Consider the following 57040-nt stretch of genomic DNA (forward strand, 5'->3'; position numbering starts at 1 on the left):
AACTGAAACGGGACAAGTTCAAGAAGACCGCGACAGGAGTCACCAATGCTGAACCGACGCCCGGTGATTAACAACAGGGAATGAGGAACGTGCTGAAAGGGTCGAACATGAATAGAAGGCTGATAGGGATACTGCTTTTCGCCATGACATGGATGGCAGGGTGCGACGCAGTGTCGTCAGAACCCACTTATGGTGGATTGAGCATCGCGGGATTCAACTACACGCCGTACAACCTGAGCCGGTTTGTGATTACCGATGAGTATGGGAACAGCGCGAGTGGTGGCGGTGACCTGCCACCGGGGTCCGGTGCCGGAAGACTTAGTTGCTGCTACAACCTGAAAGGGACCGATTTCACTGTGAAATGGGTGGTCTACGATGCGGACGAAGCGATCCGTTCGCTCGATGCGGGTGAGCGAATCCAGACGATCACGAAGACAGCAAAATTCCATCTGCCCGCAACCGAGATCAAGGGCGAGCCCGGCATGCGGGTACTCGGCTTGCACTTCTATCCAGACGACAGTTTGGACTTCGAATTCCGAACCGATCTGCGCGGCACACGGATCTTCTATTCAGACATTGATTCGTGGCTGTTCAAGAAGCAGGGAAAAACTTTTAATAGCACCATGGAAGATTGGGTTGCCTTCCGCAGAACGGCAAGGATCGCCGGACAAGGTTGGATCAAATACCGACTAACCGATACACAGGATCTGCAGCAGTACGTTTACTACACCCTCTTGATCAATCCGAACTTCGACGCGCATCCCGCCATCCAGCAAATCATTGCAGAGACCAAGGACAAGCCGGGCGCGTTTGGCACGGCCATGGAGAGCCTGAGCGCGCCACTCGTTGAAGAACTGAAACGGGACAAGTTCGAGAAGGCCGCGACAGGAGTCACCAATACTGAACCGACGCCCGGTGATTAACAACAGGGAATGAAGAACGTGCTGAAAGGATCGAACATGAATAGAAAGCTGATAGGGATACTGCTTTTCGCCATGACATGGATGACAGGGTGCGACGCAGTGTCGTCAGAACCCGCTTATGGCGGATTGAGCATCGCAGGATTCAACTACACGCCGTACAACCTGAGCCGGTTTGTGATTACGGATGAGTATGGGAACAGCGCGAGTGGTGGGGGAGATCTGATGCCCGGCTCTGGCGCAGGTTCGCTTAGTTGCTGCTACAACCTGAAAGGGACCGATTTCACTGTGAAATGGGTGGTCTACGATGCGGACGAAGCGATCCGTTCCCTCGATGCTGGCGAGCGAATTCAGAAGATTAGCAAAACGACGCACGTCCATTTGCCCCCCACCAAGATCAAGGGAGATGCTGGCATGCGGGTGCTGGGACTGCACTTCTATCCTGATGATCACGTGGAATTCGAGTTCCGAACGGATCTGCGCGGTACGCGGATTCAATACGCGGATATATGGGACTGGCTGCGAAAGACCCATAAAAATCTCATCAATCCTAACGAAGACCATAGCAGCGTTGAGTTTCGTCGAGCCGCACGCCTTGCCGCAGGCGGCTGGCTCAAGTACCGCCTCACCGATACGAAAGACCTCCAGCAATACGTCTATTTCGCGCTGCTGAATCCGCGATTTGATCAGCATCCCGCCATCCAGCAAATCATGGCCGAGACCAAGGACAAGCCGGGCGCATTTGGCACGGCCATGGAGAGCCTGAGCGCACCACTCGTTGAAGAACTGAAACGGGACAAGTTCAAGAAGGCCTCAACGGGAGTCACCAATGCTGAACCGACGCCCAGTGATTAACAACAGGGAATGAAGAACGTGCTGAAAGGGTCGAACATGAATAGAAAGCTGATAGGGATACTGCTATTCGCCATGACATGGATAGCAGGGTGCGACGCAGTGTCGTCAGTACCCACTTATGGCGGATTGAGCATCGCGGGATTCAACTACACGCCGTACAACCTGAGCCGGTTTGTGATTACGGATGAGTTTGGGAACAGCGCGAGTGGTGGGGGGGATCTACCACCTGGGTCTGGCGCAGGTTCGCTTAGTTGCTGCTACAACCTGAAAGGGACCGATTTCACTGTGAAATGGGTGGTCTACGATGCGGATGAAGCGATCCGTTCGCTCGATGCGGGTGAGCGAATCCAGACGATCACGAAGACAGCAAAATTCCATCTGCCCGCAACCGAGATCAAGGGCGAGCCCGGCATGCGGGTACTCGGCTTGCACTTTTATCCAGACGACAGTTTGGACTTCGAATTTCGAACCGATCTGCGCGGCACACGGATCTTCTATTCAGACATTGATTCGTGGCTGTTCAAGAAGCAGGGAAAAACTTTTAATAGCACCATGGAAGATTGGGTTGCCTTCCGCAGAACGGCAAGGATCGCCGGACAAGGTTGGATCAAATACCGACTAACCGATACACAGGATCTGCAGCAGTACGTTTACTACACCCTTTTCGTCAATCCGAACTTCGACGCGCATCCCGCCATCCAGCAAATCATTGCCGACACCAAGGACAAGCCAGGTGCGTTTGGTGCAGCCATGGAGAACCTGGCTGCGCCGATCGTCAAGGAGTTGAAGCAGAACACGTTCAAGCAAGCTGCCACAGGAGCGAACCATGACTGACTCTTGGAAAATCAATCCTGCAGACGCCACACCCCACGAGGTGTTGGACGGCATGCTCATTTCTGACAAGGCGCTAAAACGTGACGAGTGCATCCCGTGTGGCGCGATTGTCAAGATGGGGTTCTTCTTCGATGGCTTCGGACGTCACAGGGACCAGGACGATCCGAAGACATCCCGTTACTCGAACATATGCCGACTTTGGGAAGCACATCGGGATAACGACGACCGCCGGCGCAAGGGTTTTCCCAACCAGTTCTGGTACCGCTTCTACTACTCCGGCCTCGGCACACCGCTGAACAAGGACGCCGAGAACAGCGAGATTATCTCGGGGGCAACCAAGGCAGGAAAATCGGCGGTGAATCTCGCCACAAAGACGGCCACGAACACCGCCACGAAAGCAACCGGCGTGTCCAAGATCCTGGATATCCCAAAGATTCCCGGCAAGGTGGCAGAGAAGGCGTTATCCGAAGCCTTCGATGAGATGTCGTGGCGCCCGGTTGCAAGGATCCATGACGATATTCTCAAGGAAGCAAACGCCATCCCGGCCAAAGCTGGACGCGTACTGGCCTTTGCGACCGAAAGCCGGTGGGTCGCGCGCGGCAAGGCATCGGTCCGGGCAGCGCTGTATGACATCAAGAAGAATCCGCTCAAGGCCGCGGCGGTTGCCGTGAAATCCATCGCCGTTGATATGGGAATTGATTCCATTCCCTTCCTGCGCGACAGCCATGCGGCCGCGATGGTGTTTGGAACCAGCGTCCACGACCGTCTGCAGTGTGCCTTGAAGCAATTCGAAGCGGCCTATCGCGATGTGACGTCGCAGATGGACAAGGTCCAATACTTTGAAGTCTCGGTGTTTGGGGCGGATCGGGGCGGCGTGATCGCACGCGCGTTCGTGAATGAACTGGTTCGCAAGTACAAGCAGCGCACGGATCTGGATCTGCGTATCGGCGGCGAGTGGGGCAAGGAAGGCCATCCCATCGAAATCCGGTTTCTCGGCTTGCTCGATTCCGTGTCCTCGGTCATGGCCGCGAATGAGTTGCTCAGTATGGTGCCGGTCATCGGGATGGTTAAACAGCACCACGGCGACCGCGAGCTTGCCGTCCCTGCCATCGTCCAGAAATGCGTCCATTTTGCGGCGGCGCACGAACTGCGTTTCTATCAACGGCTCGATAGCCTGGAGAACACGCGGGGTGAGCAATATCTCTACCCGGGGACCAGCGAGGACATCACGGGTGGTGCCCCACCCGGGTCGTTGGGATTCCGTGGAGAACTGCAACGCATCGTACTGAGAGACATGTTGCATGAGGCGCTCATGGCCGGGGCAAGGCTCGACACGGTGCTAGAACTAGGGAACTATAAGCCGGAGACTTACGAAAAATTCTCGCTGGCGCCAACCATCACCCAAGGCAACGCCAGTTACAAGATCCCGGATCTGATTTCTGCGTATCGTGAACTCGTGCCGCGCAAGGAAGGGCTCGATTTCACCGCCCATATGGAAGTGTTCCTCCGCTGGCTGGCGGTGCGTTACCAGTCGCCGGCGTTTCGCACATTGCTGAACGAACCCGCCGAGGATCTGAAACGGCAGCATCGGGAAACGGCGCAGGCAGCCCGAGAGGCCGAAGACGCGTACCGGGCCGAAAGACAACGTACGTCCTTTGATCGCGAGGCGATGGCTGCGGCCTGGATCCGTATGTCCGAGGCACACGATGCCGAGCGCGAATCGCTTCGAAATACGTTGGGAGCGTTGCAACGTCCCTCCATGAAGGTGTGGGACCGCATCGGTGAGGAGGCGGCATCGCAAACGCGATGGCTATCAACGCAGGCCGGGATAAAAAGGGCGGCAGACCTCGCCAAAACACAGCCCCACGACAATGACGACATGAAGAACGCGGCCGATATATTGGAGTCGATGCTAATGAGCCCCGAGGCACTGACGCTTGCCACTGCGTGGAAGGAGGGCGCCACGGGCATGAATCCATTGCCCGAGAAAGTCATGATGCTGTTCGACATGCTGGTTCATGACACGATGCTGACCAGTTGGCACGATCACGTCCTGTCGCCAACGTTGTACTTCCAGACGCGCGCTACCGATACCTTCGGCCTGACCGACGAAGTGGAGGAGGCAAAGCAGAGAGAACAGGATGAGACCTGGGCAAAGCGCATCGACGCGACGCCCGACATGAGGGAATCCACTCGGTGGTCGATTCAGTTTCCCCACTAACTCAATAGTACGTAGAAAGGGGGACGCTTCTCCCGTTTAGCCATAAAGAAGGCCCGCCATCGCGGCGGGCCTTCGTCCGTCCGGAGATCCTGAAGCCTTACTGCGCCGTGCCCGGAATCATCAGCGAGACCGGCGTGTCCGTGCCGGCCGTGCAGGTGGCCTTGAGCATGAACGGTCCCGAGCCAGTTGGCACGATATTGCGCGAGTTGTCGGTCAGCGCCGGAGTCAGCGTGACCGGCCCGCTCACCACGCTCCAGGCCCACGTGCCGTTGCAGTTCATGATGCCGTTGTCGTTGCCGCGCTCCATGATGTGTGCCGCCACCGGGATGCCGCCGCCCGGCACCACCAGCGGGTTCGGGCCATCGTAGACCAGCGCCCACTTCGGCGTCTCGGTGACCAGCAGCGTGGCGCGCGGCTTGGCGGACAGCGTCAGGCTGCCAGCCATCTCGGACAACATGCTCTGCAGTGGCTGCGACCCATTCGGCCGGCTCGTCGTCACCGTGGTGACGTGCGTGGTGCCGTTGATGAGCGCCGCCAGCGAGGGCGAGGTGGTGGTGATGGCCCACAGGCCAGTGAAATCGGCCGTTGCATCGATATTGTCGTTGCGCACCACCTGCGAGTTGTACTGCTGCGGATAGCCGTTGAGCACGTTCAGCGCGTTGATCTGCTGGCCGTACTGCGACAGCACCAGCCGGTACGTCTGCACGCTCGTCTTGAACACCGACACGGGGAAGGCGCCGGTCAGCGTGTTGCCGTCGGGCGCGGTCACCTGGACGCTGACGACGGACAGCGCGGGCGTGTCGCTGGTGTTCGCGCCGACCAGCGTGCCCACGTTCGTCGCGCCGCTCACCTGGACCGCGGACGTGCTGCTGCGCCACGTCCAGCCCGTGCCGGCCGAGGAGCGATCCGCGCCGTCGCTGTCGATCAGCGATGCGGTCACCGGCAGCACCTGCCCGTTGGTCATCGACAGCACCGGATACGGCAGCGCCAGGCTGTAGGTGCGCGTGCCCGGCGCCACCACGGTAATCGTCGCGGCCACCTGCGGCAGCACGGTGGTGGCGCCGGCGCTGCCGGCCACCGTCGCGCCCACGGAGACCGTGGCCGTGCCGACGCCCACGCCCGTGACCACGGCGCTGCCGGGAACGGTGGCGCCCGCCACGGCGGCGATCGAGGGATGGCTGGACGACCATGTGAAGGTCGTCGCGCCCGTGACATCGTTGCCAAGGTCGTCCACAACCGACGCCGTCAGCGAAATCGTGCTGCCCACGCCCACCTGGCCCGACGTGCGGTTGATGACCAGCGTGTACGACTTGGCAACCGGCGTGGCCGTGCCGCCGCCCGGATTGCTGGCACCCCCGCCGGTATCGGCCGGCGCCGTCGTGCCCGCGCCGGAGCCGCCGCCCCCGCCGCCCCCGCATGCCGCCATCAGCATCGCCGTCGCGATGCACGCGACCCAGCCGCTCCACTTGCGTGTGCGCATGATTTGTCCCCCGTTATTGTCGGTCCCGTCCCGAGTGCTATCAGCCTAGGCGCGATAGGCAAGGTCCTGTACCGGCCAGATGATTGAGCGGCGGCGCACATATCGGGTGGAGGTCCCCCCGATCGGGCTAGGGCTGGACGCCCCGGAATACGCCGGCGGTTGACGGGTCCGCGCGTTTTGCACTACGCTTTGTCGTCCGTCCTGCCCCCAGGCCGGGCCGCCCCTTCTACCCGGTACGATGCAAGCCACTTCCCTCGACCTCCGCCACGCCGCTGATGCCCCGCGCATCGGTGCCGCCGTGCGCGCGCGCGTCGCGGGCCTGCTGTCGTGCCGCGCGCTGCGCGCTTCCTCGCTACTGCTAAGCCTACCGATCGGTTGCCGGGCCTAGTGCCGCGTGGCAGTTCGGCAGCCTTTCGCCACTCTTTTCCCTTTTTTCGTCGACGTGAAGCGTGCGCGTGCGCGCGGCGCCTTGCGTTGCCACTTTCCCGCGAGGAAGGAGATTCCCATGCCCATGTTGCGCAACCCGTCCGCCAAGTACCGTCCTGCCACCGTTGTCGACATCCCCGACCGCACCTGGCCGTCGCGCCAGATCACGCGCGCGCCGCGCTGGATGAGCACCGACCTGCGCGACGGCAACCAGGCCCTGATCGAGCCGATGAACAGCGCCCGCAAACTGCGCTTCTTCGAGCAACTGGTGGCGGTTGGCCTCAAGGAGATCGAGGTTGCCTTTCCGTCGGCGTCGCAGACGGATTTCGATTTCGTCCGCATGCTGATCGAGGAAAACCGCATTCCGGACGACGTGACGATCGTCGTGCTGACCCAGGCCCGCGAAGACCTGATCCGCCGGACCGTGGAATCGGTGCGCGGCGCCCGGCGCGCCACGGTCCACCTGTACAACCCCATCGCGCCGGCGTGGCGGCGCATCGTCTTCAATGCCTCGCGCGAGGAGATCAAGGAAGTGGCCGTGTCGGGCACGCGCCTGATTCGCGCGCTGACCGACGCCATGCCGGAAACCGCATGGTCGTACGAGTATTCGCCCGAGACCTTCAGCCTGGCCGAGCTCGATTTCTCCCTGGAAGTGTCCGACGCCGTGTCGGCCGTCTGGCAGCCCGACGCCGCCCGGCCAATGATCCTTAACCTGCCCACCACGGTGGAATGCAGCACGCCGAACGTCTTCGCGGACCAGATCGAATGGATGCACCGGCGCCTGGCGCGGCGCGAGCACATCGTGCTGTCCGTGCATCCGCATAACGACCGCGGCACCGCCGTGGCGGCGGCCGAACTGGCCGTGATGGCCGGCGCCGACCGCGTGGAAGGCTGCCTGTTCGGCAACGGCGAGCGCACCGGCAACGTCGACCTGGTCACGCTGGCGCTGAACCTCTACACGCAGGGCGTGGACCCGGAGCTCGATTTCTCCGATATCGACGCGGTGCGCCAGTGCGTGGAGCACTGCAACCAGTTGCCCGTGCATCCGCGCCATCCGTACGTCGGCGACCTGGTGTTCACGGCGTTCTCCGGCTCGCACCAGGACGCCATCCGCAAGGGCTTTGCGCAGCAGAAGCCTGACGCGATCTGGGAAGTGCCCTACCTGCCGATCGACCCGGCCGACGTGGGCCGCAGCTACGACGCCGTGATCCGCGTGAACAGCCAGTCCGGCAAGGGCGGCATGGCGTACCTGCTGGAGCAGGTGCACGGCATCTACATGCCGCGCCGGCTGCAGATCGAGTTCAGCCGCGCGGTGCAGGCGATGACCGACGAGACCGGCCTGGAAGCCAGCGCGGAAGACCTCTACGCGCTGTTCCGCCGCGAGTATCTGGACGTCGACGCGCCGGTGCGATTTGTCTCGCACCGCATGGTGTCCACGGCCGACAACGCCGTCGAGATCGAGATGGAACTGGTACGCGACGGCCAGCCGGCACGGGTACGCGGCAAGGGCAACGGGCCGATCGACGCGGCGGTCGACGCGTTCTCGCGCGGTCTGGGCATTGCCGTGCGTGTGATGGACTACCACGAGCACGCCATGACCACGGGCGCCGATGCCAATGCGGCCTGCTACGTCGAGGTGCGGGTCGGGGATTCGCCCACGGGCTTTGGCGCCGGCGTGGACGCCAGCATCGTGACCGCATCGCTGAAAGCCATGGTGTCGGGCGTGAACCGCCATCTGCAGGCCCGCGGCGGCGAGCAGGCCCGGGCCGCCTGAGCGGGCAACGCTGGCGCTGCCAGCGTGAAAAGCTGGTGTGCCCTGCCCCCACAGGGCACACCCTAAAAGACGTCCTGGCGGACGCCCACGACATGCGCGGTGCACGACCACGAGCGCACAGCGTACGGGCGCCGCGCCACGCGCGCCACGAATAAATCCGCATGTCCATAGAAGCTTCGGCGGCCGCTGGCAAGCACCGGCAAAGATCTGTCGCGCATACGCGACGCGCGGGCAGGGAGTTCCTGTCGGCTGTTGTTCACTTGTTTTGCGTCAAGGTTGAGCGCCTTTTCGCACGACACACTGGTCGCACTTTTTTCGATGTCCCGTGCTTGACCACCATGACAACTGCCAACACTCCCCGTCGCAAATCCCTCGTCTCCTCGCTCTGCATGGCGCTTGCCGCCGCCACGATCGGCACCCTTGCCGCGCCGGCCATCGCCGCCGACGACGCCCAGGGCAACTGGATGGTCCGCCTGCGCGGGACGTACCTGGACATGGCCAACAAGTCCGACCCCGTGGGCGGTGTCGGCGCGTCGGACCGGATCCACGTCAACAACAAATGGATTCCCGAAGTCGACATCACGTACTTCATCGTGCCGCACATCGCCGCCGAGCTGGTGCTGACCTACCCGCAGAAGCAGGACGTCAGCCTGGACGGCAGCCGGATCGGCTCCTTCAAGCACCTGCCGCCCAGCCTGCTGCTGCAGTACCACTTCCTGCCGAACGGCACCTTCCGCCCGTACGTAGGCCTGGGCGTGAACGCCACGCGCGTCTACGGCGTGGACCTGGCCGGCGGCACGCTGGGCCTGGACCGCTGGAGCGTGGGCCCGGCGGTGCAGATCGGCATGGACTACAAGATCAACAAGAACTGGTTCCTGAACGTCGACGCCAAGAAGGTCTGGATCTCCAGCAACGTGTACTCGAACGGCGTGAAGGTCTCCACGGTCAACCTCGATCCGTGGCTGTTCAGCGCGGGCGTCGGCTACCGCTTCTGAGGCCTGGGCGCGGCAGCGCCCAAACACTTTCCACTTGTCTCCTCGAGGAAGGGCCGCCCAACCGGCGACCTTTCCGTCTCACTGCGCGCGGCAATCCCGCGCGCTTTTTTATGGGCGCGCGGGGGACGGGGAAGGGGGATGGGGAGACGCCACGAGGACCGTGGCGCCAGTGGGTCAGCGGAAGGCCGGCTCGTCGAAGCTGCGCAGCTTGCGGGAATGAAGCTGCTCGACGCCATTCTCGCGCAGGATGCGGATTGCTTCGAGCCCGATCGTCATGTGCTGGCTGACGCGCTGGCGATAGAACGCGTTGGCCATGCCGCGCAGCTTCAGTTCGCCGTGCAGCGGCTTGTCGGACACGCACAGCAGCGTGCCGTACGGCACCCGCAGCCGGAAGCCGTTGGCGGCCACGGCCGCGCTTTCCATGTCGATGGCGATGGCCCGCGACTGGTTGAAGCGCGCGTAGAGCGACTTCGATTTCAGTTCCCAGTTGCGGTCGTCGGTGGACACCACCGTGCCGGTGCGCATGCGGGTCTTCATCTCGGTGCCGGACAGCCCCGTGACGCGCGCCACGGCCTCCTGCAGCGCCACCTGGATCTCGGCGATCGGCGGCACCGGCACCCACGGCGGCAGATCGTGGTCCAGCACGTGGTCGTCGCGCACGTAGGCGTGCGCCAGCACGTAGTCACCGAGTTGCTGGGACCGGCGCAGGCCGCCGCAGTGGCCCACCATCAGCCAGCAATGCGGCCGCAGCACGGCCAGGTGATCGGTCATGGTCTTGGCATTGGATGGGCCCACGCCGATGTTCACGAGCGTCACGCCCAGCCCGTCCTCGCGCACCAGGTGGTAGGCCGGCATCTGCGGCAGCGCGCGCGGCCGCGTGGCGTCCTCGGGCTCCACGCCGCCAAGGTCCTGCACCACGTCGCCCGGCTCGACGAACCGCACGTAACCGTCGCCGCCATCGGTCGACATCAGGCTGCGGCCCAGCGCCACGAATTCGTCGACGTAACGCTGGTAGTTCGTGAACAGCACGAAGCGCTGGAAGTGCTGCGGCGCCGTGCCCGTGTAGTGGTACAGCCGCTGCAGCGCCAGGTCCACCCGTTCGGCGGAGAACAGCGACAGCGGCCACGCCTCGCCCGGCGTGGGCTCGAAGGTGCCGTTGGCGATGGAGTCGTCGATCCGGCTCAGTTCGGGCAGCACGAACGACGCTTCCAGCTCGCGTGCCTGCGTGTAGCTGATGTCGGTGGTCGACGCCTCGATCACGAACGGCAGCGGGATCGGCCGGCGCGACAGCCCTACGACCACCGGCACGCGGTGATAGCGCATCAGGCGCTCGATCTGGTCGCGGTAGTAGTCGCACAGCAGGTCCGGCCGGGTCACCGTGGTGCCGTAGACGCCGGGGTAGGCCACCGTGCCCCACGACGGGCGGCTGTCGGTGACCATCGTCTCCAGGTTGACGGAGATGCCGAGGTACGGATAGCACGCGTGCGCGGCCGACGGCAGGGGCTTGCCCTGGGCGAACGCGTCGAAGCGCGCGCGCACCGCCGCCACGGAGCTGTCGTAGATCTCGCGGATGCGCGCCAGCGCGTCATCGGCATCGCTGAATTCGGCCAACTGGTCGGCCGGGTGTGCGGAAGAGAAGATCGGGGCGTCCATGGCAGCCATCATACCGCCAGCCTTGGCGCCGCGACAGGCCATCGGCCCCCGCCGCGGGCGCGCGCTGGCGGGGGCGTTGCTGCGTGCGGACGCTCGCACTCCGCGGCCAAAGTTGTTTGACGCCGCCGCATCCGCTTCGCTACACTCTGCGCCGAAATACGCGACAAATCAGCGCGATACATCGCGCGAATCGCGGCGCAGCCGCTCTGCGTCCCCCACTTCCGGAGGGGCTGCTCGCATGCGCTCCGGAATCACGCAGGAGGAATTGTCGATGGAAATCCGTAATCCGTTGCCCGCCGAGATCGAGGCAGCCCGGCTGCTGCTGGCTGCCAACGGCTGGGAACAACGGGTCGGCAATCCCGAGCGCTTTGCCCAGCTCATCGCCAACTCGCAGCGCGTGGCGGTGGCCGTGGAGCACGGCGAAGTCATCGGCTTCGCACGCGCCCTGTGCGACGACATCTCCAATGGGTATATCTCGATGGTCGCGGTCGCGCCCCAGCACCGGCGGCGCGGCATCGGCCGCGCGCTGCTGCGCCACGTGATGGGCAACGATCCCGACATCACGTGGGTCCTGCGTGCGGCGCGGTCCTCGGAGGCAGCCTTCTTCGGCCAGCTTGGCTTTACGCCCTCGATGGTGGCGATGGAGTGGCGCCGCCGCTAGGCCGCCTACTGCGCCATCGCGCGCCGGAATTCCTCGGCCGTACCCATCTGGCGGAACAGCTTGCCCCCCGGCGCGAACCGGTCCGCCGACGACAACCCGCCCACCACCACCGGTTCGAATCCCACCGCCCGCACCAGCGCCGATGCCACGGCCAGCGCCTCGGCATCGTCGGCCGCCAGCGGCACCGCCATCGGCGGCCCGCTGCGGTGGCTTTCCCGCGTGAATTCCGCCGCGCCCGTGAAATTGAACGCGCGGACGATGCGCGCACCCTTCAGGTACTTGGCCGTCGTCGCGCCGATGCCGTTGGCCTTGACCTCGTCGACGATGGCGCCGTCGCGCGCCGCGATGGCGTTGGTGGCGTCGAGCACGATCTTGCCCTGCCAGCGGTGCTGCTGCCCCACCTCGGGCACCGCGCTGTAGGGCACGGCCAGCAGGATCACGTCGGCAAAGGCCAGCGCCTGGGCCACCGTGCCGGTGCGGGCCAGCGGGCCCAGCGGATCGGCCAGCGACTTCAGTTCCTCGGGATGGCGCGACGCGAACATGACCGGATGGCCGGCCTTGACGAACAGGCTGCCCACGGCGCCGCCCAGCCGTCCCGATCCGACCACGCCGATCTTCAACCGCGCCGGCTCGCGCGTGCCCTGCGCCATGGCATGCCCGGCCGGCACCGTCAGCAGCATGCTCCAGCCGCCTGCGATCAGCACCCTGCGCCGCCCGTGCGACATCCCGCGAAATCCGTGTGCCATGGCCTGTCTCCCGCTTGCTTCCTCCGATCACTCTAGGCGAAAACGCGCGCCAGCGAGCCGCTGGCCTGTCAAGGGAATGTCATGCCCGGCGCCCCGGACCGGCGCGCGGCCATGTGCCGCGGACGCCGCACGCCCGGCTCGCCCCGCCATAACAGCAACGCCCCGGCACCTGCCGGGGCGTACCCGTTTCTGCGGGCCTTATTCGGGCTGGATATTGGCCGCCTTGATGATGCGGCCCCACTTGTCCGATTCCTGCGACTGGAACTTGGCCAGCTCGGCCGGCGTGCTGGTGAAGATGTCGGTACCCGTGGTCTTGTAGAAGTTCGACGCCGTCTCGCTCCTGGCCGCCTTCACCAGCATCTGGTTCAGCTTGGTCACCACGGCGGGCGGCGTGCCGGCCGGGGCGTAGGCCGCGAACCAGTAGCTCATCTCGTAGCCCTTGACGCCGGCCTCGTCGATGGTCGGCACGTCGGGCGCCAGCGGCGAGCGCGCCTTGCCGGACACGCCCAGCGCGCGCAGCTTGCCGGTCTTCACCTGCGGCAGGCCGGTGGCCGTGTCGGTGATCATCATCTGGATCTGGTTGCCCAGCAGGTCGGTGATTGCCAGCGGATTGCTCTTGTACGGCACGTGCAGAAGCTGCACGTGGGCCATCTGCTGGAACAGCTCGCCGGCGATGCGCGACGACGAACTGCCGCTGCCGAAGCTGAGCTTGCCCGGTTCCTTCTTCGCCAGCGCGATGAATTCCCCGACGGTCTTGGCCGGCACCTGCGGATTGACCACCATGATCTGCCCACCCCGGCCCAGCGCGGACAGCGGCGCGTAGTCCTTCACCGGGTCGTACGGCAGCTTCTTGAACAGGTGCTCGTTGGCGGCGTGCGTGGTGTTGGTGGTGATCAGCACCGTGTAGCCGTCCGGCGCGGCCTTGGCGACATCGGTGGCGGCGATGAAGCCATTGGCGCCGGGCTTGTTGTCGACCACGACAGTGGCCTTGCTGTCGACCGTGACGGCCTGCCCGATGGCCCGGGCAAGCTGGTCCGTGGCGCTGCCGGCCGCGAACGGCACGACAAAGCGGATCGGCTTGTCCGGGAACTCGGCCCAGGCGCTGCCCGCGGGCAGGGCCAGGCACGCGAACGTGGCAAGGGCGGCAACGGCCAGCGGCCTGCGAATTCCGTACATCTGTGTCTCCTCGAATCGTTTTGACATTGGGACGGCTCGGCAATCATGCAGTGCCGCCGGCGAGCCGCGGCGGCAGGGGGATCGGCAGGCCCAGCAGCAGGAACGCGAGTGCCTTGCCGTGGGTGTCCAGGTTCAGCGCGTCGTTGACGCCGCCGTCCAGCACGCCGTCGATCACGAAGTTCATGGCCTGGATGGACGGCACCACGTACCGCCTGACGGCCGTGGGCCGGCGCGCGGCAAACAGCGCGCGCACGGCGTCTTCGGTGACGTGGGCCACGAGGTGGTCGAAGTCGCGCGCATCGTAGGCAATCACGCTGATGTTCGAGCGGTCGCCCTTGTCGCCGGTGCGGCCGTGGGCAAGCTGGTAGAGCGGCACGGTGTGGGTCGTGTTCATGGCGGCTCCGGGGTCAGGCGTCGACAAAGGCATGGCGGACGGTCACCGCATCGCGCGGCACCAGGCAGGACGTGGCGTTCAGCCGCGCGCGCATGGCCGTGCGCACGCCCCCGCCGCCGGCCGGGCCGCAGGTATAGAGCGCGTTGACCTCGCGCAGCAGCGCCTGGGCGACGGCCTGGTCCTCGTGGGCCAGCGCGGCCCGCAGGCGCACGTCGCGCGCGGCGGCCTCGCCGGCCTGCGGCGGCGCCAGCATCGTTCCGGCATCGTCGCCAAACACGCTCAGCACGCCGATCAGGTCGAAGCGGATCGCCACGTCGAAGCCCAGCATCTGCATGCGCCGGCGCACGATATCGGCGGCCAGCCGGGCGCGCGCGGCGGCGTTGGGGCCGGCATAGGAAATCTCGCCCTCGGCAAACCAGCCGCCGTGGTGGAACAGGTTGGCCTTCAGTTGCGCCGGGCGGGCATGGCCGCGGATGTTGCGCACGGCCACGCAGTCGGGGCCCACCTGCTCGACGCTGACCGCGCCGATATCGGCCACCACGTCGGGCGTCAGGTAGGCACAGGGGTCGTGCACTTCGTAGAGCAGTTGTTCCTTGACGGTGCGCAGGTCGACGCAGCCGCCGGTATCGGCCGCCTTGAAGATCTCGATGCCGCCATCGGCGTCTAGCCGGGCGATCGGGAAGCCCACCGCGTGCACGTCGGGCACGTCCTTCATGCCGGGATCGGCAAAGTAGCCGCCGCTGACCTGCGCGCCGCATTCCAGCAGGTGCCCGGCCATGGTGGCGGCGGCCAGCCGGTTCCAGTCGTCCCAGGCCCAGCCGAAGTGCGCCATCGCCGGCCCCACGGCCAGCGCCGGGTCGGCCACGCGGCCGCAGACCACCACCTGGGCGCCGTCGCGCAGCGCATCGGCAATCCCCTGCGCGCCGATGTACGCATTGGCGCAGACAAAGCGCGCGTCCGGAAACGCGTCGCCGACGATGCCGCGCAGCAGCTCGCGCCCGGCGTCATGCGACAGGTCGTCGCCTTCCACCACCGCCACGCGCGGCCGTGGCAGCCCCAGTTCGGCAGCCAGCGCGACGATGCGCCGCGCGGCGGCCCGCGGATTGGCGGCGCCAAAGTTGCCGATGATCGGGATGCCGTGGCCCAGGCACAGGCCCAGCACCGGCGTCATCAGGTGGTCCAGCAGCGGCTCGTAGCCATGTTCGGGGTTGTTGCGGCGCGCCAGTTGCGCCAGCGCCAGCGTGCGTTCGGCCAGCGTCTCGAAGATCAGCGCGGCCGGGCCGCCGGCGGCAATCAGCGTGCGCACCACGGGCAGGGCGGCATCGGTGCGGTCGCCGGAGAATCCGGCGCCGGACCCGATCAGCAGGGGAGCAGTCATGGGCGTGGCAGCGTCTGGCAGGAGTGAACGGCGATCCCATTCTAGGGCCGGCTTCTGCCCCGCCAAAACGGATTATTTGGATTAATCTATCGACTTCCCAGATCAATCCTCCGCCCCCGCCCCGCCATGCTGTCGAACCTCTCGGTCAAGCACCTGCGCGCCTTCGTGGCGCTGGCCACGCATCGCAACTTCACCCGGGCGGCGCAGGCGTGCCACCTCTCGCAGTCGGCCTTCAGCACGCTGATCCAGACGCTGGAGGACCAGGCGGGCAGCCGGCTGTTCGAGCGCACCACGCGCCACGTGGACCTGAGCGCCGACGGCCGCCGCTTCGAGGAAGTCGCCACCCGCCTGCTGGCCGACTTCGAAACCGCGTTCGAGGACCTGCGCGACCACGCCGAGCGCCGCAAGGGCCGCGTGGCCATCGCGGCGCTGCCGTCGCTGGCCGGTGGCGACCTGCCGCCGCTGATGGCCGATTTCCATCGCCGCTACCCCGGCATCTCGCTGGCGCTGTACGACCAGCTGGCCGATGGCTGCATCGACATGGTCCGGCGCGGCCAGGCCGACTTTGCGCTGGCGCCGGCCCCGGCCCAGGACGCCGACCTGCGCGTGGAATCGCTGGTCCACGACACCTTCCACCTGGTCTGCCCGGCCGATCATCCGCTGGCCGCCAGGCGGCGCATCGCCCCGCAGGCGCTGGCCGGCCTGCCGTTCATCCAGCTATCGCGCACCAGCAGCGTGCGCCAGCACCTGGATGCGGCCATGCATCCGCTGAAGCTCAATGGGGTGATGGAGGTGGAACACCTGGCGACGGTGGCGGCGCTGGTGGAGGCCGGGCTGGGCGTGTCGGTGGTGCCGGCGCTGGCGCTGTTCCAGTTCCGCCGCGAGGGGCTGGCCGTGCGGCCGATGCAGATGCCGGCGCTGGTGCGCGAGATCTGCCTGGTGCGGCTCAAGGACCGCGGCGATTCGGCGGCGTCCGCCGCGATGATCGATTGCCTGCGCGCGCACTACGGGCGCGGCGCGCGCCGGTGAGCGTATCGCTCAGAAGTGGCCCAGATAGCCGCCGTCGACGGCCAGCACCTGCCCGGTCACGTACGACGCCGCCGGCGACGCCAGGAACACCACGGCGCCCGCCACTTCGGCCGGCTGGCCCCAGCGGCCCAGCGACGTGCGGTTGCGCAGCCATTCGGCCACGGTTTCATCGTCGACCATGGCCTGGTTCGGCTCGGTGGCAAAGTAGCCCGGCGCCACGGCGTTGACCGTGATGCCGTGCCGGCCCAGGTCGGCGGCCATGGCCCGCGTCAGGGCGTCCAGGCCGCCCTTGGTGGCGGGATACAGCACGTCGTTGGCACGCGCCACCTGTCCCGCGATCGACGTCACGTTGACGATGCGTCCGTAGCCGCCCTGGTGCATCCTGCGCGCCGCATGGCGGCACAGCGCGTACGGGGCCACCAGATTGGTCTCCAGCATCGCGCGCAGGTCCTGGGCGTCCAGGTCGGCCATGCCGCTGCGCTGGCGGGCGCCGGCGTTGTTGACCAGGATGTCGAGCCGGCCGTGCCGCGCGTCGAGATCGGCAAACGCCTGCGCAACGGCGGCTTCGTCGGTGATGTCAAGCGCCAGGGCTTCCGCGCTGGCGCCGCGCGCCAGCAGGTGGTCGATGGCGTGGTCCAGCCGTGCGGGGCTGCGCGCGCAGACGATCACGTGGGCGCCGGCATCGGCCAGCGCCTCGGCCATCGCCAGGCCAAGGCCCTGCCCGCCGCCTGTGACCAGGGCCACGCGGCGGGCCAGAGAGAAAGGATGGACTGCGGGGGTCGTCGCCATGGCGGCCACTATACCGCAGCCCGCCGGGCGCGGCGGGGCCTCAGCGGATCAGCTTGCCGGTCGACGAGACGATCGACATCTCGACGAACGACGAACCGGTATGGCGGGCCGGGCTGTAGCTGATCAGGATGCCGCCCAGGTCGTAATCGCGCAGCCCTTCCAGCGCGGTCACCAGCTTCTCGCGCGTGGGCTCGGGCCCGGCGCGGCGCAGCCCTTCCACCAGCACCTTGGCCGACATGAAGCCTTCCATGCCCGCGTTGCTGGGCTCCTGGTTCTGGGCCTTGGCCAGCCCGCGGTACTCGCTGGCGATGCTCATCTGGCTCGAATTCATCCCCGGCACCACCTGCGTGATGATCAGCCCCTTGCCGTCCTCGCCCAGGTCCTTGATGAACGAATCGGCCGCGTTGTTCGACAGCGTGACGAACTGCGCCTGGCTGCCGCCCTTTTTCATCTCGCGGATGATCCGCGCCGCCTCCGACCCCGACCCGATCACCATCACCGCCTGCGGGTTGGCCTTGTTCAGCGTGGCCACGCCCTGTGCGATGTCGCCCATCGGCCGGTTGAACGACGCCGCGCCGGCCGGCTGCACGCCGCGCGCCTGGAGCGCCGTGTTGAAGCCTTCGAACACGTCCTGGCCGAAGCCGTCGTTGGCGTAGAAGATGGCGATGCGGCTCATGCCCGACGTGGCCAGGTGGTTGATCGCGCGGGCCACCTCGTCCTGGTACTTGGCGCGCACGTTGAACACGTAGCGGTTGACGGGCCGGTGCAACGTGATGGCGCCGGTCAGCGGGGCGATCAGCGGTACCTTCTCGGCGCCGATGATCGGCAGGATGCTTTCGTTCTGCGGCGTGCCGCGCACCATGAACAGCGCGAACACCTTGTCCTCGCCAATCAGCTTGCGGACGTTGTCGGGCGTGCGCTTGGCGTCGAAGCCGTCGTCGTAGGTCAGCAGCTCGATGCGCCGCCCCGCCACGCCGCCGTTGGCGTTGATGTGGTTCAGGTAGACCTGCGCCCCGGCGATCTGCTCCTTGACGGAGCCCGCGACCGGGCCGCTGACACCGGCCGACTGGCCGATCCGGATGGTGGACTTGGTGATGCCCGGTTCGGCGTGTGCCGCCATGGGCGTGACAAACCCGAGCGCGGCGGCAAGCATGCCGCACGCGACGTATCGTGCGTTCCTCATTGTGACCCCTCCAGTAGCGCTGGCTTTAATAGTGTTCTTGAGCTGCCCGCGCGCAGGCGCTGGCGCATCGGCCGATGCGCCGCGCGGCGGCTCACGAAAAGTACCTTAACGGGGGTAATTGTTCAAATCGGGGAACAATCGACGGGCGGGAACTGTTGCTGCGGCAGCACACCGCGAACGGACTGGTCCGGTTGACGTTTCGGGTGTGGCCGCAGCGTGGCGCATGACGGGACATGCGCCGAGGCGCGCCGGTCAGGGCGCGTGGATCAGGCCGGGACGCGGGCCGCCGGGGCCCACGGCACGGGCAACTCAGGGAAAGGCCGGGACGGCGGGGTCCAGGCCGGCAAAGCGGGCTTCCGGATGGGCGTTCTGCAGCAGCGTCTCGATTTCCTCCACGCGGCCGCGCGGCACGTCCACCATCAGCAGCAGCTTGCCCGACTCGATATCCTTCTCGAACACGCGCAACCGGCTGTTCGGGGCCGAGCTGCCGATCATGCTCGATGCCCACGCGCCGAACACCGCGCCCAGCACCGCCAGCACGCCGACCAGGCCCCACTGCGGGGTATCGCTGACGATCGGGAACATCGCCACCACCACGCCTGCCACGATGCCCACGCCACCGCCCACCATCAGGCCCATTTCGGCCGCGTGGACGATGTCCGAGGTCTGGAACAGGTTGGCTTCGTGCAGGCCCGTCATGTCGGCGCCGTCGCGTCCCACGAAGTGGATGTGGCGGTTCTCGATGCGGGCCAGCAGCAGGTCGTCCATGGTGCGGCGGGCGCTCGCCAGGTCCGGCAACAACCAGAAGATCCGTTTGCGCATGACTTGCCTCCTCTGTCAGGCCGCCCCGGAACATGGGTCATCCGTCAGGGACGGTTTCGTTCGTTCTACTCTCTCCGCCGGCCCAGCGCAAGGCACCGAACGGCCGACTGCGCGGCGTGCCGCACCGCATGGATTTCCAACGTCACGTTGCGCCGCATCATCGCCTCAGAATGTGATCGGCAGGCGCACGGTGACGGTCAGGTCGGGCGTGTCGCGCGTGAGCCCGGCGCCCACCGACAGGTTCAGCGTGTAGCGGTTGTTGAAGCGGTACGAGTAGCCCACCAGCAGCGTGCCCTGCGTGATCCGCACCGACCCCGGGATGGTCTGCCCGTTCTGCTTGGTTGGCCAGATGATGCTCTGGTCGTAGCCGATACTGAACGACGCATGCTCGTTCAGCGACAGGCCCATGCCGAAGTTGAACTGGAAGATGTCGCCGGGCGAGATCTTGCCCAGGAACTCCTTCTCGCCGTTCAGCACGGTGCGGCTGATGTTGTCGCGCGCAAAGTTGTGCAGGTAGCTGAACGTGCCGAAGAACACGGCCGGATCGGTCGGCAGCAGCCACGTCACGCCCGGCTGGATGGCCTGGAAGCCCGTGCCCGTGGGCATGCCCAGCGGCAGGCCGGTGCCCGTGGTGTTGCTCACGCAGCGGGTGACGCAGTCGGTCACCACCTCGAACGGGTCGCGCCCCGTGTTCGACTTGTAGCGCAGCCACCCGATGAAGAACGGCATCTTCTCGTTGCCGTAGTTGAGCTGGTAGCGCAGCGTCGCCTCCACGTCGCCCAGCCCGCTGCCGCTGGAGCTGAACACGTTGTCGAACGCGGTACCGGTGAAGACCTCGCGGCTCACCGTATCGCTGCTGGAATGCACGTACGGGATTTTCGCTTCGATCTCCAGCCGCTTGGTGATGCCGTAGCGGAACGCCATCGCGCCGATGTAGGTGGACGTCTTGACCTGCCGCACGTCCACCAGCCCGATCAGGATGGCCGGAATGACCGTGTAGCCCACCAGCGCCACGCGGTCGCTGGACGAGTAGCCGTACTGGAAGCTGGGCTCCACCACGAGCTTGTTGGCCGGCGTCAGCACGCCGGGCTGGTCGAAGATCGGCGCGATCTCGGGCGGCCGGGTCTCGCGCTCGGGCGGCCGGCCCACCGGTTCCTCCACGCCCGCGGCGGACTCGCCCGGCTGGGCGGCCTGCGCCTGCGGCGGGGCGTCCGGCGGCGCGGCCACGGGTGCCTGCTGGGCCTGCACGCCCTGCTGCGCGGTGTTGTTGATCTGGGTGGCGCTGGCGGCCGCGCCCGCGGCGGCGGCATTGGTGGCCATGTTGCCGCCGGTCACGCCCGCGCCCTGCCCGCCGCGCTTGTGCGACAGCGTGTCGCTGTTCACCGTGTTGCGCAGTTCGCGGATGGTGGCCTGCTGTTCGGCCAGCGCGCGCCGCATTTCCTCTAGCTGGCGGGCCTGGACGGCCAGTTCCTTCTGCAGCGCTTCCAGCCGCGAGGCCGCTGGCGGGCCTGCATCCGGCGATGTCTGCGCCTGTGCCATGCCGCCCAACAGCAGCATCGAGCATCCGGCATAGCCGATGCCCTGCAGCGAACGCTTCTTCATGACGTCTTCCTCCCCCGGGGACGGCGGGCAAACCGCAGGGCCCGCACCTGTTCGTTCACGACTTTCGCGATTTACCTCAGTGCCGCGGACCTTTGCATGACGCTGTTCAACGCGGTGTTTGCCATCTGTGAGCGGAACGCCGCCAGGGTGTTCACGCTTGCGTTGAGGGTCATCAGGCTCTGGATGTTCTGGTTGTTGAGGTTATTCTGGATCACGGTGCCCGGCATGTTCGATACCGCACCCATGTTTGCCGAGTTGCCCGCGCCGTTCTGGATCACGGTCAGCAGGCCGTTGGTGACGATGGTGCCGGCGCTGGCCACGGCCTGCTGCGCCGCGCCCGATGCACCGGCGGCAATTGCCGAGGCCCCGGCCGCCGCAGCGCTGGCCGTGCTGCTGGCCGTGCCCGCCGCGCCCTGGGCCGCCGCTGCGGCGCCGTTGGCGGCCGTGGTGGCGGCCTGCCCGGCCTGTCCCGCCGCGCCTTGGGCCGCCGCGGCGGCGGCCTGCGCCGACGCCACCGCGGCGTTGGCCGCACTGTTGGCGGCATTCACCGCCACCGTGACATGGCCCAGCGCCTGCGCCAGCTGCGCCGCCTGCGCGGCCGTGATCGCGCTGATATCGGGAATCGTGATGCTGGTGGATACCGCCAGCGCGCCGTTCACGAACACGGCGCGGTCGATGCCGAAGCCCACCTGCAGGCCGCCGGCGTCAAAGCCGCCGCGCGATTCCTCCAGCCGCGCCTCCGCCACCGGCTTCCAGCCGGCCATCTGCTTGCGGGCATCGGACACCGGCTTGACGGGCTCGCGCGTGGCCAGCGTCATGGCGGCGGCCAGCGGATCCTGCGCCGGGTGGTGCTTCGCCACGCTGGCCTTGTCCACCGGCAACACGCGCGCCGGCGCCGGCTGGGCCTTGGGCAGCGCGCCCAGCACCGCATGCGCGGGCGCCGTCATGACGCCCGGCACGGTCGGTACGACGGCCTCTGCCTGGGTGGCCACATCGGCCGGCCGCTCCGCGGGCAGTTCCACGGCGGCCGGCAGCGCCGTCATGTCGACGGCCATCGCCACCGCCACGTCGGCATGGCTGGCCGGCTCCGGTGGATCGCTGGCCAGGCTCTCGGTATTGGCCTGGGCGTGTCCCGCGCAGGCCAGCCCCGCGCCAAACAGCACGGCGGCCGTGGCATGGCCGGCGCTGCGTCTTGGCGGGGGTGAATCGGTGGTTCGGGCCATGATGTTCCTCAGCTCAGAAATCAGAGATGCCATGCTTGGGCATGACGGTGAAGAACAGACTGTCTCGCGGCACGCCTGTGGAATATGGCCCGGTCGGCGCTACCCGCCAGTCCGACGCCTGGTTGAAACGGGCCTGGTCGGTCCGGTTGTGGATCACGAACAGCAGGCTGCTGTCCCAGATCCGTTCGAAGTAGTCACGCTCCAGCGCGCGGGTGCCCCGCGCCGGGTCGCCAATCAGGACACGGTTGCCCTTGACGCCCTTCACCACGACGAAATGGTGGTAGCCGTTCTCCACGATCAGCACGATCGCCGGGATCTGCGCTTCCTCCAGCTTCGATAGCGGCAGCTCGTAGCCGTCGGCCTGGAAGCCGCGCGACTCCAGGAACCGCTTCATGTCGAGCAGCGAGAAGCCCTCGGCGCGGATCTTGGCCTGGTCGCCGTTCACGTACATGTTCGCGAACACCGTCTGCTCGGTCGTCGGAAAGTTGTACTGGTACGTCAGCAGCGTGGCCACGGCCGCCGAGCCGCAACTGAAGTCGTATTGCTGCCGGATGGTCGTGCGGAACCGCGCCTCGCGCAGGCTCGTGACCGGCACGTAGTACGAGTTGCCCTGGTCGCCGGGCACGCGGATCGTGTCGGCGTGGGCGCTGGCGATGCCGCCCAGCGCCGCCGCCAGCAGGACGGCCCTTCCCAGCAGGCTGCGCATGATCATTTGAACTGGACGTTGAGGATGGTCGCGTTCTGGATCAGTACGTTGTTGCCGGAGTTCTGGATTACCGTCGGCAACCCCGCGGCGTTCGAGAACGAGCCGTCGGCCACGATGTTGCTGCCGGAGAACGTGTTGACGGCGGCGTTGTCGCCAACCGTGCCGTGCAGGCGCATGTCGTTGACCACCACTTCGGCGCCGCCGCGCACGTCGTCCAGCTTCTGGGTCGCCACGGCCCTGGCCGCCGTGCCGAAGATGTTCGGTTTCTGGCCCTGGTCCGGCGTCATCGCCGCGACACTGGCCGCTGCGCCCGCCACCGCGGTGGCTGCGCCGGAATCACTGCCCGCGACCGCGCTGGCCGTGGCGGATGCCTCGGCGCCGGGCGGCCCTGCATTGGCCTGGGCAAATGGCCAGACCAGTAAGGCTGTCGACAGCGTGACGACAGCTCGGCGTAGCGATCGCATGGTGCGTCTCCCCTTGTGCGCCCCGGGCAGTGGCGTGGGCCGCCACCGCCGCGAACCTGCAGGCCTGCCGGCCGATGCGGGCCCGCGCGGCAAACCTGCGCCGCGCGGCCCCGCCCTGCCGGATTGAACCCTGGCGGCCCGGTCCCGCTCCGTGCGGAACGGAACAGAGCGCGCCAGCCGCTTACCTGCCAACGTTCATGTTGGCCTGCACATTGACGCTTTGCTGCACCAGCGATGCCATGCCGCTGTTCTGGTTGGCGATCATGATGCCCGCCGCCGACTGACCGACGCTGGTCATGGCGTTGGACATGTTGAACGTGCCGGCATCGACGTAGTTGGTACCGCCGGCACCGCCAGCGCCACCCACCGCACCATTGCCCGCACCGCCCGTGCCGCCATTGCCGACGCCGCCGGCACCACCCGCACCGCCGGGGCCCGATGCCGCGCCCACCGCACCGGCTGCGCCCGTGGCGCTGCCATTCGAGGCCGTGGTGGTCGAGCTGCCATTGGTGGCCGAGCCGCCGCCGCCGCCAGCGCCCGCGACGCTGTTCTGCGCGCCGCCCGCACCGCCGGTGCCCGTGCCGGTGCCGGCCGTGGCCGCACCCGCCGTCGACGTGGCCGCACCGCCGGCGCCGCCCGTGCCCGAGCCTGCGCCGCCAGATGCCGTGGCCGTAGCCGCGCCACCCGCCGCGCCCGCACCGCCGGTGCCGGTGCCTGCCGCGCCGGTACCCATGCCGGTACCGGTGCCGGTGCCGGAGCCCGCGCCGCCTGCGCCTGCCGTTGCAGTGCCGGTACCGCCGGCACCCGCGCCGCGCTCGTTCGACGTGTTGGTCGAGCCGCTGCTGCCGCCGGCACCCAGGCCAGCGCCCAACCCGCCGCCCAGGCCGGAGCCGCCGCTGCCGCGCGCATAGCCGCCATCGCCACCGGCGCCGCCGCGCGAGCCTGCGCCCGCACTGCCGCCCGCACCCAGGGCCGAGCCGCCGCGTCCGCCGGCGCCCAGGCTCGCGGTCAGGGCGCTGCCGCCCGCGCCGCGGCCATTGCCGCCATCACCGCTGGCGCCGCTGGCATTGCCGCCGCGTCCGCCGGTGCCGGCCCATGCGCCGTCGTTGTAGGCCGATCCCGACGTTGCGCTGCCGTTGGTGGCCGAGCCGCCATTGCCGCCCGAGCCGCCGTTGCCGCTGGCGCCGCCGTTGCCGCCGTTGCCACCGCTGCCGCCCTGGCCGGTACCGCCGGTACCCGCGCCGCCCGCGCCGCCGGTGGCGCCTGCCGCGCTACCGCTGTTGGTGGCGTAGTTGCCGATGTTGGAGATGGTGTTGCCCGACACGGCGCCGTTCAGCCGGCTCACCGCCAGCGCGCGGCTGGAGTTGAACGCGTTGCTGAAGTTGGCCGTGGCCGAGCTGCCGTTGGCCGCCGCCGCGTTGCCGTAGCCGCTCATGTCCTGGTCGGTACGGTTGCGCGAATTGGTGGCCGTGGAGGTACGGGTCGACGTGCGGTTCGACGTCAGCGTGGCCGTCCGGGTGTCGGTGGACGTGGAGGTCGACGTGCTGCGGTCGGAATTGTCCTGGGTAGCCGTGGCGTTCTCGTTGGCGTTGGCCCCGCCACCGGACTGCGTGGAATTCGCGGTGGCGGTCTGCTCGTTCCCGCCTCCGGTCGTGTTGTTGTTGGTCGGATTCGCCCAGGCAGTGCTAGCGAAGGCCAGCGCGATTGCCGACGCGAGTAAAGTCTTTTTCATACGAAGCTCCCAGGAAGTTTGTTGCAGCGGCTCAGCCTCCGGCCGGCGCTCTCGGGAACAGCGGCTGGAGGTTCAGGTCCGGCACGGTTGCCAGACCAGCCGCCCATTGCGCATATTCGGTGCCAGCGCGCCCCCTTTCGGCGAAAAGCTCTGGAAATACAAGGGCCCGCGCCGTTTCGGAGGAGAACTTTCCTGGTGCATTTGCCCTGCCGCAGGGCGCGGGGCCTGTGCTTGGCAGTAGACATGTCACACCGTTGTGACATAGGTTGGGACCGGTAGCCGGCCATCGGCCGAACCCCTGCGGAAAATCGGCTTCCATTCAAGGAGTTAGCACGTACCCCCGCGCAAACCCGCGCGCGGGCGCGCCGTAACGGCCATGAAACAACGCTGGCCGGGTGGACGGTATGCCGCGCAGGCGGTGCCGGCCGCGCGCACCATGCCGGGTCGCGGCCGGACCGCCCGGGCACCGCCCCGTACGGGTGAGCCGGACACGCCGGCGCGCGGCGTGAATCCATCCGTGGCGGCCGCCTTTCTTGCGGAACCGGTGCACCGCCCCGGCGCGCAACGGGTAATGCCGCGTAATACCGCGGCGTCGGCGCCACTAGGGTGTTTCATGCTAGGCTCTATGTCTGATTTAACGTACATTAGTCCCATCAAGGACTTGTTAGCGCATGCGCCAGGCAAAACCATGAGTGAAGCCGTCGTTCCCCTGTATCACCAGATTTACGTGGTGCTCCGCCAGCAGATCGTGGAAGGCCGTTTCGGTCAGGGCCCGCTGCCTGGCGAGATCGACCTTGCCAAGCAGTTCCACGCGTCGCGCGTGACCATGCGGCGCGTGTTCGACCGCCTGGTGCAGGAGGGCCTGGTGCGCCGGCATCGCGGCCTGGGCACCTTCGTCAATCCGCACCCGGTGAAGCCCGCCGCCAGCGAGGAACGCGCCACGAGCCTGCTCGGCACCATCATCGACATGGGCGAGAAGACGTCGGTCAAGGTGATTTCGATCGACGAGGTGCACGCCACCCCCGACGTGGCCGAGGCGCTGAAGATCCAGACAGGCGATCCCGTCATCAAGATCGTGCGCGTGCGCCACTACCGCAGCCGGCCGCTGTCGCACATCACCACCTACCTGCCCGCCGACCTGGGCCGCCCGCTGGCCCGCCACGACCTGGAAACCAAGCCGATGCTGCGCCTGCTGGAAGCAGCCGGCGTGGAACTGGGCCGCGCCTCGCAGGTGCTGACCGCCCGCCTGGCCGACGTGGTGGTGGCCCCGCTGCTCGATGTGCCCGTGGGCGGCGCGCTGCTGGCGGTGCGCCGCGTGGTGCTGGACAAGGCCGGCCGCCCGGTGCAACTGCTGATGGGCCAGTACCGGCCCGACCGCTACGAATACCGCATGGAGCTGTCCCCGATGGGCGGCGGCGACAGCGCCAACGTCTGGGTCGAGAACGAAACCCGCACCGGCCTGCGCGACTGACCCGCGCGGCCACGACGTTTTCCTGCCACGCAGGCGGCATTTCCGGGCGACGCGTTTCACGCCATACTGCGCACTCCTGATCACATCGTCGAGGAGCCATCGTCATGCCAGTCGTTCGCCCGGGCGTGTTCCAGCCTGCCCGTCCCTCCGCCCATTCCCGCCGCCGCCGCGTGCTAGCGCTGCTGGCCCTGGCGCCAATGCTGGCGATGCCGGCCGCGCACGCGGCCATCGCCGGCGGCAAGCCGATCCGCATCCTGGTAGGCGCCCCGGCCGGCGGCACCACCGACACGCTGGCGCGCACCATCGCCCAGGAAATGTCGCAGACGCTTGACCAGCCCGTGGTGGTCGAGAACCGGCCCGGCGCGGGCGGCAACATCGCCGCCGACATGGTGGCCAAGAGCCCGGCCGACGGCACCACGCTGCTGATGAGCTTCACCAGCCATACGATCAACGCCACGCTGTACAAGAAGCTGCCGTTCGATCCGATCGCCGATTTCACGCCGATCACGCTGGTGGCCAACGTGCCGAGCGTGCTGGTGGCCACGCCCAGGCTGCCGGCCAACAACATCCCCGAACTGATCCGGCTGGCGAAGGCCCAGCCCGGCAAGCTGAACTTCGGCATCGGCTCGGTGGGGTCGTCGGTGCATCTGGCCGGCGACATGTTCAAGATGATGACGGGCACCTACATCGTCAACATCCCGTACAAGGGCACCACGCCGGCCATTACCGACCTGCTGGCCGGCCAGGTGGACCTGATGTTCGCCAGCACGCTCAACGTGGCGCAGCACGTGAAGGCCGGCAAGCTCAAGGTGCTGGGCGTGACCAGCCCGGCGCCGCTGCCGCAGTTCCCCGGTGCGCAGCCGATTGGCGCGACGGTGAAGGGCTTCGAGTCGAGCGCGTGGTTCGGCCTGTTCGGCCCGGCCAACCTGCCGCCCGAGATCACCCAGACGCTCTACCAGGCCGCGCGCCAGGGGCTGGAGCAGCCGGCCGTGCGCAAGCGGCTGGAGACCGACGGCGCGCAGCCCAGCGGCATGGCGCCCGACGCGTTCGCCAACTTCGTGAAACAGGACGTCAAGCGCTGGGCCACCGTCGTCCGGTATTCCGGAGCCCAGCCGGAATGACGCTGTCCAGCGGCAACGCCGTCGATCCCGTCCGGCTGCCCGCCACGCTCGCCCAGAAACTGGTGGCGCGCGCGGCCGGCGTGGACCATGTCACGCCGGGCAGCATCGTGATGTGCAAGGTGGACCTGGCGATGTCGCACGACTCCAGCGGGCCGCGCCGCGTGGCGCCGCTGCTGCGCGAACTGGGCGCCCGCGTGTGGGACCCGGCGCGCTTCGTGGTGGTGACCGACCACTACCTGCCGGCCGCCGACCCCGATGCGGAAGCGATCCTGCGCTTCACGCGCGACTGGGTACGCGACGCCGGCATCCCGAACTTCATCGACGGGCAGGGCATCTGCCACGTCGTACTGCCCGAGCGCGGCTTTGTGCTGCCGGGCCGCTTCATCGTCGGCGGCGACAGCCACAGCCCCACGGGCGGCGCGTTCGGCGCCTACATGTTCGGCGTGGGCGCCACCGAGATGGCTGGCGTGCTGGCCACCGGCGAGATCTGGCTGCGGGTGCCGCAGACCATCCGCATCGACTGGCAGGGCGCGCTGGCCGACGGCGTCTGCGCCAAGGACATCATGCTGTGCCTGTGCGCCACGCTGGGGCTGGGCGGCGGCCGGTACGAGGCCATCGAGTTCACCGGCCCGGCCGTGGCCGCGCTGCCGATGCAGGAACGCATGACGCTGACGAACATGTGCACCGAGCTGGGCGCGCAGACCGGGCTGATCGCCCCCGACGCGACGACCATGGCATGGCTGGCGCAGGCCGGGGTGGACGCGGCCACGCTGGCGGACATCGATCCGCGCCCGTGGCGCAGCGACGCCGATGCGCCGGTGCTGGCCACCCACCGCTTCGACGCCTCGGCGCTGGCCCCGCACGTGGCCGCGCCGCATTCGCCGGCCAACAGCGCGCCCGTGGCGCAGGCGGCGGGGCAGGCCATCGACATCGCCTACATCGGCGCCTGTACCGGCGCCAAGCTGGAAGACCTGCGGATGGCGGCGCGCGTGCTGCGCGGGCGCAAGGTGGCCGCGGGCGTGTCGCTGCGCGTGGCGCCGGCGTCCGTGCGCGACCAGCAGGTTGCCGCGCAGGACGGCACGCTCGGCGTGCTGATCGATGCCGGCGCCGAACTGCTGCCGAACGCGTGCAATGCCTGCGCCGGCTATGGCGCGTCGCGCTTTCCGGCCGGCAGCCGCGCGATTGCGTCCACGGCGCGCAATTTCGCCGGCCGCATGGGCGATGCCGGCAGCGCGGTCTGGCTGGCGTCGCCCTATACCGTGGCGGCCACCGCCGTCACCGGCCGGATCACCGACCCGCGCGCGATGCTGGCATGACCCCCGTCCCCGACTTCGAACACCCGCCCGCCGGCCGCATCTGGCGCTTTGGCGACGACATCGACACCGACGCCATGGCGCCCGCGCCCTATATGAAGGGTGGCATCGACACGCTGGCCCGCCATTGCCTGGAAAACCTGCGACCGGAGTTCCCGACGACCGTCCGGCCGGGCGATATCGTGGTAGCGGGCACCAACTTCGGCATGGGTTCATCGCGCGAGCAGGCGCCGCAGGCGCTCAAGCACCTGGGCGTGTCGGCGGTGCTGGCCGGCTCGTTCGCGGGCCTGTTCTACCGCAACGCGATCAATATCGGCCTGCCGGTGCTGGTCTGTCCGCAGGCGGCCACGCTGCCCGACGGCGCGCGGGCGACCTTCGATCTCGATGGCGCGCAGCTGCACCTGGACGATGGCAGGCGCGTGCCGTGCGATCCAGTGCCAGACTTCCTGCGCGCGCTGCTGCACGCCGGCGGGCTGATCCCGCACCTGAAAGCGCGCTTCAGGGGGCCAGCGGGCCAGCCCTGAAGGCAGGCTCGCCGCGCGGACGGGTGGCCACGGGCGGCAGCACCGACGCGCACGCGGCCGCGCGCAGCAGCGCCATGGCCTCGTCGTCGCTGGTCTGCGAGAAATCCAGATAGAACGCGCCCACCGCGCCAAAGCTGGCGGGGGTGTTGAGGCAGACGACCTCGTCGGCCACCTCGCGCAGCTTGTCCAGCCCCTCGGCCGATCCCACGGGCACGGCCGCCACGATCCTGGCCGCGCCGGCCGCGCGCGCGGCGTCCAGCGCGGCCCGCATGGTGGCGCCGGTGGCCACGCCATCGTCCACCACGATCACGCAGCGGCCTGCCATGGCCACCACGGGGCGGCCTTGGCGGTAGCGCTGCTGGCGGCGGCAGATCTCGCCCAGTTGCCGGCCGCGCTCGGCATCGAACGCGCCCGATTCCACCGCGCGCCGCGCCCACGGGTCTTCATTGATCACGGTGTGCGGCCCGTGGCCGCTGGCATCGCCCTCCACGACCGCGCCGAGCGCCAGTTCCGGATAGCCGGGCGCGCCGATCTTGCGGACCAGCAGGATGTCGAGCGTGCCATGCAGGGCCAGCGCCACCTCGTGCGCCACGGGCACGCCGCCGCGCGGCAGGGCAAGCACCAGCGGCGCGTCGCCACTGGCGGGGCGCGCGTAGCCGAGTTCGGCCAGGCGGCGGCCCAGGTACTGGCCTGCCTCCCGGCGGTCGGCAAAGCAAGGCGGCAGACTCATGGCGGACTCCTGCGGGGGTGGCAGGGAAGTGAAGAACCGCTTCTGGGGGCGGTTCCACAGTGACTATAGTCCCGCGCCGCATGGCCTGGCGGGATTTCTTCGGGCCCCGGGTGGCAGGGTCCGACAGCCCGCTTTTGTTGCGCCCGCGCCGCTATCGGTGCGATAGCGTACCGTCATTGATCCCCAAACTGAAACAGTCTTTTCAGCGTAAACCCGATGATCGAAGGCGCCGGGTTTCGTACGATGACTGCGTGGCGACAAACCCGTCGCGCAATCGACCCCCAGCAATGCGGCGGCCCGGCAGGCCGCCCCCGACCGAGTGAGAGTTATCGTGAACCCGCAGCACACCTCCCGCACCGACGACATGGCCACCCAGACCGAGGCCGATCTCGACATCCCGTTCGGCTCGCTCGAAGCCGCCGCCATGGCTGAACTGCCCTACACCTTCCGCCAGGCGGGCACATGCACGCGGTTCTACCAGGAATACTTCGGCTGACCCGCCGGCCGGGGCGGCCAGCCGGCTGCCCCGCTTCGTTCCAGTCGTTTCAGCACAACCCTCAGTACGTCTTGTAGGGCAGGAACTTGCCCGACATCTCGATGCGCACCCGGTCGCCGTTCGGATCGGCCTCGCGCTGCAGGTCCATGCGGAAGTCGATGGCGCTCATGATGCCGTCGCCGAATTCCTCGTGGATCAGCGCCTTGAACGTGGTGCCATAGACGCTGACCAGCTCGTAGAAGCGGTAGATCAGCGGGTCAGTGGGCACTTGCGTCGGCAGCGACCCCTTGTACGGCACCGTGCGCAGCCACGGCTCCGCTTCGGCCGGCAGGTCGAAGATTTCCATCACGGCGCGCGCGCCGGCCTCGTCGAACGTCATCTGGCCCAGGCAGGCCGCGGTCGTCCATTCCTTGCTCTTGCCCACCTTGTGGGCCACGTCGGCCCACGAGATGCCGCGCCTTACCTTGGCTTCGATGATCAGGTCCGTCACGTCGTCGCGATTCATGGTTAGTCTCTCCGGTCGGTCTTCAATGGAATCCCCGGGGGGCCGACGTGGCCGGCAGGCTGGCTAGGGTGACTGTGTCCGCTCGATGACCGCCACGGCATCGACGGGACCGCCGTCGAGGTGCGCACGCGCGAACTGGGGCACGGCGAAAGGGCTCAAGCCTTCCAGCGCCTGCAGTACCAGCACGATGAACATGACCGGCATGACGTCCTCCCTCAGGGAATACGGCGACAAGCATTGTGCAAGCTTCGTGCCATCGGCAACGCACCGCGACGGGGCGGCTGCGCCCGCATGCCACGTCTTCAAGCGTACCCGTTTCTGCGCACAACGTGGCACGGGGCGGCGGCGATGACAGGGATTGCCGGCAGGCGGGCGCCGCCGGATGCATGGCCGAACCTTTACGCCAGACATTTCCGATGTAACGCCACATTTCTTGCCGCTGACAGGTCAGAGATCGCCGGCGCGCCTGCGTCACATTCCCGGTGGGCCTTGTGGCATATGGGCTGGCGGGTGGCCGTCCAGCGCGGCGGCGGGCGGGTCGGCGCGCGCGCCCATGTGAGACAGCCTTACAAGTGCAACCGCGTTGGCGCGGTGTGCGCCGCTAGAGTGAAGCCGTGTTCAACGCGAACCGGATATGGAGTCCACATGAAACGCGCAATCGCCCTGGCCCTTCTGCTGGCCACCACCAGTGCCCTGCTGTCGGCCTGCATCGTGGTGCCCCCACGCGGTGGCCACTACCACCACGACTACTACCGCGGCGGCCGCTACTGAGCCGGCCACGGACCGAACATCGACATTCCGGCTGCCGCCGAATCAAGGAGAAACCCATGAAACGCCAGATCCTGCTTGCTGCAACCGTCCTTGCCACGGGCGGCATCTTCGGCCTGCTGTCGCCCGCCGCGCAGGCGCATGACGGCTACTACCGGAACGCGCCCCCGCCGCCGCGCCACGAGGTCCGGCCGGCGCCGCGCCCCGGAAAGGTATGGGTACCGGGCCACTACGACCGTGCGCGCGGCAACTACGCGTGGCGCGGCGGCTACTGGCAGGCGGAACGTCCGGGCCATCGCTACGTCCCGGATCGCTGGGTCCGCGGCCCGCACGGCTGGTACCAGCGCCCCGGCTACTGGCGATAAGGCGCCGACGGCAGGTCAGCGCTTGCTCCCGGCCGGGGGCACGCGCCGCGCGCATCGCAACAGGCAAAGGCGGGCCGGACCCACGGGCATGGGGACCGGCCCGCTGCCTTTTGCGGGCCCCGCCGGCCTCCTTCGGCGGTCGGTAGCAGGCCGGGCGACGACGACGGTACAACCCATTTTTCTTTCCTGCCGACGCACGACCCGGACGTCATCCTTTTGCACTAGTCCGCCAGAACCCCCACCAAGGTCGCACCCGTAAATACTGACACGCGGAATATTTTGAATCGGTTTCAGTAATGGGCCACCGCACACGATTTTCGTTAATGCCACACCCCCCATGCGGGTTAGTTTTTGATATTCGTCCGGCTATTTTCATTCGATTCGGTTGCATGCGTGAAACAACCGCCAGCCTAGCTGTATCAACCGTGTAACCCCCCTGCCGGTACCAACGACATGGCGTTGCAATTACTTCTCCAGCCAAATGCACGACCCGGTCAATGGATTAAGTGGGGGAACGCATTACACCGTGGCTTCCACCCCGATCAGCCTGCTTGCATTCGTTCCGACCAGCCCATAAGATGAATTTAAGTTTCGATTTAGGAGCGAGATTTTCTTTCGGGTTAGGGTACGGGTCATCCTTCCGGTCGCGCGGACAAGCCCATCTTACAAGCGGGCATCGACTGACACGGAAGCACGGGGTTGCAGCTGAAGCAGGCGGCGCATCAATTGGTGGCCGCAACGGCCAGCGGTGGACTTCCCTCACGCAAAGCGTCCCGCATCTCACCCATAAACGGGGAGTCAAGAAGAATGAACGCCTTGCTGATCGAGGAGCATCCGTTGCTCCGGCTCGGGCTGCTGCAGATGCTCGAAACCATCCAGGAATCCGGACACGTGCTGGCGCTGGCGCCGGCCGACATCAACCGCCTGGACGCACCACACCGAAACGCCGACCTGCTGGTCTTCGGCATGCCGGCCGACGAGGCCACCGGCTGGGAACAGCTGGAACAGGCACGCGAGCGGCTGGCGCCGCAACGCATCCTGCTGCTGGCCGATACCCTGCCCCTGCATGTGCCATCCGCCGACGCCGCGCGCGGCATCTGCGGCTGCCTGCCGAAATCGGCCTCGCTGGCGGTGATCGAGGCCGCCATCCGGCTGGCCATCTCCAGCGTGCAAGGGCTGATGTTCGCGGGCGAGGCCGTGGCCACGCCGGTGGCGTCGCGCTCGGCCATGCCGGCGGCCACGTCGCTGGCCTCGGCGGCCCCGCTGCCGCTGTCGGCGGCCATGCCGCAGGACCCGGCGTCGCCATCGGCCTGCGCCAGCGCCATGCGTGCCGCCGTGGCGGTGCGCGACCTGACCAGCCTGCGGCCCGGCCAGCCCATCGCGTCGACGTCCGCCCTGCCGGTGACGGCCATCCCGATGGCCGAGGAGGAGCCCAGCTACGACGAGGCGGAAATGCTCAAGATCACGCCGCGCCAGTATGAAGTGCTGGTGCTGCTGGCCCGGGGCTATCCGATCAAGACCGTCAGCCGCATGCTCAATATCTCGGTAGCCACCGTGAAGAGCCATGCCTGCACGCTCTACCAGCGCCTCAAGGTCCGCAACAAGGGCGAGGCCGTGTACGCGGCGCTGCAGCGCGGCGCCACGCTGGAATGGGTCAACGGCGACGAGCACGCCGCCCGCGACGGCGCCGCCCGCCGCGCGTTTGCCCGCCGCGACGATCCCACCTACGACGCCGGCATGCCGGTCGTCTGAGCCGCGCCAGCGGCCTTGCAGGACGCCATCGGGCGCCGCCTTTCCGGGCCGGCGCCCGATTTGCTTTTCGCACCTCATCCCATCCGGATGACGGGCACGCCCCACTGTGTGGGATAGCAGACAGTGGCCCCCCGGCACGCTCAATACAGTCATCCCCATCGGCAACCAACATGTGACGGCCATGGGCGCAATCGATCTGGACAAACTCGCAACCGACAAGGAACAGACGCCCGACCGGGCACCGTCGCCGCGCGGACGCAACGGGACAAGGCGCGCCTTGATCACGGGCATCACCGGGCAGGACGGGTCGTACCTGACGGAGTTCCTGCTGGCAAAGGGCTACGAGGTCCATGGCATCAAGCGGCGCAGCTCGCTGTTCAACACCGAGCGGATCGACCACCTGTACCAGGACCCGCAGGCCGACGACCGCCGGCTGATCCTGCACCATGGCGACATGACCGACACCGCAAGCCTGGTGCGCGTGGTGCAGCAGTCCCAGCCCGACGAGATCTACAACCTGGCCGCGCAGAGCCACGTGCAGGTGTCGTTCGAGGAGCCCGAGTACACCGCCAACACCGACGCGGTGGGCACGCTGCGCCTGCTGGAGGCGATGCGCATCCTGGGGCTGGAAAAGGACACGCGCTTCTACCAGGCGTCGACGTCCGAGCTGTACGGCCTGGTGCAGGAAATCCCGCAGAAGGAAACCACGCCGTTCTATCCGCGCAGCCCGTACGCCGCGGCCAAGCTCTACGCCTACTGGATCACGGTGAACTACCGCGAGGCCTATGGCATGTACGCGTGCAACGGCATCCTGTTCAACCACGAGAGCCCGGTGCGCGGCGAGACCTTCGTCACGCGCAAGATCACGCGCGCCATTGCCCGTATCGCGCTAGGCCTGCAGGAGACGCTGTACCTGGGCAACCTGTCCGCGCTGCGCGACTGGGGCCATGCCCGCGACTACGTGGAAATGCAGTGGCTCATGCTGCAGCAGAACGTGGCCGAGGACTTTGTCATCGCCACCGGCGAGCAGCACAGCGTGCGGGAATTCGTGGCCGCCGCCGCCCAGCGGCTGGGCATCACCGTGACGTTCGAGGGCAGCGGCGTGGACGAGGTGGGCATCATCTCCGAGATCCGTGCCGATGGCCGCCAGCTGTCGTCGCGCTGCAAGGTGGGCGACGTGATCGTGCGGGTGGACCCGCGCTACTTCCGCCCGACCGAGGTGGAAACGCTGCTCGGCGATGCCACCCGGGCGCGCGAGAAGCTGGGCTGGACGCCGCGCATCAGCTTCACGGAACTGGTCAACGAGATGATCGAGGCGGACTTCCTGTCGGCCCGCCGCGACGCGCTGGTCAAGATGGCAGGCTTCCGGACATACGACTACCATGAATAGACAACTACAACGCATCTTCGTCGCGGGTCATCGGGGCATGGTTGGCTCCGCCATTGCACGGGCACTCTCCACGCGCGACGACGTGGAACTGGTCTGCCGCACCCATGCCGACCTGGACCTGACGGACCAGCACGAAGTGCGCTACTTCTTTGCGACGGAGCGCATCTCGCAGGTCTACCTGGCCGCCGCGCGCGTGGGCGGCATCCACGCCAACGACACCTACCCGGCCGAGTTCATCCAGCAGAACCTGATGATCGCGGCCAACGTGATCCACGAAGCCTGGAACGGCGGCGTGCAGCGCCTGCTGTTCCTGGGGTCGAGCTGCATCTACCCGAAGCTGGCGCCGCAACCGATCCGCGAATCCGCCCTGCTGAGCGGCGCGCTGGAGCCCACCAACGCGCCCTACGCCATCGCCAAGATCGCCGGCATGATGCTCTGCGAGAGCTACAACCGCCAGTACGGGGCCGACTACCGCTGCGTGATGCCGACCAACCTCTACGGGCCGGGCGACAACTACCACCCCGAGAACAGCCACGTGATCCCGGCGCTGATCCGCCGCTTCCACGAGGCCAAGCTGGCCAACGCGCCCGACGTGACCATCTGGGGCTCGGGCACGCCGATGCGCGAATTCCTGTACGCCGACGACCTGGCGCGCGCCTGCGTCCACGTGATGAACCTGCCGTCGCAGACCTACCGGCAGCATGTCGGGGCGGCCGGCTTTCTCAACGTGGGCACCGACGAGGAAGTGTCGATCCGCGACCTGGCGCTGCTGGTGGCCAAGGTGGTGGGCTTCGAAGGCAGCATCCGCTTCGATACGTCGCGCCCGGACGGCACGCCGCGCAAGCGGCTGGACAGCAGCGTGATCAACGGCACGGGCTGGCGTCCGCTGGTGGCGCTGGAATCGGGCCTGCAGATCGCCTACCAGGACGCCATGTCCAGCGGGCGGCTGAGCCGGGACATCAAGCCGCACGCCGTGGAAACCCACGCGTAGGAGACCTACCATGCGACTGTCGGCCGGGTCCCTCTGGGACATGCTGCTGGCGGCATCACTGTTTGCGATCGTCGGGTACTGCCACGTCGTCTCGCATATCGATTCGCCGATGCTGCTGCTATCCACCGTGCTGCTGACCGCGACGGTCGTCATGCACTGGTTCGTGCACGGGCGCGAACGGCATCCGTCGCTGGCGGATGCCGGGGTGCTGCTGTTCGAGATCCTGTTCCTGGTGGTGGCGCCGGTGGTGCAGCGCGCCTACTTCGACGGCGTGATGGTGAACACCGCCACGCTGGAAGAGGCGCCCGCCGTGGCCACCAACCTGCTGTGCACGCTGTTCATCATGGTCTACGTGGGCATGCGCGGCTACATTGGCCGGCATGACCGCCACCGGCCACCGAACCGACGCCCCCACGCCGCCCCGCCCCGCCCCGCGCCACGGCTGACCGTGCCGCGGGCATTTGTCATGGTGGGCATCGCGGGGCTGGCCGCCGCGCTGTCGTGGCAGTCGATCGACCTGCGCGCGCAGGCCGAGATCATCGAGGTCACGCCGCAGTACCTGCTGCAGCAGAAGTACCTGTGCTTCCTGCCGGTGCCGATGCTGCTGATGCTGGTCAACGTCAAGGGCATGAAGCTGCTGCGCCAGCCGTTCTGGCTGATGGTGGCGCTGTTCCTGCTGGTCTGCGTGCTGTTTGCGCAGAACCCGCTGATCGAGAAGCGCAACGCCATCGGCCCGGTCTACCTGACGCTGGTGCTGCTGATGGTGCCCTGGTTCTCGCGCACGTCGCGCCGCCAGGCCGCCACGCTGCTGCTGATGACGGGCGTGTTCTTTCCGCTGCTGTCGGTCTTCACGCACGTGGACCTGACCGCCTGGCACCCCACCGACGTGCTTGACCCCTGGCTCTACTTCGAGCACTTCCTGGACCTGCACTACGACGCGTGGGCCAACATCTGCACGGTGCTGGAGATGGTCAGCCGCGACGGCGCGCACTACGGCCAGCAGCTGATGGGCAGCCTGCTGTTCTTCGTGCCGCACACGCTGTGGGAGAACAAGCCGCACGCCACGGGCATCGACATCGGCCAGTTCCTGATGGCCTACTACAAGCTCGATTTCGACAACCTGTCGGCGCCGCTGATCGCGGAAGCCTATATCGACTTCCTCGTGCCCGGCGTGATCGCCTATGCGGTGGCGCTGGCCTGGGTGGTACGCCTGCTGGACCGCCTGTTCCACGGCGATAACCCGGTGGCCCGGCCCGCCAGCATCTACTTCTCGCTGTTCCTGATCTTTGCCCTGCGGGGCGCGCTGATGATCGCCATGGCCTACGGCAGCGGCGCGGCCATGGCCTTCCTGACCGTCGCGTGGTTCGTGCGCGGCAAGCGCAGCCGCCACGCCCGCCGCGCGCCGGCGGCACCGCCGCTGCGTCCCGCCCCGGCCCGGCCCGCGCACTAGACCGCCGCGCGAATATCCCCGCCACGACAACGCCCCGCTTGCCGCACGGCAAGCGGGGCGTTCTGCTTTGGGGACCGGAAAAGGGAATCGGATGGGATGCCGGACGGCAAGGCTGGCGCTGCGGACGTGGATCGGGGGAAGGGCCGGGCCGTTGCCCCGCCCCCTTCGTTGCGGGGCGCCGGGGCGCCGGGCAGGCCCGCTAGTGGCTGCCCGCCAGCGCGCCGCGCCGGATCAGGCCCAGCGCGCGCGTCGGCATCATCCAGAGCGCGGTGACCGCATTGGCCGCGATCAGCGCCACGACGATGTTCGGGAAGTTGACCGCGTGGGCCAGGTAGAGCACCACGCAGCCGACCGTGGCGGCCAGGAACTCCATCGTGCCGATATTGCCCAGGCTGCCGAACGCCTGCCCGCCCATCAGCACCGGCGCGCTGGCCTGCGACGTGACCAGCACGGCAAAGTAGACCGCGCACAGCGTGGCCAGGCCGTTGGAGATCGGGTACTCGCCGGCCGTCCACAGCGCCACCGCCGCGCCGCCCGCCACGGTGGCCACGGCCACCGCCATCAGCCCGTAGGCCACGTAGCACGTGGCGAGCTTGCGGTACGTCCGCGACACCCACGGCCAGTCGCCGGCCAGCATGTTGCGGTGGATGATGGGCCAGAGCGGCTGGTTGATCATGAACACCAGGCTGTGCAGCAGCATGTTGGCGCGGAACAGCAGCGCCAGCAGCGCCGCGTCGCGCGGCATGCCCATCTCGTAGCACAGCAGCACCGTGCCCTGCTGCAGGAACGCCACGGCAAGCTGCGCCTGCACCAGCGCGCGCGTGTTGCGTGCCAGTTCGCGCGCGAACGCCATGCCCGGGAATGCATGCGGGCGGCCCACGCGCATCAGCACGCCGGCCATGTTGAACACGCGCAGCAGGATGAACCCGAGCTGGCTGGCGATGAACAGCAGCGTCACGTCCACGTGCGCCTGGCCCTCCGGCCGCGCAAACGTCACCAGCAGGATGAACACCACGTTCAGCACGCTGCCGCCGGCCGTGATCAGGTTGTTCACGTGCTGGCGGTGCTGGCCCTGGTTCACGGCCTCGCCCACGGACAGCACGGTCAGCATCGCGTAGCAGACCAGCGCGGCCAGGAACAGGTCGTAGTGGCTGGCCGAGAACAGGTTCACGCCGCTCGACTCCAGCACCGGACGCAGCACCAGCACCAGCACGATCACCGAGACGAAGATCGCCGACAGCCCGCCCAGCGACACCGCCAGCACGCCGGGCAGCAGGCCGGACTTCTTGTCGTCGGCCGCGATCGACGTGATGGTCGGCCAGACCCCGATCGCCACCAGCGACAGCCAGGCCGAGATGCCGAAGTAGACCATCATCGCGCTGAAGTCGTCGGTGGACAGCACGCGCGCGAACAGCGGAATGCTGACCACCTGCAGGCCGATGCTGCACGCCTTGGACACCATCGAGCTGGCCACGGCCAGCCGCAGCGCGCGGGTGGCCTGGCTGGCGCGTTCCGCCGCGCCGTGGTCCTGCGTCCCAAACCCCGCCGGCGCCATGGCCACCTCGGTATCGCTGCCGAGCAGCCCGCCTTTTGTCGTTGTCACGCACGCCTCCAGAAATGCCGTTGCAAGCCGGGCCGCGCGCCCCATGGCGCACACGGCCGGGGGCCGCCGCAACGAAGGGACGTCCCGCCGTAGTGGAGCGTAGGCGCGTACCGCCCCGATCTCTGTTCGGTGCCCCACAGGATGGTGCACAGCGGCAAAGCGTGCGGCCTCGAACATAGCGCCGGCCCGGGCGTTCGTAGACTCCGTCTGAGGCTGACCGCGTGCGCGGCGGCCCACGCCGTGCCCCGAACATCCGCCAGACCGGCGCCAGGACGGAACAACAAGATGAAGATCCTGCTTTATTGCCTCAACTATGCGCCCGAACTCACCGGCATCGGCAAGTACACCGGCGAGCAGGCGGAATGGCTGGCCGCCAAGGGCTATGACGTGCGCGTGATTACCGCGCCGCCGTACTACCCGGCCTGGAAGGTCGACCCGGCCTACCGCGGCCTGCGCTTCCGGCGCGAGATGCGCAACGGCGTGGACGTCATGCGCGCGCCGCTGTGGGTGCCGGAGCGCCCCACCGGGCTGCGCCGCATCATCCACCTGGCGTCGTTCGCGCTGACCAGCATGGTCTGGCTGGCGCGGCAGGTGAAATGGCGCCCGGACGTGGTGTTCATCGTCGAGCCGCCGCTGTTCTGCAGCCCGGCCGCGCTGCTGTTCGCGCGCGCGACCGGTGCCAAGGCGTGGCTGCACATCCATGACTACGAGATCGACGCCGCGTTCGAGCTGGGCCTGCTCAAGGGCCGCTTGCTGCGCCGCATGGCCAATGCGCTGGAGCGCTTCGTGCTGACGCGCTTCGACCATGTCTCGTCGATCTCCAACGCGATGGTGGCGCTGGCCCGCCGCAAGGGTGCCAGCGACGCCCACCTGACCATGCTGCCGAACTGGGTGGACCTGCAGGGCCTGGCCCGGCGCAGCAACGCCGACTACCGCCAGCAGCTTGGCATCCCGGCCGATGCGGTCGTGGCGCTGTACTCGGGCACGATCGGCGCCAAGCAGGGCATCGAGATCCTGGCCGAGGCCGCGCACCGGCTGCGCGACCGTCAGGACCTGCATTTCGTGTTCTGCGGCGCCGGCGCCGGCGTGCCGGACCTGCGCGCGCGCTGCGCGGGCCTGTCGCGCATCCATTTCCTGCCGCTGCAGCCGTGGGAGGATTTCTCGGCGCTGCTGGCCAGTGCCGACATCCACCTGATGCCCCAGCGCGCCGACGCGGCCGACCTGGTCCTGCCGTCCAAGCTCGCAGCCATGCTGGCCAGCGGCAAGCCCGTGGTGGCCACGGCGGCGCCAGCCACCGAGCTGGGCAAGCTCGTCATGCAGTGCGGCATCGTGGTGGCGCCCGGCGACAGCGCCGCGCTGGCCGACGCCATCGTGGAACTGGCCGACGATCCGCAGCGCGGCCACGCGCTCGGCGCCGCCGGCAAGGCATGGGCCGAAGGCCACCTGGACCGCGACGCCGTGCTGGGCACCTTCGAGGCCACGCTGATCCGGCTGCACGCGGAGACGCCGCTCAGCGCGCCGGCCACGGCCGACTACGCGGGCGACTAGCGCGCCGTCCGCACGTTTGTGGGCTGCCGTACGGTCGATGCGGCAATGCAGCGTCACGATCAGGGTATCGCCCCCCGGCCTGGCCGGTTGAAGGAGCCGCAACATGTTCCAGGATCTGTCGAGCTTCAGGATGCCGCCGAACTTCCGCGGCCGGTCCGCCGTGGCCGTGCAGCTCTGGTGGTGCGTCCAGAGCCTGCTCTTCCACCGCTCGCCGCAGTTTGCCAACGGCTTCCGGCGCTGGCTGCTGCGCTGCTTTGGCGCGCAGGTGGGCCGCCACGTGGTCATCCGCCCCAGCGTGCGCGTGACCTACCCGTGGAAGGTACGCATCGGCGACTACGCGTGGATTGGCGACGGCGCCGAGCTGTACAGCCTGGCCGAGATCGAGATCGGCAACCATGCCGTGGTGTCCCAGTTCACCTACCTGTGCGCGGGCGACCATGATTACCGCCGCAGCGACTTTGCCATCCGCGGCCGTCCCATCCGCATCGGCGACGAAGCCTGGGTGGCCAGCCACTCGTTCGTGGCGCCCGGCGTCACGATCGGCCCCGGCGCCGTGATCGGTGCCCGCAGCGCGGTGTTCCGCGACATGCCTGCCGGCATGGTCTGCATGGGCAGCCCCTGCCGCCCGCTGCGCCCCCGACTCGACGATGCCGCGCCGCACGCCGCACCGTCGCCGCTTTCCGCCCGAGCACCGCTCGACGTGGATGTCCTCCACGCCAACTAGACGGCCGCCGGGCCCTTTCGCAGCCCAGGGACTGACGATGATCGACATCTACCACAACATGCTATGGCCCAAGTACAAGGGTGCCGTCTTCACCGAAGCGTTCTCGCACGCCCGCGGCCACGGGCAGGACGTGCGCTTTTTCCACATCTCCGCCACCGGCTACGGGCGCTCCGCGTACAGCGGCGTGGACACCAGCTACCACCGCTATCCGTACCAGATCCTGTTCGACGCGCCCTACGAGACCATTCCCGCGTGGAAGGTGTCGCTGCGGCTGATGCAGCAGGTGTTCCGCTCGCGCAGCCGGCTGATCGTGATGCCGGGCTACCACCGCGTGGAGTTCTGGGCCATGCTGGCCGCCTGCATGCTGACCGGCAAGCGCCGCGGCGTGTTTTGCGACTCCACCATGCGCGACCAGGCCGACCGCCCGTTCAAGCGGCGGCTCAAGCGCTTCTTCTTCCGCCAGTGCGACGGCATCTTCGTCTACGGCCAGCGCTCGGCCGAGTACGTGATCGCCATGGGCGCGGACCCAGCGCGCATCGTCTATCGCTGCCAGGCGGCGGCGCTGCCGCACACGTACAGCGCGCAGACGGCCGCCAGCATGCGGCTGGCCAATGCCGCGCCGCCCGACGCGCCGCGCTACCTGTTCGTCGGGCTGGTGTGCCGCGCCAAGGGCATCGAGGACTTGCTGCGCGCCTTCGTCGACGTGCGCCGGCAGCAGCCGTCGGCCACGCTGGTGCTGGCCGGGCCGCTGGTGGAATCCGAGCAGCTGCCGCAACTGGCCGAATCGCTGGGCCTGGGCGGCGCGGTGCAATTTCTGGGTGCGATGGATATCGACCAGCTCGCGCAGCAGTACGCCAGGGCGACCTGTCTGGTGCTGCCGAGCCACACCGAGGCGTGGGGGCTGGTGGTAAACGAGGCGCTCAGCTACGGCTGCCCCATCGTGGCCAGCGACTGCTGTGGCTGCATTCCCGAACTGGTGCAGGAAGGCGTCACGGGCCACACGTTCGCCACGCGCGACGTGGCGGACCTGACCCGCGCGCTGTTGCAGGCCAGACAGACCTTTGCCGACGTCGGCGCCACGATGCAGCATTGCCTTGACGTGGCCGCCCAGTACACGCCCGCGTGTGCCGGCCGGTCGATCATGGAAGGCTGCCTGAAGATTCTTGAGGACGCACGAGCATGACCGTACCCAGCGCTTTCGGCCCCATCGCCAAGCAGCCCGCCGACAGCGGCTCGCCCGCCGCGCCGCTGCACCGCCACGAAACCGCCGGCACGCCGGCGGCGCTGGCGCGGCCGGTGGTGTTCCTGGGGCCGCTGCCCCCGCCGCACAACGGTTTCTCGGCATCGAACCAGCGCATGCTGGACCGCATCCGCGAACGCGCGCCCGTGGTGGTGCTGGACGTGGCCCGGCGCACGTCGGGCCGGCTGGCCGGGGTGCAGGCGCTGGCCAACCGTGCGCGCCAGCTCTGGCGCATGGGCCGGCTGCTGGCCAAGGACCGGCCGCACACGCTGTATCTGGGCCTGTCCGGCGGCTTCGGGCAACTGCTCGATGCACCGTTCGTGGCGCTGGCGCACCGCGCCGGCATGGCGGTCTACTTCCATCACCACAGCTTCGCCTACATCAACCAGCCCACGTGGTACACGCGGCTGATCATGCGTTGCGCGCCGCGCGGCCGGCACCTGGTGCTGTGCGAGCTGATGGGCGCCGAGCTGTCGCGCATCTACGGGCTGGCGCCGGCCAACGTGCAGGTGCTGTCGAACCTGAGCCTGATCGACCTGCCAGGCACGGCGCCGGCGGACAAGACCCCGCCCCGCGCATCGGTCAACGTCGGCTTCCTGTCGAACATCACGGCGGCCAAGGGCATCTTCACGTTCTTCGAGACGGTGCGGCTGGCGCAGGAGATCGGCATCCCGGTCTGCGCGCGCATTGCCGGGCCGGTTGCGGCCGACATCCGCGCCCGCTTCGACGCCGAACTGGCGCGCACGCCGTGCGTGCGCTACCTAGGGCCTGTGCACGGCCAGCAGAAGGAGGATTTCTTCCGCGACATCGACGTGCTGTTGTTTCCCACCACCTACCACAACGAGGCCGCGCCGCTGATCCTGCTGGAAGCCCACAGCCACGGCGTGCCGACCATCGCCCATGACCGCGGCTGCATCGGCTCGATGATCGACGCGCGCAACGGCGTGCTGGTGCCGCGCGACGCCGACTTTGCCGAGTACGCGATTGCCTGGCTGCGCAACCGGACGTCGCCCGACGGGCTGGCCGACGACCAGAAGGCGGCGCTGCTGGATCACTTCCGGGCCGAGCGCCGCCGCATGGAAGCGGTGCTGGACCGCACCGTGGCGGCCATCGCCGGCACCGGCGGCTGACGCCGGCATGAAGCACACCGGCGGCCCTGGGCCGCCGGCTGATGCCTTCCGCACGCCGGCCCCGCCGGCCTGCCCCATCTCAGATGTCGTGATAGCGCATCAGCACGATGCCGGCCTGCTTGAGCACCGTACCCAGCGGCTCGGGCTCCATCAGCGGCGCGCCTTCTTCCTGGCGCCAGGTCTCGGTGTAGCCCGGATGCACCGACATCTCGGTCACGCCCTCGGGCAGGATGGCCGGCAACTGCAGCGCCCAGCCGCGCTGGCGCGTGTCGGCGCCGACGTAGAAGTCCGGGCTGCGCAGCCCGCCGAAGTGACGCAGCAGCAGCACGTTCATCGCGCCGCGCACGTGGTTCTTCATGAAATAGCAGTTCTGGGGCCGGCGCACGCGCGTGATGCCGGCGCGCAGCATTTCCTCGCGCAGCACGCGCATGATGGCCGGGTACTTGTGCATGTGGCCGTGGCCGTCCACGTGGGACACGTCCACGCCCTGGTCGCGCACTTCCTCCAGCTGCATCCGGAACTCGCGCCGGATGTCGGCGGCGTCGATCAGCCCGGCCATGGCCCGCGCGCGCTGGATTTTCGGCGGGAACAGCGAGCCGTCCTTGCGGCACAGCGTGGCCGACGCCCCCTGCGGCCGCCAGCCTTCCACGATGTTGAAGTGCAGCCCGAAGGAAAAGCGCCTGGCGTGGTCGCGCGCGTAGCGGCACGCCTGCGCGGTGGCCGGCCGCCCGGCCAGGATCGTGGCGCTGGTCAGCAGGCCGGCATCGAAGCAGGCCACCGTCGCGCGAAAGGTATCGTCGTCGTAGCCGAAGTCGTCGGCATTGATGATCACGCCCCTCATCTTGTTCTCCCGTGGTTTGCCCGGAACGCCCTGGCATGGGCCGGCACCGTGCCGGCAGGACCGACGATATGCGGCACTGCAGCGCGCGTTCGGTGCGATACGCAACGTTATCCGGGGGCCCCCCGGCATCAATGTGCGAGAGCGCACCGATAGTGCACTTTGCAGACTCCTACGATGCATTCAGTCGCGGAAGACAGCGATGCCGTGTCCCATTTCACCGACTGGGGAGAGTACGCCGTGAATACAAGCCAGAACCGCACCGCACGCCGGTGCGACGCCCGATCCCTCCGCTCGCTGGGCGCCATGCTGGCGTCCGCGGGTGCCGCCCTGCTGCTGGGCGCCTGCGCCGCGGCGCCGGGCATGCAGTTCAGTGCCAACGCCCCGGTCAGCGCCGTGAGCCCCGACTCGATGCCCGATGTCACGCCGATCACGCTGGAGCTGGTGCGCGAGCAGCAGACCCGGGCCAAGCCGGCCAATTCCGGCGTGGAGGAACTGTTCGCCACGCCCTCGCCGTACCGCATCGGCCCGGGCGACATCATCTCCGTGGTGGTCTGGGACCACCCCGAACTCGTGTTCCCGACGCAGACGTACAGCATCGGCGCCGCCTTCGAGATTCCCACCTCCAGCGGCGGCTCCAACATGCCGGGCTACGTGGTCAGCCCCGCCGGCGACATCCAGTTTCCGTACGCGGGCGTGATGAAGGTGGCCGGCAAGACCGCCAACGAGGTGCGCGACGAGATGGCGCGCATCCTGTCGCGCGTGGTGCGCGACCCGCAGATGACGGTGCGCGTGCTGGGCTTCCGCAGCCAGCGCGTGTACGTCGACGGCGAGGTCAAGACCCCGGGCATGCTGGCCATCGACGATGCGCCGATGACGCTGGTCGAGGCGCTGAACCGCGCCGGCGGCGTGCTGAACCTGACCGGCGACAACAGCCGCGTGCGCGTCACGCGCGGCGAGCGCAGCTGGTACGTGAACATCCCGGCGCTGCTGGCCAAGGGCACCGACCCGTCGCGCATCCTGCTGCGCTCGGGCGACATCGTGCGCGTGGAACAGCGCGAGGACAGCAAGATCTTCGTCACGGGCGAAGTGGTCAAGCCGTCGTCGCTGCTGATGCGCAACGGCCGCATGACGCTCAACGAGGCGCTTGGCGATGCCGGCGGCGTGAACCCGGCGTCGGCCAACGCCGAGCAGATCTTCGTGATCCGCAAGACCAACGAGGGCAAGCCCAAGGTGTACCACCTGGACGGCACCTCGCCCGTGGCGCTGGCCATCGCGGAAAGCTTCGAGCTGGAACCCAAGGACGTGGTCTACGTGGACGCGCGCGACCTCGTGCGCTGGAGCCGCGTGATGACGCTGCTGATCCAGCCGGTGGTTGGCACGGCCAGCATCGCGCGGCCATGAGCGCCGTCCTGGGCACGCTCGGGGCGCAAATGGTCCGCTCGATCCTGGTGATCTGCATCGGCAACCGCTGCCGCAGTCCCATGGCGGCGGCGCTGCTGAGCCGGGCACTGCCCGGGTGCCGCGTGCTGTCGGCCGGCCTGGCACCGCCTGTGGGCGCCACGGCGGACCCGCGCGCCGTGCGGCTGCTGGCCATCGAGGGAGACGACCTGAGCCAGCACCGCGCCCGCGCGCTGGACGCCACGCTGGTGGCCGGCGCCGACCTGGTGCTGGTGATGGACGAGGAACAACGCGACGCGGTGGAAGCGCTGTACCCGCATGCGCGCGGCAAGACGCATCGCCTGTGCGAGCAGCAGCAGGCCGACGTGCCCGATCCGTTTGGCGGCTCGCAGAGCATGTTCGTCATCGCGCTAGGTTTGATCAAGAAAGGTGTTGAATCCTGGTCGGCACGCATCCACGCGGCCGAGCCGACCCACCGCCACGGAGAGGCATGATGAGCAACGTAAGGAATTTCCGGGAGCCCGCTCCCGATACATGGGAAGACAACGACAAGCCCATGGACATGACGTCCTACGTCGATGTGCTGGTGCGGTACAGGTGGACATTCGTGTTCGTCGCCGCGGCCATCCTCGGGCTCGGCCTGCTGTATGCGTTCCTGGCGCGCCCGGTGTACCGCGCCGACATCCTGGTGCAGGTGGAGGACACCAGCCCCGGCAACACGGCCAGCAAGATGGCGGCCAATATCTCGCCGGTGTTCGATGCCAAGCCGGCCGCCACGGCCGAGATCGAGCTGCTGCGCTCGCGCATGGTGGTCGGCAAGGCCGTGGACACGCTGCGGCTGGACATCGAGGCCACGCCGCGCTACTTCCCGCTGGTGGGCGCGTCGCTGGCCAGCTACAACAAGGAACTGTCCACGCCGGGCCTGTTCGGCTATGGCGGCTTTGCCTGGGGCAGCGAGTCGATCGTGGTGGATCGCCTGGACGTGCCCGCGCAGATGGAAGACCGCCGCATGGTGGTCACCGCGCTGGGCGAGGGCAAGTACCGCCTGGCGTTTGCCAGCAGCGACCAGACCGCCGAGGGCCGTGTGGGCCATCCGCTGACCGTGGCCACGGCCAGCGGCGCGGTGACGATCGACGTGAGCCGGCTGGACGGCCGCGCCGGTGCCCAGTTCTACGTCCGCCGCGTGCCGCGCGGCGCCGCCATCGCCACCTTGCAGGACCAGCTCATGATTGGCGAGCGCGGCAAGCAGAGCGGCGTGATCGGCGTGGCGCTGGAAGGCACGTCGGCGCCCCGCACGGCGGCCATCCTGAACGAGATCGGCAACGAGTACGTGGAGCAGAACCTGCGCCGCAAGGCCGCCGAGGCCGAGAAGTCGGTCAACTTCCTGGAAGGCCAGCTCCCGCAGCTCAAGCAGCAGATGGAGACGGCCGAGTCGCGCTACAACGCGATGCGTAACCAGCGCGGCACCATCGACCTGAGCGAGGAATCGAAGCTGATCCTGGCGCAGTCGGTGCAGATCCAGACCAAGCTGCAGGAACTGCGCCAGAAGCGCCAGGAGCTGATCGCCCGGTTCACCACCAACCACCCGACCATCGAGATCCTGGACAACCAGATTGCCGGCCTGACCGGCCAGCTCAACGGCGTGACCGGCAAGATCCAGAAGCTGCCCGACGTCGAGCAGAACGTGCTGCGCCTGATGCGCGACCTGAAGGTCAACACCGAGCTGTACCAGTCGCTGCTCAACGACGTCCAGCAACTGCGCCTGGTGAAGGCCAGCAAGGTCGGCACGGCGCGCCTGATCGACGGTGCCGACGTGCCGCTCAAGCCGGTGCGCCCGAACCGCATGCTGATCAGCGCCACGTCCGGCGTGATGGCCATCGTGGTGGCGCTGCTGGTGGTGGCGATCCGGCGCATGTTCGACGGCGGCGTGACCGATGCCGACGAGATCGAATCGCAATGCGGCATGACGGTCTACGCGACGATCCCGATGAGCGCCCAGCAGGCCCGCCTGACCCGCACCAAGGGCGGTGGCGGCGACGTGCTGGCGCTGGGCGAGCCCGACGACCCGGCCATCGAGAGCCTGCGCGGCTTCCGCACGGCGCTGCAGTTCGCGCTGCTGGGCGCGCCGCGCAACCACGTGGTGGTCTTCACGGGCCCCGCGCCCGAGGCCGGAAAGTCGTTCCTGAGCGCCAACTTCGCGGTGGTGGCTGCCGCGGCCGGCCGCAAGGTGGTGCTGGTCGATGCCGACCTGCGCCGCGGCGCGCTGAACGAGCGCTTCAACGTCACGCGCAAGCCGGGCCTGACCGAGGCGCTGACCGGCGCGCGGCTGGACGACGTCATCCAGAAGAACGTGGCGCCGGGGCTGGACTTCATCGCCACGGGCGCGGAGCCCCCGCTGGCCGCCGATGTGCTGCAGAGCCCGCACATGGACGACCTGCTGGCCGAACTGCGCACCCGCTACGACCTGGTGCTGATCGACACGCCGCCGGTGCTGGCCGCCTCCGACGCGGGCATCCTGGCCCCGAAGGCCGGCGCCGTGTTCATGGTGGCCCGGGCCGACAAGACCACCGCCGCCGAACTGACCGCCGCGCGCCGCATGGTCGAGCAGGCCGGGGGCGAGGTCAAGGGCGTGCTGTTCAACGGCCTGAAGGTCGAGGGACGCTGGTACCGGTCGCACTACCACTTCGGCAAGTACCGCTACCTGAACCGCTACGGCAGCGAGCAGGCCAAGCGAGCCTGATCCGCCTCCCAGCCCACCACGCAGGCCGCTTCTCCGGAAGCGGCCTTTTTGTTTGCTTCGGGCGGGCGGGAGCGGGCGGGGCCAAAGAAAAACGCCCCGGCATCGCGGGGCGTTCGACAGGCGGTAAAACGAACCTGCGGATCAGCCGATGTATTCGACCAGCGCCACCGCATCGGCGCCGGCGGCCTGCTCGGTACCTGCGCCGGGCACCAGGCTCAGCGTGCAGCGCTGGCGCGTATTGCAGCGGAACAGCATGCGCTCGTCGGCCTGGCGCGCCGCCTTGAGCAGCGGCCCCGCGCCGGCGTCGCCGGACACGATCGCGTAGTTGCCCGCCCCGCCGCCCACGTCGAGCATGACGCGGGTGACGATGGCGTTGAGCGGCAGGATCACGGTCTGGGCGCCATCGGCACGCGACGGCAGCCGGCCAAACGCGTTGCGCAGCGAAACCACCTTGGTACGCACCGTGGCCGACGCCGCCACATGCCAGCCGATTTCCGCATCGGCATAGACGCCCGCCGCGCTGTTGCCACGGCAGCCCTCCAGCGTCACCACGCGGCGCCGGCCAAGCTGGTTGCCCGACTCGGCGAACATCAGCGCCTCGTCCGGGTGCGTGTAGTTCACGAAATCGCAGTTGCGATAGACGGCCCGCCCCTGCGCCGTGGGCCCCTGGCCGGACACGTACTGGTGGCGGCCCATGACCTGGCAGTTGTCGAACACCACCTGGGCGCCGGCCGTGTTGCCCGGCGAGAACACCGCCGACACCGTGCCGGCCGCGAAGCCCTGGTAACCCTGCGATCCAAAGTCGCAGTCCTTGAAGCCGATGTTGCCCTGTTCCCATTCGCAGAACATCACGCCCGCGTGGCGCGATTTCTGCTCCACGCGCACGCCTTCCGCCTTGAACGAGCAGACGCCCATCGCGTGGTTGTTGCCGCGCAGGTTGAACAGGTAGGTCTGGGTCGACGGCTCGTAGCCGCTCACGTCGCAGTCGGTCAGCTTGATGTTGCCGCCGCGGTGCATGTCGATCCACGCGCTGGAACACCAGTACTTGCAGTGGTCGAACCAGTAGTTCAGGAACTGGTCCGACGTGCGCTTGTCGCCCACGTACAGGAACGCCTTCCACGACCCGGCCCAGGCGCAGCGCCAGAACTTCCACTCGCTGTTGCAGTTGTCGCCGGTCAGGTTCACGCCATAGCGCCACTGGCCCGTGAACAGGCAGTCGTCGAACGCATAGTCCTGCGCGCCGCCGCTGCTGACGCTTTCCACCAGGTCGTTGTTCGGCGCGTTGCCGTGGAACTGGAGGTTGCGCAGCCGCACGACCAGCGCGGCGTCCTGGTTGCGGAACAGCGCGCCATCGCCGCGCGGTTCGTAGAGGATCACGACGGTGCCCGAGGGGCCGTCGCCCTCGATCATCAGGCCCTGCGTGCGGCCGGACAGCAGCGCGCCGTCGAACAGTGCGCCGGGGCGGGTCAGCCGGTACGTGCCGGGCGGCACGACGATGCGCCGGCCGCCGATCTGGTTCGGATTCTCGCCAAACTGGGCCTTGCGGGCCTGCCGCGCGACGGCGCGCATGGCGCTGGAAAACGCCGCGTCCGACGGCGTGCGGCCGCTGGGGTCGCACCCGTCGAAGTCCGCCACGGACACCATGCGCTCGCGCGATGCCGGCAGCGCCGCCTCGGCGGCCTCGCGCGCGCCGGCGGCCGTGGCCACCCCCGCGCCGGTCAGCACGCCAAGCCTGGCCAGGAAACTTCTTCGAAGATTGGGCATGCGGGGGGCTCCGGAAACTTGGGCGCGGCCCGTTGCCGCGCTACTGGGTCAGCAGGAAGGACCAGAGCGCCGTGCACTCCGGATCGGATAGCCGGTATTGCGGCATGACCTTGGACAGCATCACGCCGGTGTTGTCGACGCCCTGCGCCACCACACGGCAGAAGCTGTCGCGGTCGTAGGCCGACGGCGGCCCGCCGCGCCGGGGCGCCAGCGTCAGCAGCGCGTCGGCGGTCAGCGGCGGCCCGAACGGCTGGGCGCCCTGGGTGGCCACGTGGCAGTTCGCGCAGCGCGCGGCGGCGGCCGGCACCGGGCGCTCTTCCCAGCGCAGCCGCGCCGGCGTGGCCGGGGTTACGCTGCCGTAGAACAGCGACCGGCCCAGCTCGACGAGGTTGGGCGTGGGTGCCTGCGCCAGCGCAGGCACCGCCAGGCTGGCGGCGGCCATGGCCACCGCCAGCGCGCCGGTCAGGCGCGTACGCATCAGCGAACCCGGACCGTGGCGGCCACGCTGGGCACGCCGGCCGCGTTCATCGCGAACAGCATGTAGTAGCCCGGCACGGCCACGCCCGGATCGGACGGGATCTGCAGCCGGTACTCGCCGGCGGTGCCGACGGTGAACGCCAGCGGCACGCGGCGCATCTCGTTGTTGACCGAGTGCGTGACCGACGACAGCCGCACCAGCGCGAACGACTTCATGTTGGCCGTGGCGTTGACCGAGATCGTGGTGCCCAGGTATGCCTCCGTGGGCGCCGACGTGATCGACGGCCGCGTGGCGTTGGTGCCATCGGCGTTGAGCAGGTACGGCGGGGTCAGGATCTCCACGTTCGAATGGTTGGTCGTGCAGGTGCCGCACAGGCCGCCGCCGCCGCTGAGCACGCGGCCGTCAGGCAGCAGCAGCGCCACGCTGTGGTACGTGCGCGGGGTCTGCATGGGCGCCAGGCGCGAGAACTTCTCGGTCGCCGGGTCCCACAGCTCGGCCACCATCACGGCGCCGTCGTCGCTGAACGTCACCGGCCACGCCTGCCCGCCGATCACCACCACCTGCCCGTTCGGCAGTACCACGCTGTTCTGGAACGCGCGGGCGTAGGCCATCGACCCCACCTTGCGCACCGTCGGCGTGGCCGTGCGGATGTCGATCACGTGCGCGTTGGTGGTGGCCGCCGCGTTCTCGTAGTCGGGCGCGCCGCCCAGCGTCAGGATGCGGCCGATGTCGTACATGACCGCGTTGCCGTTCATCGCGTCGCCATCGGCGGCACGGGTGCCGGCCGCCGTCACGTTGCCGTTGCCGGCCGTGTCCATCCAGTTCATTTGCTTGCTCGGGCCGGCGTGGAACACACGGCCGTTGCTGGCGGCGAACAGCCAGGCGTGGTTGTCGGAGCGATAGATGCCGCCGGCGTCGCCGGTCAGGATGTAGTCGTCCCAGATGGCGCTGTTGAGCCGCCAGCCGGTGGCCGCGGTCCAGGTCTCGCCGTCCTTGTCGCCGATATTGCCGCTCCACGACCCGCCCACGGTGAACACGCCGCCGTTGCTGAGCGTGACCGCCCCCTGGTAGCCGCGTCCGCGCACCATCTCGGCCGCCGTGGTCCATGCGTTGGTGGCCGGGTTGTAGATGCTGGTCTTGGCGCTGCTGCTGCCGCCGTTCACGAGGATGCGGCCGTCCGGCAGGTTGGCGGTGCCGGGGCAGAACATGTCGTGGTAGGTGTTGGTCACCAGCTTTTCGCTCGACGCGCCGGTCGTCGGGTTGAAGATCGCCGTGTACGTGCGGCCGTTGTCGCCGCCGAAGTTGTTGCGCTCGTAGGCCGACCAGACCAGCACGCGGCCGTCCGGCAGGTTCGACGCAGCCACCGGGATCACGGTCAGCGCCTTCGGCGCGGTCCATTTCGACGGCAGCACCGTGGTCTGCGCCACCGTGACGTTCCAGGTCTGCGCCACGCTGCCGTTACAGGTCTTCTGCACCACGGCCTGGCCCTCGGCCACCGTGTTGGGCGCCAGGCACAGGCCGCTGTGCGCCGCCACGATGGCATAGCCGCCGTTCTGCGCGCGCAGCGTGAAACGCTGGTTGGCCGTGCCGCTGCACTGCCATTGCAGCGCCGGCGAGCCCACGCCAGTGCTGGCGTACTGGATGTCCAGGCACTTGCCGCTGTGCTGTGGCGACATCTGGTACTGGCTGCCGAACAGCGTCAGCGCCCATTGCTGGTTCAGGTCGCCATGGCAGGTCCAGATGATGGCCGGCGCGTCGTTGTCCGGCACGCCGCCGCTGATGTCGAGACAGTAGTTGGTGCCGCTAACCTTGATCTCGGTGGTGGTCTGGGCCTGCGCGCCGGTCGGCGCCAGCCAGAGCCACAGCGCCAGCAGGCACGGCCCGGTGCACCTCAACCATCTCGCCAGCGCGCGCGCGGGCCCCGATCGCAGAATGGAATTCATGATGGCTTCCCCCTGAAGCAACGACTTGATGAAAGGTGTTGGGCGGCCCCGGTTCACGCCCTGGCAAGAAAGGCCATGACGTTCACCACATCCTCTGGTTGCGGTAACGCCTGGCTGCGCCAGCACATGCGTGCCGACGCATCGAAGAAGTAGACCTGGGTGGCGTGCTTGTCGAGGTTCTCGGACGGCGGGCGGCCGGCCAGCGTGCCGCGCAGCGCCATCACGTCGCCCGACGGGATGACGCCGCGCCATGCGCGCCCCGCCCCCATCCTGCGCAGCCATGCCTGCATGGCCGGCGGCGTATCGCCGAGCGGATCGATGCTCAGCGACAGCAGCTGCATCGGATACTTGCCGCGCCTGTCGGCCAGCCCCTGCTGCACCGCGCCGAACATGGCGCCCTGCAGCGGGCACACCGAGCTGCAGCCCGTGAACATCGTCTGCAGCGCGGTGACGCGGCCCTGCATCAGCGTGCCGAGCTTCTGGCGCTGCCCCGTGGCGTCGACCACCCAGGCATCGGGCGCGGGCACCAGCGGCTCCACCGCGCCGGCGCTGACATGGGCCAGCGCGCCACGCGATGCCAGCGTCAGCGCGCCGGCCGGGAGGGCGCTCAACCACGCGCGGCGGGTCCAGTTCATGGCAGTGCTCCGGTGCGTCAGGACGACAGGCGGCCTCGGCAACCGCGCCAGGCCATCCACGCCATCTTGCGAGCGTGGACCTGCGCCATCCGTGCGGAAACACACGCACGCATGGCCGCGAAACGCCCGTACGGGTGACTGCATCTGCTGCGTTGGCAAACACACTGAAAGCCCCGCACATCGATTCCTATACTCGGGCCAGACCCAACCGTATGCTGCACAACAACAAAGGGAGAGCCGCGTGATACCACAACACCTTCAGGGTGCGCCGCGCGCGTGCCGCGTTGCCGTCGTCATCGCCACCAAGGGCCGGCCGCAGGCGGTGCCGCGCATGCTGCGCCTGTTGGAGCAGCAGACCCTGCAGCCGTCGATCGTCGTGATCTCGGCCAACACGCGGCTCGACGTCGGCGAGTTCGCCGCGCCCCAGCACCTGCCGGTGGAGTATCTGTTCGGCCCGGCCGGGCTGCCCGCGCAGCGCAACCGTGGCCTGGAGCGCGTGCTGCCGGAGAGCGACATCGTCGTGTTCCTGGACGACGACTTCGTGCCCGCGCGCGAATGGCTGGCACGCTGCGCCGACGCGTTCGCGGCACGTCCCCATGCCGTGGGCGTCACCGGCGGCGTGGTGCAGGACGGCGTGCGCGGCGACGCGATCGACTGGGACGAGGCCGCCGAGCTGCTGTCCGACGACGCCGCGCATCCGCAGCCGATGGGCCTGGTGCCGGTGCAGAAACTCTACGGCTGCAACATGGCCTACCGCTGCAGCGCCATCGGCGACCTGCGCTTCGACGAGCGACTGGTGCTGTACGGCTGGCTGGAAGACATGGATTTCTCGCGCGCGATGCATGCCAAGGGGCCGCTGCTGCAGGTGCTGGCGTGCCGGGGCGTGCATCTGGGGCTGCGCTCGGGCGGCCGCACGTCGGGCAAGCGCTTCGGGTTCTCGCAGATCGTCAACGCGTGGTACCTGTACGGCAAGGGCGCGCTGTCCGCGCGCGAGGCGTGGAGCTATACGGCCCGCGCGTTCCTGGCCAACGGGGCCAAGGCGCTGTTCCCCGAGCCGCACATCGACCGTCGCGGCCGCCTGGCCGGCAACCTGCTGGGCCTGCGCGAACTGCTGTCCGGACGCTGCCAGCCCGAGCGCGGCGCCGAACTCTGAGCCGATGCCCCCCGGCTGCGGGGGCCTCTGCACTACCGCGCCCGGCCGCGCGCCGGCTTGCTGGCATCGGCCGATGCGCGGGCGCGCTCGCCGCGCGTTTCCGCCGCCATGCCATGGTTCGACTTGCGCGGCGATGCCGGGCGCCACTGCGTGGCGGGCGGCTTGTGCGCCACCGGCGCGGCCTTGGCCTGCGGCATCTGCCCCAGGTGCGCCAGCAACTGCGCGGCAAACGCGTCGCGGCTTTCGGTCAGGAAGAGCGAATGATCCAGCAGCGGCAGCGTCTGCAGCCGCACGTGGCGCAGCCCTTCCAGCGCCTCCAGCCGCTTGCCGAGGCCCAGGTGTGCCTCGTGCAGCCCCACGTCGCTGGCGCCGTACAGGAACAACGTGCGCACGCCGGCCACCTCGGCCGGCGCCGTCTCGCGGCGCTCGCGCAGCCGCTGGCGCACGCGGCGCGCCATCGCCGCCGCCAGCCGTCGCAGGCCCAGTTCGCCGCGCATCAGCCGCCGCCAGTTCTCCCATTTGCACGCGGCAGCCAGGTACACGTGCGCCGGGCGCAGGTGGTCGGACGCCGCCGCGTTGTCGGCGGCATCCCAGCGGAACTTGACGAGGTTGACCAGCATGAGCCCGTTGACGCCGCGATTGGCCAGTGCCGCGTGCAGGCTCAGGAACGCGCCCGAGCAGATGCCGGCCAGCACCACGCAGCGAAAGCCCCGCGCGCGCATCGCATCGACAGCCGCCGCCAGATCGCGGCGCGGCGTCTCGGCGTAGATCGTCTGCAAGTCCATCCGCGGGGCGGCACCGGGGGCGTCACCGAGCGACGACACGTCCAGCCGCAGCGCCGCAAAGCCGTGCCGGGCCAACTGGCGCGATACCTCGACGAACAGCCGGCCGTCGCCGACGTGGTGGTTGCCGCCCGTGTTCGGAAAGATGACGACCGTGTTGGGCCGGGCATCCCGCGCGCGCGGCGCCGGGGTACAGAGCACGCCGAACAGGCGCGCGTTGTCGATCCACACCGGATGCTCGGCCACGCCGTCGAGCGCGGGCGGTGCCAGCGCATCGGGCGTCGGCACGGGCCCGACGGGGGCGGGCGCCGCATTGGCCGCATCCGCGCCGATCCAGCCGGCGATGCGGCGGCATGCCTGGGCCGGCACGTCGGCGAATTCGGCCGAGCGCATCATGTCCGGATACTCGGCAAACCCGTCCAGCTCGATGTCGATGCCGGCCTCGCGCAAATCGCCAGCCAGCCGGGCCAGCGGCGAGCCAGGGTCGGGCCAGGCGTCCAGCAGCAGCGTGCGCGGCAGCACCAGCGTGGCGTCGATGCGGATCGACTGGATGGCCGCCAGCGTGGCGGCGGGCAGGCGGAAGCTGAGCACGTCCTGCGCGCCGGCCGGCGTCGGCGGCACGTCGAGTTCGGGAATCGCGCTGTTGCGCCAGCCCGCGTGCAGCGCGCGCAGTTCGCGCAGGTAGAGGCGCCCGTCCAGCACCGGCGCCAGCATGACCACGCCGGCCGCGTCGATACGGGTGGCGGCCAGCGCGGCCAGCGATGCCCCGAGCCGCAGCCCGCACAGCACCACGCGCGTGGCGCCCGAAGTCCGGCGCAGCAGCGTGGCGGCCGCGGCGATGTCGTCCAGCGCGGCGGCCAGCGGATCGATGCCGCCCGGCAGGTCGGCGGCGTCGCCGGTGCCCCGGTAGTCGAAGCGCAGCACGGGCACGCCGGCTTGCGCAAGGTGGTCGGCCAGATGGCGGAAGGCGCGGTGCGCCCACATCATCTCGTGACCGTGCGGTGCGCAGAGCACCACCCCGGTGTTGCCGCGCGCGCCGTGCAACCAGCCTGCGCAGCCATCGAACGTGACCCGTTTCATCCATCCGTCTCCCGATAACACTGACCGGGAACCCGCCTCGGA

At 68.4% G+C, this 57040-nt stretch carries 52 protein-coding genes (1 of these 52 only partly in view); 28 read left to right on the top strand and 24 right to left on the bottom strand.

What is annotated here, in order from left to right:
• From QTN24_RS20110 to QTN24_RS20130, 5 genes are all read left to right on the top strand, one after another.
• Positions 1-71: the 3' portion of a DUF3304 domain-containing protein gene (locus QTN24_RS20110; protein ID WP_313839298.1), read on the top strand. It extends 658 nt beyond the left edge of the window; only the last 71 of its 729 coding nucleotides appear in the window; its start codon lies beyond the left edge, outside the window; it ends in the stop codon at positions 69-71.
• 72 nt (positions 72-143) lie between these two features.
• Positions 144-923 carry a hypothetical protein gene (locus QTN24_RS20115; RefSeq protein ID WP_313839299.1) on the top strand — a complete coding sequence of 260 codons (780 nt, stop codon included), beginning with the start codon at positions 144-146 and terminating at the stop codon, positions 921-923.
• A 9-nt stretch (positions 924-932) separates the two neighbouring features.
• Positions 933-1775 (top strand): hypothetical protein, encoded by an 843-nt coding sequence (locus QTN24_RS20120; RefSeq protein ID WP_313839301.1) that lies wholly within the window; start codon positions 933-935, stop codon positions 1773-1775.
• 9 nt (positions 1776-1784) lie between these two features.
• Entirely contained in the window at positions 1785-2609 is an 825-nt protein-coding gene (locus tag QTN24_RS20125; protein ID WP_313839303.1) for a hypothetical protein, read from the top strand.
• Positions 2602-4830 carry a DUF2235 domain-containing protein gene (locus tag QTN24_RS20130; protein WP_313839305.1) on the top strand — a complete coding sequence of 743 codons (2229 nt, stop codon included), beginning with the start codon at positions 2602-2604 and terminating at the stop codon, positions 4828-4830. Before QTN24_RS20125 ends, QTN24_RS20130 begins: the two co-directional genes overlap by 8 nt.
• Before the next feature lie 97 nt (positions 4831-4927).
• Here the strand turns inward: QTN24_RS20130 and QTN24_RS20135 are convergent, their stop codons facing one another.
• Entirely contained in the window at positions 4928-6310 is a 1383-nt protein-coding gene (locus QTN24_RS20135) for a hypothetical protein (protein WP_313839306.1), read from the bottom strand.
• A 511-nt stretch (positions 6311-6821) separates the two neighbouring features.
• Here QTN24_RS20135 and leuA point away from each other — a divergent pair.
• Both leuA and QTN24_RS20145 read left to right on the top strand, forming a co-directional pair.
• The gene (leuA, locus tag QTN24_RS20140; RefSeq protein ID WP_313839409.1) at positions 6822-8510 is read left to right on the top strand and encodes a 2-isopropylmalate synthase; all 1689 of its coding nucleotides are present in this window, start codon (positions 6822-6824) and stop codon (positions 8508-8510) included.
• A 389-nt stretch (positions 8511-8899) separates the two neighbouring features.
• The gene (locus QTN24_RS20145; protein WP_124686725.1) at positions 8900-9505 is read left to right on the top strand and encodes an OmpW/AlkL family protein; all 606 of its coding nucleotides are present in this window, start codon (positions 8900-8902) and stop codon (positions 9503-9505) included.
• A 174-nt stretch (positions 9506-9679) separates the two neighbouring features.
• On the opposite strand, the gene QTN24_RS20150 is transcribed toward QTN24_RS20145, so the two are convergent.
• The gene (locus tag QTN24_RS20150; RefSeq protein WP_124685845.1) at positions 9680-11170 is read right to left on the bottom strand and encodes an AMP nucleosidase; all 1491 of its coding nucleotides are present in this window, start codon (positions 11168-11170) and stop codon (positions 9680-9682) included.
• A gap of 259 nt (positions 11171-11429) precedes the next feature.
• Here QTN24_RS20150 and QTN24_RS20155 point away from each other — a divergent pair, with 259 nt between their 5' ends.
• Entirely contained in the window at positions 11430-11819 is a 390-nt protein-coding gene (locus QTN24_RS20155; protein WP_124685844.1) for a GNAT family N-acetyltransferase, read from the top strand.
• 5 nt (positions 11820-11824) lie between these two features.
• Here the strand turns inward: QTN24_RS20155 and QTN24_RS20160 are convergent, their stop codons facing one another.
• From QTN24_RS20160 to QTN24_RS20175, 4 genes are all read right to left on the bottom strand, one after another.
• Positions 11825-12565: an NADPH-dependent F420 reductase gene (locus QTN24_RS20160; protein ID WP_409559063.1), complete on the bottom strand. Its 741-nt coding sequence runs from the start codon at positions 12563-12565 to the stop codon at positions 11825-11827.
• Between the two features lie 198 nt (positions 12566-12763).
• Positions 12764-13741 (bottom strand): Bug family tripartite tricarboxylate transporter substrate binding protein, encoded by a 978-nt coding sequence (locus QTN24_RS20165; protein ID WP_124685842.1) that lies wholly within the window; start codon positions 13739-13741, stop codon positions 12764-12766.
• 43 nt (positions 13742-13784) lie between these two features.
• Positions 13785-14135, bottom strand: coding sequence for a hypothetical protein (locus QTN24_RS20170; RefSeq protein ID WP_124685841.1), 351 nt, complete (start codon positions 14133-14135; stop codon positions 13785-13787).
• Between the two features lie 13 nt (positions 14136-14148).
• Complete coding sequence (locus tag QTN24_RS20175; protein WP_313839309.1) at positions 14149-15513, bottom strand: acyclic terpene utilization AtuA family protein; 1365 nt, start codon at positions 15511-15513, stop codon at positions 14149-14151.
• A gap of 126 nt (positions 15514-15639) precedes the next feature.
• Here QTN24_RS20175 and QTN24_RS20180 point away from each other — a divergent pair, with 126 nt between their 5' ends.
• The gene (locus tag QTN24_RS20180; RefSeq protein WP_313839310.1) at positions 15640-16542 is read left to right on the top strand and encodes a LysR family transcriptional regulator; all 903 of its coding nucleotides are present in this window, start codon (positions 15640-15642) and stop codon (positions 16540-16542) included.
• Positions 16543-16551: 9 nt separating this feature from the next.
• Here the strand turns inward: QTN24_RS20180 and QTN24_RS20185 are convergent, their stop codons facing one another.
• The 8 genes from QTN24_RS20185 to QTN24_RS20220 all read right to left on the bottom strand — a co-directional run bounded on the left by QTN24_RS20185 (position 16552) and on the right by QTN24_RS20220 (position 25063).
• Positions 16552-17331, bottom strand: a complete 780-nt coding sequence (locus tag QTN24_RS20185) for an SDR family oxidoreductase (RefSeq protein ID WP_313839312.1) — start codon at positions 17329-17331, stop codon at positions 16552-16554.
• A 40-nt stretch (positions 17332-17371) separates the two neighbouring features.
• On the bottom strand, positions 17372-18514 hold the full coding sequence (locus QTN24_RS20190; protein WP_124685837.1) for an ABC transporter substrate-binding protein: 1143 nt from the start codon (positions 18512-18514) through the stop codon (positions 17372-17374).
• 309 nt (positions 18515-18823) lie between these two features.
• Positions 18824-19336, bottom strand: coding sequence for a DUF1269 domain-containing protein (locus tag QTN24_RS20195; protein ID WP_124685836.1), 513 nt, complete (start codon positions 19334-19336; stop codon positions 18824-18826).
• Between the two features lie 165 nt (positions 19337-19501).
• On the bottom strand, positions 19502-20938 hold the full coding sequence (locus QTN24_RS20200) for an acetate kinase (protein ID WP_313839316.1): 1437 nt from the start codon (positions 20936-20938) through the stop codon (positions 19502-19504).
• 71 nt (positions 20939-21009) lie between these two features.
• Positions 21010-22161: a hypothetical protein gene (locus QTN24_RS20205; protein ID WP_313839318.1), complete on the bottom strand. Its 1152-nt coding sequence runs from the start codon at positions 22159-22161 to the stop codon at positions 21010-21012.
• A gap of 13 nt (positions 22162-22174) precedes the next feature.
• Positions 22175-22873 carry a C39 family peptidase gene (locus QTN24_RS20210; protein WP_124685833.1) on the bottom strand — a complete coding sequence of 233 codons (699 nt, stop codon included), beginning with the start codon at positions 22871-22873 and terminating at the stop codon, positions 22175-22177.
• Positions 22870-23331 carry a hypothetical protein gene (locus tag QTN24_RS20215; protein ID WP_313839322.1) on the bottom strand — a complete coding sequence of 154 codons (462 nt, stop codon included), beginning with the start codon at positions 23329-23331 and terminating at the stop codon, positions 22870-22872. Before QTN24_RS20215 ends, QTN24_RS20210 begins: the two co-directional genes overlap by 4 nt.
• A 181-nt stretch (positions 23332-23512) precedes the next feature.
• A complete protein-coding gene (locus QTN24_RS20220; protein ID WP_313839324.1) occupies positions 23513-25063 on the bottom strand; it encodes a hypothetical protein in 1551 nt (516 codons plus the stop codon).
• A gap of 688 nt (positions 25064-25751) precedes the next feature.
• On the opposite strand from QTN24_RS20220, the gene QTN24_RS20225 reads away from it, so the two are divergent.
• The 4 genes from QTN24_RS20225 (at position 25752) to QTN24_RS20240 (ending at position 29492) form a co-directional block, all read left to right on the top strand.
• Complete coding sequence (locus QTN24_RS20225) at positions 25752-26534, top strand: GntR family transcriptional regulator (protein WP_124685829.1); 783 nt, start codon at positions 25752-25754, stop codon at positions 26532-26534.
• Between the two features lie 104 nt (positions 26535-26638).
• Positions 26639-27655 (top strand): tripartite tricarboxylate transporter substrate binding protein, encoded by a 1017-nt coding sequence (locus QTN24_RS20230; RefSeq protein ID WP_124685828.1) that lies wholly within the window; start codon positions 26639-26641, stop codon positions 27653-27655.
• Entirely contained in the window at positions 27652-28971 is a 1320-nt protein-coding gene (locus QTN24_RS20235) for a 3-isopropylmalate dehydratase large subunit (RefSeq protein ID WP_313839326.1), read from the top strand. The genes QTN24_RS20230 and QTN24_RS20235 overlap by 4 nt, the downstream gene beginning before the upstream one ends.
• Positions 28968-29492 carry a 3-isopropylmalate dehydratase gene (locus QTN24_RS20240; RefSeq protein ID WP_124685826.1) on the top strand — a complete coding sequence of 175 codons (525 nt, stop codon included), beginning with the start codon at positions 28968-28970 and terminating at the stop codon, positions 29490-29492. Before QTN24_RS20235 ends, QTN24_RS20240 begins: the two co-directional genes overlap by 4 nt.
• Here QTN24_RS20240 and QTN24_RS20245 read toward each other — a convergent pair.
• Entirely contained in the window at positions 29467-30222 is a 756-nt protein-coding gene (locus QTN24_RS20245; RefSeq protein ID WP_313839329.1) for a phosphoribosyltransferase family protein, read from the bottom strand. The genes QTN24_RS20240 and QTN24_RS20245 overlap by 26 nt on opposite strands.
• Positions 30223-30553: 331 nt before the next feature.
• Between QTN24_RS20245 and QTN24_RS20250 the strand changes: the two genes are divergently transcribed.
• Positions 30554-30718: a hypothetical protein gene (locus tag QTN24_RS20250; RefSeq protein WP_172966155.1), complete on the top strand. Its 165-nt coding sequence runs from the start codon at positions 30554-30556 to the stop codon at positions 30716-30718.
• A gap of 61 nt (positions 30719-30779) precedes the next feature.
• Here QTN24_RS20250 and cynS read toward each other — a convergent pair whose 3' ends face one another.
• Together cynS and QTN24_RS20260 are read right to left on the bottom strand one after the other, a co-directional pair.
• Positions 30780-31223, bottom strand: a complete 444-nt coding sequence (gene cynS, locus QTN24_RS20255; RefSeq protein WP_313839332.1) for a cyanase — start codon at positions 31221-31223, stop codon at positions 30780-30782.
• Positions 31224-31286: 63 nt separating this feature from the next.
• The gene (locus QTN24_RS20260; protein WP_313839334.1) at positions 31287-31418 is read right to left on the bottom strand and encodes a hypothetical protein; all 132 of its coding nucleotides are present in this window, start codon (positions 31416-31418) and stop codon (positions 31287-31289) included.
• A gap of 450 nt (positions 31419-31868) precedes the next feature.
• Between QTN24_RS20260 and QTN24_RS20265 the strand changes: the two genes are divergently transcribed.
• The 6 genes from QTN24_RS20265 (at position 31869) to QTN24_RS20290 (ending at position 37939) form a co-directional block, all read left to right on the top strand.
• Positions 31869-31994, top strand: coding sequence for a hypothetical protein (locus QTN24_RS20265; protein ID WP_301337494.1), 126 nt, complete (start codon positions 31869-31871; stop codon positions 31992-31994).
• Positions 31995-32050: 56 nt separating this feature from the next.
• Complete coding sequence (locus QTN24_RS20270; RefSeq protein WP_124685823.1) at positions 32051-32356, top strand: hypothetical protein; 306 nt, start codon at positions 32051-32053, stop codon at positions 32354-32356.
• Positions 32357-33163: 807 nt separating this feature from the next.
• Positions 33164-34108 carry a helix-turn-helix transcriptional regulator gene (locus tag QTN24_RS20275; RefSeq protein ID WP_124685822.1) on the top strand — a complete coding sequence of 315 codons (945 nt, stop codon included), beginning with the start codon at positions 33164-33166 and terminating at the stop codon, positions 34106-34108.
• 181 nt (positions 34109-34289) lie between these two features.
• A complete protein-coding gene (gmd, locus tag QTN24_RS20280) occupies positions 34290-35498 on the top strand; it encodes a GDP-mannose 4,6-dehydratase (RefSeq protein ID WP_124685821.1) in 1209 nt (402 codons plus the stop codon).
• Complete coding sequence (locus QTN24_RS20285) at positions 35491-36489, top strand: GDP-L-fucose synthase (RefSeq protein WP_313839336.1); 999 nt, start codon at positions 35491-35493, stop codon at positions 36487-36489. Before gmd ends, QTN24_RS20285 begins: the two co-directional genes overlap by 8 nt.
• A gap of 10 nt (positions 36490-36499) precedes the next feature.
• Entirely contained in the window at positions 36500-37939 is a 1440-nt protein-coding gene (locus tag QTN24_RS20290; RefSeq protein WP_313839338.1) for a hypothetical protein, read from the top strand.
• A gap of 199 nt (positions 37940-38138) precedes the next feature.
• Here the strand turns inward: QTN24_RS20290 and QTN24_RS20295 are convergent, their stop codons facing one another.
• Positions 38139-39542 carry a hypothetical protein gene (locus QTN24_RS20295; RefSeq protein ID WP_313839340.1) on the bottom strand — a complete coding sequence of 468 codons (1404 nt, stop codon included), beginning with the start codon at positions 39540-39542 and terminating at the stop codon, positions 38139-38141.
• Between the two features lie 285 nt (positions 39543-39827).
• On the opposite strand from QTN24_RS20295, the gene QTN24_RS20300 reads away from it, so the two are divergent.
• The 4 genes from QTN24_RS20300 to QTN24_RS20315 all read left to right on the top strand — a co-directional run bounded on the left by QTN24_RS20300 (position 39828) and on the right by QTN24_RS20315 (position 44184).
• Positions 39828-41090, top strand: coding sequence for a glycosyltransferase WbuB (locus QTN24_RS20300; RefSeq protein ID WP_313839342.1), 1263 nt, complete (start codon positions 39828-39830; stop codon positions 41088-41090).
• A gap of 103 nt (positions 41091-41193) precedes the next feature.
• A complete protein-coding gene (locus QTN24_RS20305) occupies positions 41194-41814 on the top strand; it encodes a putative colanic acid biosynthesis acetyltransferase (protein WP_313839344.1) in 621 nt (206 codons plus the stop codon).
• Between the two features lie 37 nt (positions 41815-41851).
• Positions 41852-42997: a glycosyltransferase gene (locus tag QTN24_RS20310; protein ID WP_313839346.1), complete on the top strand. Its 1146-nt coding sequence runs from the start codon at positions 41852-41854 to the stop codon at positions 42995-42997.
• Complete coding sequence (locus QTN24_RS20315; RefSeq protein ID WP_313839347.1) at positions 42994-44184, top strand: glycosyltransferase family 4 protein; 1191 nt, start codon at positions 42994-42996, stop codon at positions 44182-44184. Before QTN24_RS20310 ends, QTN24_RS20315 begins: the two co-directional genes overlap by 4 nt.
• A 79-nt stretch (positions 44185-44263) precedes the next feature.
• Here the strand turns inward: QTN24_RS20315 and QTN24_RS20320 are convergent, their stop codons facing one another.
• A complete protein-coding gene (locus tag QTN24_RS20320; protein WP_124685813.1) occupies positions 44264-45025 on the bottom strand; it encodes a ChbG/HpnK family deacetylase in 762 nt (253 codons plus the stop codon).
• Between the two features lie 303 nt (positions 45026-45328).
• Between QTN24_RS20320 and QTN24_RS20325 the strand changes: the two genes are divergently transcribed.
• From QTN24_RS20325 to QTN24_RS20335, 3 genes are read left to right on the top strand one after another with little or no spacing between them, the layout of a single operon-like run.
• On the top strand, positions 45329-46426 hold the full coding sequence (locus tag QTN24_RS20325; RefSeq protein ID WP_124686724.1) for a polysaccharide biosynthesis/export family protein: 1098 nt from the start codon (positions 45329-45331) through the stop codon (positions 46424-46426).
• A gap of 29 nt (positions 46427-46455) precedes the next feature.
• Entirely contained in the window at positions 46456-46917 is a 462-nt protein-coding gene (locus QTN24_RS20330) for a low molecular weight protein-tyrosine-phosphatase (protein WP_124686723.1), read from the top strand.
• Positions 46917-49163 carry a polysaccharide biosynthesis tyrosine autokinase gene (locus QTN24_RS20335; protein ID WP_124686722.1) on the top strand — a complete coding sequence of 749 codons (2247 nt, stop codon included), beginning with the start codon at positions 46917-46919 and terminating at the stop codon, positions 49161-49163. Before QTN24_RS20330 ends, QTN24_RS20335 begins: the two co-directional genes overlap by 1 nt.
• A gap of 141 nt (positions 49164-49304) precedes the next feature.
• On the opposite strand, the gene QTN24_RS20340 is transcribed toward QTN24_RS20335, so the two are convergent.
• Genes QTN24_RS20340 through QTN24_RS20355 form a run of 4 tightly spaced genes read right to left on the bottom strand, consistent with a single transcriptional unit; the run spans position 49305 to position 53983 of the window.
• Entirely contained in the window at positions 49305-50927 is a 1623-nt protein-coding gene (locus QTN24_RS20340; RefSeq protein ID WP_313839350.1) for a hypothetical protein, read from the bottom strand.
• 40 nt (positions 50928-50967) lie between these two features.
• A complete protein-coding gene (locus QTN24_RS20345) occupies positions 50968-51405 on the bottom strand; it encodes a c-type cytochrome (protein ID WP_124685811.1) in 438 nt (145 codons plus the stop codon).
• Complete coding sequence (locus QTN24_RS20350) at positions 51405-53348, bottom strand: RICIN domain-containing protein (protein ID WP_313839352.1); 1944 nt, start codon at positions 53346-53348, stop codon at positions 51405-51407. The genes QTN24_RS20345 and QTN24_RS20350 overlap by 1 nt, the downstream gene beginning before the upstream one ends.
• 53 nt (positions 53349-53401) lie before the next feature.
• Entirely contained in the window at positions 53402-53983 is a 582-nt protein-coding gene (locus tag QTN24_RS20355) for an SCO family protein (RefSeq protein WP_172966154.1), read from the bottom strand.
• A 241-nt stretch (positions 53984-54224) separates the two neighbouring features.
• Here QTN24_RS20355 and QTN24_RS20360 point away from each other — a divergent pair, with 241 nt between their 5' ends.
• Entirely contained in the window at positions 54225-55136 is a 912-nt protein-coding gene (locus tag QTN24_RS20360) for a glycosyltransferase family 2 protein (protein WP_313839355.1), read from the top strand.
• A 32-nt stretch (positions 55137-55168) separates the two neighbouring features.
• Here QTN24_RS20360 and QTN24_RS20365 read toward each other — a convergent pair whose 3' ends face one another.
• Entirely contained in the window at positions 55169-56998 is a 1830-nt protein-coding gene (locus QTN24_RS20365; RefSeq protein ID WP_313839357.1) for a serine aminopeptidase domain-containing protein, read from the bottom strand.
• Between the last annotated feature and the right edge of the window lie 42 nt (positions 56999-57040).

Source organism: Cupriavidus sp. SZY C1, from assembly GCF_032190535.1.
GTDB lineage: Bacteria > Pseudomonadota > Gammaproteobacteria > Burkholderiales > Burkholderiaceae > Cupriavidus > Cupriavidus pauculus_C.

Coding starts and splice junctions, on each gene's coding strand:
- QTN24_RS20115 (WP_313839299.1), top strand. CDS start 144: ATGACATGGATGGCAGGGTGCGACGCAGTGTCGTCAGAACCCACTTAT.
- QTN24_RS20120 (WP_313839301.1), top strand. CDS start 933: ATGAAGAACGTGCTGAAAGGATCGAACATGAATAGAAAGCTGATAGGG.
- QTN24_RS20125 (WP_313839303.1), top strand. CDS start 1,785: ATGAAGAACGTGCTGAAAGGGTCGAACATGAATAGAAAGCTGATAGGG.
- QTN24_RS20130 (WP_313839305.1), top strand. CDS start 2,602: ATGACTGACTCTTGGAAAATCAATCCTGCAGACGCCACACCCCACGAG.
- QTN24_RS20135 (WP_313839306.1), bottom strand. CDS start 6,310: ATGCGCACACGCAAGTGGAGCGGCTGGGTCGCGTGCATCGCGACGGCG.
- leuA (WP_313839409.1), top strand. CDS start 6,822: ATGTTGCGCAACCCGTCCGCCAAGTACCGTCCTGCCACCGTTGTCGAC.
- QTN24_RS20145 (WP_124686725.1), top strand. CDS start 8,900: ATGGCGCTTGCCGCCGCCACGATCGGCACCCTTGCCGCGCCGGCCATC.
- QTN24_RS20150 (WP_124685845.1), bottom strand. CDS start 11,170: ATGATGGCTGCCATGGACGCCCCGATCTTCTCTTCCGCACACCCGGCC.
- QTN24_RS20155 (WP_124685844.1), top strand. CDS start 11,430: ATGGAAATCCGTAATCCGTTGCCCGCCGAGATCGAGGCAGCCCGGCTG.
- QTN24_RS20160 (WP_409559063.1), bottom strand. CDS start 12,565: ATGGCACACGGATTTCGCGGGATGTCGCACGGGCGGCGCAGGGTGCTG.
- QTN24_RS20165 (WP_124685842.1), bottom strand. CDS start 13,741: ATGTACGGAATTCGCAGGCCGCTGGCCGTTGCCGCCCTTGCCACGTTC.
- QTN24_RS20170 (WP_124685841.1), bottom strand. CDS start 14,135: ATGAACACGACCCACACCGTGCCGCTCTACCAGCTTGCCCACGGCCGC.
- QTN24_RS20175 (WP_313839309.1), bottom strand. CDS start 15,513: ATGACTGCTCCCCTGCTGATCGGGTCCGGCGCCGGATTCTCCGGCGAC.
- QTN24_RS20180 (WP_313839310.1), top strand. CDS start 15,640: ATGCTGTCGAACCTCTCGGTCAAGCACCTGCGCGCCTTCGTGGCGCTG.
- QTN24_RS20185 (WP_313839312.1), bottom strand. CDS start 17,331: ATGGCGACGACCCCCGCAGTCCATCCTTTCTCTCTGGCCCGCCGCGTG.
- QTN24_RS20190 (WP_124685837.1), bottom strand. CDS start 18,514: ATGAGGAACGCACGATACGTCGCGTGCGGCATGCTTGCCGCCGCGCTC.
- QTN24_RS20195 (WP_124685836.1), bottom strand. CDS start 19,336: ATGCGCAAACGGATCTTCTGGTTGTTGCCGGACCTGGCGAGCGCCCGC.
- QTN24_RS20200 (WP_313839316.1), bottom strand. CDS start 20,938: ATGAAGAAGCGTTCGCTGCAGGGCATCGGCTATGCCGGATGCTCGATG.
- QTN24_RS20205 (WP_313839318.1), bottom strand. CDS start 22,161: ATGGCCCGAACCACCGATTCACCCCCGCCAAGACGCAGCGCCGGCCAT.
- QTN24_RS20210 (WP_124685833.1), bottom strand. CDS start 22,873: ATGATCATGCGCAGCCTGCTGGGAAGGGCCGTCCTGCTGGCGGCGGCG.
- QTN24_RS20215 (WP_313839322.1), bottom strand. CDS start 23,331: ATGCGATCGCTACGCCGAGCTGTCGTCACGCTGTCGACAGCCTTACTG.
- QTN24_RS20220 (WP_313839324.1), bottom strand. CDS start 25,063: ATGAAAAAGACTTTACTCGCGTCGGCAATCGCGCTGGCCTTCGCTAGC.
- QTN24_RS20225 (WP_124685829.1), top strand. CDS start 25,752: ATGAGTGAAGCCGTCGTTCCCCTGTATCACCAGATTTACGTGGTGCTC.
- QTN24_RS20230 (WP_124685828.1), top strand. CDS start 26,639: ATGCCAGTCGTTCGCCCGGGCGTGTTCCAGCCTGCCCGTCCCTCCGCC.
- QTN24_RS20235 (WP_313839326.1), top strand. CDS start 27,652: ATGACGCTGTCCAGCGGCAACGCCGTCGATCCCGTCCGGCTGCCCGCC.
- QTN24_RS20240 (WP_124685826.1), top strand. CDS start 28,968: ATGACCCCCGTCCCCGACTTCGAACACCCGCCCGCCGGCCGCATCTGG.
- QTN24_RS20245 (WP_313839329.1), bottom strand. CDS start 30,222: ATGAGTCTGCCGCCTTGCTTTGCCGACCGCCGGGAGGCAGGCCAGTAC.
- cynS (WP_313839332.1), bottom strand. CDS start 31,223: ATGAATCGCGACGACGTGACGGACCTGATCATCGAAGCCAAGGTAAGG.
- QTN24_RS20260 (WP_313839334.1), bottom strand. CDS start 31,418: ATGTTCATCGTGCTGGTACTGCAGGCGCTGGAAGGCTTGAGCCCTTTC.
- QTN24_RS20265 (WP_301337494.1), top strand. CDS start 31,869: ATGAAACGCGCAATCGCCCTGGCCCTTCTGCTGGCCACCACCAGTGCC.
- QTN24_RS20270 (WP_124685823.1), top strand. CDS start 32,051: ATGAAACGCCAGATCCTGCTTGCTGCAACCGTCCTTGCCACGGGCGGC.
- QTN24_RS20275 (WP_124685822.1), top strand. CDS start 33,164: ATGAACGCCTTGCTGATCGAGGAGCATCCGTTGCTCCGGCTCGGGCTG.
- gmd (WP_124685821.1), top strand. CDS start 34,290: ATGGGCGCAATCGATCTGGACAAACTCGCAACCGACAAGGAACAGACG.
- QTN24_RS20285 (WP_313839336.1), top strand. CDS start 35,491: ATGAATAGACAACTACAACGCATCTTCGTCGCGGGTCATCGGGGCATG.
- QTN24_RS20290 (WP_313839338.1), top strand. CDS start 36,500: ATGCGACTGTCGGCCGGGTCCCTCTGGGACATGCTGCTGGCGGCATCA.
- QTN24_RS20300 (WP_313839342.1), top strand. CDS start 39,828: ATGAAGATCCTGCTTTATTGCCTCAACTATGCGCCCGAACTCACCGGC.
- QTN24_RS20305 (WP_313839344.1), top strand. CDS start 41,194: ATGTTCCAGGATCTGTCGAGCTTCAGGATGCCGCCGAACTTCCGCGGC.
- QTN24_RS20310 (WP_313839346.1), top strand. CDS start 41,852: ATGATCGACATCTACCACAACATGCTATGGCCCAAGTACAAGGGTGCC.
- QTN24_RS20315 (WP_313839347.1), top strand. CDS start 42,994: ATGACCGTACCCAGCGCTTTCGGCCCCATCGCCAAGCAGCCCGCCGAC.
- QTN24_RS20320 (WP_124685813.1), bottom strand. CDS start 45,025: ATGAGGGGCGTGATCATCAATGCCGACGACTTCGGCTACGACGACGAT.
- QTN24_RS20325 (WP_124686724.1), top strand. CDS start 45,329: ATGCTGGCGTCCGCGGGTGCCGCCCTGCTGCTGGGCGCCTGCGCCGCG.
- QTN24_RS20330 (WP_124686723.1), top strand. CDS start 46,456: ATGGTCCGCTCGATCCTGGTGATCTGCATCGGCAACCGCTGCCGCAGT.
- QTN24_RS20335 (WP_124686722.1), top strand. CDS start 46,917: ATGAGCAACGTAAGGAATTTCCGGGAGCCCGCTCCCGATACATGGGAA.
- QTN24_RS20340 (WP_313839350.1), bottom strand. CDS start 50,927: ATGCCCAATCTTCGAAGAAGTTTCCTGGCCAGGCTTGGCGTGCTGACC.
- QTN24_RS20345 (WP_124685811.1), bottom strand. CDS start 51,405: ATGCGTACGCGCCTGACCGGCGCGCTGGCGGTGGCCATGGCCGCCGCC.
- QTN24_RS20350 (WP_313839352.1), bottom strand. CDS start 53,348: ATGAATTCCATTCTGCGATCGGGGCCCGCGCGCGCGCTGGCGAGATGG.
- QTN24_RS20355 (WP_172966154.1), bottom strand. CDS start 53,983: ATGAACTGGACCCGCCGCGCGTGGTTGAGCGCCCTCCCGGCCGGCGCG.
- QTN24_RS20365 (WP_313839357.1), bottom strand. CDS start 56,998: ATGAAACGGGTCACGTTCGATGGCTGCGCAGGCTGGTTGCACGGCGCG.